At 47.1% G+C, this 50,720-nt stretch carries 39 protein-coding genes; 13 read left to right on the top strand and 26 right to left on the bottom strand.

Annotated features, from left to right (window positions below; translation table 11 throughout):
• Nucleotides 1-149: 149 nt before the first annotated feature.
• From OCV81_RS11940 to OCV81_RS11925, 4 genes are read right to left on the bottom strand one after another with little or no spacing between them, the layout of a single operon-like run.
• Nucleotides 150-1,418 (bottom strand): adenylosuccinate synthase, encoded by a 1,269-nt coding sequence (locus OCV81_RS11940; RefSeq protein ID WP_148330198.1) that lies wholly within the window; start codon nt 1,416-1,418, stop codon nt 150-152.
• A 29-nt stretch (nt 1,419-1,447) separates the two neighbouring features.
• Nucleotides 1,448-1,906 carry a Fur family transcriptional regulator gene (locus OCV81_RS11935; RefSeq protein ID WP_022353511.1) on the bottom strand — a complete coding sequence of 153 codons (459 nt, stop codon included), beginning with the start codon at nt 1,904-1,906 and terminating at the stop codon, nt 1,448-1,450.
• Nucleotides 1,907-1,958: 52 nt separating this feature from the next.
• Complete coding sequence (locus OCV81_RS11930; RefSeq protein WP_148330197.1) at nt 1,959-2,627, bottom strand: DNA alkylation repair protein; 669 nt, start codon at nt 2,625-2,627, stop codon at nt 1,959-1,961.
• Nucleotides 2,628-2,629: 2 nt separating this feature from the next.
• A complete protein-coding gene (locus OCV81_RS11925; RefSeq protein ID WP_022353509.1) occupies nt 2,630-4,597 on the bottom strand; it encodes a dipeptidyl-peptidase 3 family protein in 1,968 nt (655 codons plus the stop codon).
• A 191-nt stretch (nt 4,598-4,788) separates the two neighbouring features.
• On the opposite strand from OCV81_RS11925, the gene recQ reads away from it, so the two are divergent.
• Nucleotides 4,789-6,609 (top strand): DNA helicase RecQ, encoded by a 1,821-nt coding sequence (gene recQ / locus OCV81_RS11920; protein ID WP_148330202.1) that lies wholly within the window; start codon nt 4,789-4,791, stop codon nt 6,607-6,609.
• Nucleotides 6,610-6,619: 10 nt separating this feature from the next.
• Here recQ and OCV81_RS11915 read toward each other — a convergent pair whose 3' ends face one another.
• The 7 genes from OCV81_RS11915 to OCV81_RS11885 form a co-directional block, all read right to left on the bottom strand.
• The gene (locus OCV81_RS11915; RefSeq protein ID WP_262640341.1) at nt 6,620-8,260 is read right to left on the bottom strand and encodes a M64 family metallopeptidase; all 1,641 of its coding nucleotides are present in this window, start codon (nt 8,258-8,260) and stop codon (nt 6,620-6,622) included.
• 184 nt (nt 8,261-8,444) lie between these two features.
• A complete protein-coding gene (locus OCV81_RS11910; protein ID WP_022353506.1) occupies nt 8,445-9,680 on the bottom strand; it encodes a sodium ion-translocating decarboxylase subunit beta in 1,236 nt (411 codons plus the stop codon).
• On the bottom strand, nt 9,680-11,536 hold the full coding sequence (locus OCV81_RS11905; protein ID WP_148330196.1) for a biotin/lipoyl-containing protein: 1,857 nt from the start codon (nt 11,534-11,536) through the stop codon (nt 9,680-9,682). Before OCV81_RS11905 ends, OCV81_RS11910 begins: the two co-directional genes overlap by 1 nt.
• A gap of 28 nt (nt 11,537-11,564) precedes the next feature.
• Nucleotides 11,565-11,822, bottom strand: coding sequence for an OadG family protein (locus OCV81_RS11900; RefSeq protein ID WP_148330195.1), 258 nt, complete (start codon nt 11,820-11,822; stop codon nt 11,565-11,567).
• Between the two features lie 148 nt (nt 11,823-11,970).
• Nucleotides 11,971-12,474: a nitroreductase family protein gene (locus OCV81_RS11895; RefSeq protein ID WP_148330194.1), complete on the bottom strand. Its 504-nt coding sequence runs from the start codon at nt 12,472-12,474 to the stop codon at nt 11,971-11,973.
• A gap of 13 nt (nt 12,475-12,487) precedes the next feature.
• Nucleotides 12,488-13,156, bottom strand: a complete 669-nt coding sequence (locus tag OCV81_RS11890) for a DUF2490 domain-containing protein (RefSeq protein ID WP_148330193.1) — start codon at nt 13,154-13,156, stop codon at nt 12,488-12,490.
• Nucleotides 13,157-13,456: 300 nt separating this feature from the next.
• Nucleotides 13,457-15,136: a putative transporter gene (locus OCV81_RS11885; protein WP_148330192.1), complete on the bottom strand. Its 1,680-nt coding sequence runs from the start codon at nt 15,134-15,136 to the stop codon at nt 13,457-13,459.
• A 283-nt stretch (nt 15,137-15,419) separates the two neighbouring features.
• Between OCV81_RS11885 and mutA the strand changes: the two genes are divergently transcribed.
• The 3 genes from mutA (at nt 15,420) to OCV81_RS11870 (ending at nt 20,346) form a co-directional block, all read left to right on the top strand.
• Nucleotides 15,420-17,327, top strand: coding sequence for a methylmalonyl-CoA mutase small subunit (gene mutA, locus OCV81_RS11880; protein ID WP_148330191.1), 1,908 nt, complete (start codon nt 15,420-15,422; stop codon nt 17,325-17,327).
• Nucleotides 17,328-17,337: 10 nt separating this feature from the next.
• Entirely contained in the window at nt 17,338-19,491 is a 2,154-nt protein-coding gene (gene scpA, locus OCV81_RS11875) for a methylmalonyl-CoA mutase (RefSeq protein ID WP_148330190.1), read from the top strand.
• 231 nt (nt 19,492-19,722) lie between these two features.
• Complete coding sequence (locus tag OCV81_RS11870) at nt 19,723-20,346, top strand: hypothetical protein (RefSeq protein WP_148330189.1); 624 nt, start codon at nt 19,723-19,725, stop codon at nt 20,344-20,346.
• Between the two features lie 112 nt (nt 20,347-20,458).
• Here the strand turns inward: OCV81_RS11870 and OCV81_RS11865 are convergent, their stop codons facing one another.
• From OCV81_RS11865 to OCV81_RS11850, 4 genes are all read right to left on the bottom strand, one after another.
• Entirely contained in the window at nt 20,459-21,712 is a 1,254-nt protein-coding gene (locus OCV81_RS11865) for an ABC transporter permease (RefSeq protein WP_148330188.1), read from the bottom strand.
• An 18-nt stretch (nt 21,713-21,730) separates the two neighbouring features.
• Nucleotides 21,731-22,648 carry an ABC transporter ATP-binding protein gene (locus OCV81_RS11860; RefSeq protein ID WP_148330187.1) on the bottom strand — a complete coding sequence of 306 codons (918 nt, stop codon included), beginning with the start codon at nt 22,646-22,648 and terminating at the stop codon, nt 21,731-21,733.
• Between the two features lie 165 nt (nt 22,649-22,813).
• Nucleotides 22,814-24,100, bottom strand: coding sequence for an NCS2 family permease (locus OCV81_RS11855; RefSeq protein WP_148330200.1), 1,287 nt, complete (start codon nt 24,098-24,100; stop codon nt 22,814-22,816).
• A gap of 38 nt (nt 24,101-24,138) precedes the next feature.
• On the bottom strand, nt 24,139-24,840 hold the full coding sequence (locus OCV81_RS11850) for a nucleoside-specific channel-forming Tsx family protein (protein WP_072541774.1): 702 nt from the start codon (nt 24,838-24,840) through the stop codon (nt 24,139-24,141).
• Between the two features lie 113 nt (nt 24,841-24,953).
• On the opposite strand from OCV81_RS11850, the gene OCV81_RS11845 reads away from it, so the two are divergent.
• On the top strand, nt 24,954-27,056 hold the full coding sequence (locus OCV81_RS11845) for an alpha-L-fucosidase (RefSeq protein ID WP_148330186.1): 2,103 nt from the start codon (nt 24,954-24,956) through the stop codon (nt 27,054-27,056).
• Here the strand turns inward: OCV81_RS11845 and metF are convergent.
• Both metF and OCV81_RS11835 read right to left on the bottom strand, forming a co-directional pair.
• Nucleotides 27,053-28,006, bottom strand: coding sequence for a methylenetetrahydrofolate reductase [NAD(P)H] (gene metF / locus OCV81_RS11840; protein WP_148330185.1), 954 nt, complete (start codon nt 28,004-28,006; stop codon nt 27,053-27,055). The genes OCV81_RS11845 and metF overlap by 4 nt on opposite strands.
• 175 nt (nt 28,007-28,181) lie before the next feature.
• A complete protein-coding gene (locus OCV81_RS11835; RefSeq protein WP_022354011.1) occupies nt 28,182-28,646 on the bottom strand; it encodes an Lrp/AsnC family transcriptional regulator in 465 nt (154 codons plus the stop codon).
• 167 nt (nt 28,647-28,813) lie between these two features.
• On the opposite strand from OCV81_RS11835, the gene OCV81_RS11830 reads away from it, so the two are divergent.
• Nucleotides 28,814-30,100, top strand: coding sequence for an O-acetylhomoserine aminocarboxypropyltransferase/cysteine synthase family protein (locus tag OCV81_RS11830; RefSeq protein ID WP_148330184.1), 1,287 nt, complete (start codon nt 28,814-28,816; stop codon nt 30,098-30,100).
• A 151-nt stretch (nt 30,101-30,251) separates the two neighbouring features.
• Here the strand turns inward: OCV81_RS11830 and OCV81_RS11825 are convergent, their stop codons facing one another.
• Nucleotides 30,252-30,662 carry a PaaI family thioesterase gene (locus OCV81_RS11825; RefSeq protein ID WP_148330183.1) on the bottom strand — a complete coding sequence of 137 codons (411 nt, stop codon included), beginning with the start codon at nt 30,660-30,662 and terminating at the stop codon, nt 30,252-30,254.
• Nucleotides 30,663-30,667: 5 nt separating this feature from the next.
• Complete coding sequence (locus tag OCV81_RS11820) at nt 30,668-31,723, bottom strand: DUF2027 domain-containing protein (RefSeq protein WP_148330182.1); 1,056 nt, start codon at nt 31,721-31,723, stop codon at nt 30,668-30,670.
• 152 nt (nt 31,724-31,875) lie between these two features.
• Here OCV81_RS11820 and OCV81_RS11815 point away from each other — a divergent pair, with 152 nt between their 5' ends.
• Complete coding sequence (locus OCV81_RS11815; protein ID WP_148330181.1) at nt 31,876-33,093, top strand: S-adenosylmethionine:tRNA ribosyltransferase-isomerase; 1,218 nt, start codon at nt 31,876-31,878, stop codon at nt 33,091-33,093.
• 19 nt (nt 33,094-33,112) lie between these two features.
• Nucleotides 33,113-33,622: an NUDIX hydrolase gene (locus tag OCV81_RS11810; RefSeq protein ID WP_148330180.1), complete on the top strand. Its 510-nt coding sequence runs from the start codon at nt 33,113-33,115 to the stop codon at nt 33,620-33,622.
• A gap of 181 nt (nt 33,623-33,803) precedes the next feature.
• On the opposite strand, the gene OCV81_RS11805 is transcribed toward OCV81_RS11810, so the two are convergent.
• Nucleotides 33,804-34,271: a nucleoside deaminase gene (locus tag OCV81_RS11805; RefSeq protein WP_148330179.1), complete on the bottom strand. Its 468-nt coding sequence runs from the start codon at nt 34,269-34,271 to the stop codon at nt 33,804-33,806.
• A gap of 108 nt (nt 34,272-34,379) precedes the next feature.
• Here OCV81_RS11805 and OCV81_RS11800 point away from each other — a divergent pair, with 108 nt between their 5' ends.
• The 3 genes from OCV81_RS11800 (at nt 34,380) to OCV81_RS11790 (ending at nt 38,802) form a co-directional block, all read left to right on the top strand.
• Nucleotides 34,380-36,137, top strand: coding sequence for a tetratricopeptide repeat-containing sensor histidine kinase (locus tag OCV81_RS11800; RefSeq protein WP_148330178.1), 1,758 nt, complete (start codon nt 34,380-34,382; stop codon nt 36,135-36,137).
• Between the two features lie 76 nt (nt 36,138-36,213).
• Complete coding sequence (locus tag OCV81_RS11795) at nt 36,214-36,864, top strand: response regulator (protein ID WP_148330177.1); 651 nt, start codon at nt 36,214-36,216, stop codon at nt 36,862-36,864.
• A gap of 192 nt (nt 36,865-37,056) precedes the next feature.
• Complete coding sequence (locus OCV81_RS11790) at nt 37,057-38,802, top strand: fasciclin domain-containing protein (RefSeq protein ID WP_148330176.1); 1,746 nt, start codon at nt 37,057-37,059, stop codon at nt 38,800-38,802.
• A 77-nt stretch (nt 38,803-38,879) separates the two neighbouring features.
• Here OCV81_RS11790 and groL read toward each other — a convergent pair whose 3' ends face one another.
• The gene (gene groL, locus OCV81_RS11785; protein WP_148330175.1) at nt 38,880-40,517 is read right to left on the bottom strand and encodes a chaperonin GroEL; all 1,638 of its coding nucleotides are present in this window, start codon (nt 40,515-40,517) and stop codon (nt 38,880-38,882) included.
• A 40-nt stretch (nt 40,518-40,557) separates the two neighbouring features.
• Nucleotides 40,558-40,830, bottom strand: a complete 273-nt coding sequence (locus tag OCV81_RS11780; protein WP_007562047.1) for a co-chaperone GroES — start codon at nt 40,828-40,830, stop codon at nt 40,558-40,560.
• A 244-nt stretch (nt 40,831-41,074) separates the two neighbouring features.
• On the opposite strand from OCV81_RS11780, the gene OCV81_RS11775 reads away from it, so the two are divergent.
• A complete protein-coding gene (locus tag OCV81_RS11775; RefSeq protein WP_262640340.1) occupies nt 41,075-43,219 on the top strand; it encodes a polysaccharide lyase 8 family protein in 2,145 nt (714 codons plus the stop codon).
• An 80-nt stretch (nt 43,220-43,299) separates the two neighbouring features.
• Here OCV81_RS11775 and rmuC read toward each other — a convergent pair whose 3' ends face one another.
• From rmuC to OCV81_RS11760, 3 genes are all read right to left on the bottom strand, one after another.
• Nucleotides 43,300-44,709, bottom strand: a complete 1,410-nt coding sequence (gene rmuC / locus OCV81_RS11770; protein WP_148330174.1) for a DNA recombination protein RmuC — start codon at nt 44,707-44,709, stop codon at nt 43,300-43,302.
• A gap of 139 nt (nt 44,710-44,848) precedes the next feature.
• Nucleotides 44,849-46,213 (bottom strand): histidine--tRNA ligase, encoded by a 1,365-nt coding sequence (gene hisS / locus OCV81_RS11765; RefSeq protein WP_148330173.1) that lies wholly within the window; start codon nt 46,211-46,213, stop codon nt 44,849-44,851.
• 82 nt (nt 46,214-46,295) lie between these two features.
• Nucleotides 46,296-46,973 carry a zinc metallopeptidase gene (locus OCV81_RS11760; protein ID WP_022354482.1) on the bottom strand — a complete coding sequence of 226 codons (678 nt, stop codon included), beginning with the start codon at nt 46,971-46,973 and terminating at the stop codon, nt 46,296-46,298.
• A 146-nt stretch (nt 46,974-47,119) separates the two neighbouring features.
• On the opposite strand from OCV81_RS11760, the gene OCV81_RS11755 reads away from it, so the two are divergent.
• Nucleotides 47,120-49,279, top strand: coding sequence for a DNA topoisomerase 3 (locus tag OCV81_RS11755; RefSeq protein ID WP_148330171.1), 2,160 nt, complete (start codon nt 47,120-47,122; stop codon nt 49,277-49,279).
• Between the two features lie 137 nt (nt 49,280-49,416).
• Here OCV81_RS11755 and OCV81_RS11750 read toward each other — a convergent pair whose 3' ends face one another.
• On the bottom strand, nt 49,417-50,568 hold the full coding sequence (locus OCV81_RS11750) for an acyltransferase family protein (RefSeq protein WP_148330170.1): 1,152 nt from the start codon (nt 50,566-50,568) through the stop codon (nt 49,417-49,419).
• Nucleotides 50,569-50,720 lie beyond the last annotated feature (152 nt).

Below are 50,720 nucleotides of genomic sequence, written 5' to 3'. Positions count from 1 at the left end.
TCCCTAAAGATACGAAAAATTAGGGAGACGGGCAAGTCCTGACTGAGCGAAGTTTGGGCTTGCCCGATTTTTTTGCAGGCACAAAAAAGGCCATCTCAAATTATATTTCAATTTGAGACAGCCTCCTTAAAGCATATTAGAAAATTCCATTAATCCACATAACGTTCAATGGTCTGCTCGCGGTCAGGACCTACAGATACAATCTTTATCGGAGTTCCCAACTGCTCTTCCAAGAAAGTGATATACGCATTGAACTCTTCAGGGAATTCATCCTCACTTGTCATCTTGGTCATATCAGTCTTCCAGCCCGGAAGCTCTGCATATACAGGTTCTACTCCTTCTGTAATATCAAACGGGAAGTAATCAATTTCTTCCCCATTGACATTGTATGCCACACAAGCTTTGATAGTATCAAAACCATCCAGCACATCGCTCTTCATCAAAATCAACTGAGTAACCCCGTTAATCATAATCGCATAACGCAAGGCAACCAAGTCAATCCATCCGCAACGACGTTCACGACCTGTCACAGCACCATATTCATGTCCCAGATCACGGATTGTCTTACCAGTTTCATCGAAAAGTTCGGTAGGGAACGGACCTGAACCCACACGTGTACAATAAGCTTTCATGATACCATATACCTCACCGATCTTATTAGGACCCAATCCCAGTCCTGTACAAGCACCTGCACAAATGGTATTGGAAGAAGTTACAAAAGGATAAGAACCAAAATCAACATCCAGCATCGTGCCCTGTGCACCTTCACAAAGAACGGACTTTCCTTCATTCAGCAGACGGTTCACTTCATGCTCGCTGTCTACCAAATGGAACTGACGAAGATATTCAATACCTTCCATCAACTGTTTTTCCAGTTCTGTAATATCATATTCATAGTTCAGACTCTTCAAAATAGCTTCATGACGTGCCTTGGCTGCAGCATATTTTGCTTCAAAATTATGCAGGATATCCCCCACACGCAATCCATTACGGCTCACTTTGTCAGTATAGGTAGGGCCAATGCCTTTCCCGGTAGTTCCGACTTTAGACGCGCCTTTGGCAGCTTCGTATGCGGCATCCAGAATGCGGTGAGTAGGAAGAATCAAATGCGCTTTCTTGGAAATGTGCAAACGTTCTTTCAACGGATGTCCGCTTGCTTCCAATGCTTCGGCCTCAGCCTTGAACAAAGCCGGATCAAGCACTACTCCATTGCCTATAATATTCACCTTGTCTCCCTGAAAAATTCCAGACGGAATGGAACGGAGCACATATTTCTGTCCTTCAAATTCAAGTGTATGTCCGGCATTCGGGCCTCCTTGAAAACGGGCTACTACATCATAACGGGGAGTCAACACATCGACGACCTTACCTTTACCTTCGTCGCCCCACTGTAAACCTAACAAAACATCTACTTTCATGATTCTCTATGTTTGATATATTCTCTATTTTATTTCTTTTTCCGCTTAGCTGCCACACACTTGCCACACAAACCATAGATATAGAGGGAATAATGCGACGCATGAAATCCTTTCAATCGGGTCTGTGCAATAGCCTGTTTCAGGCTCTCATCTTCAAATTCAGAGACCTTTCCGCAACAGGTACAAATCATGTGGTGGTGAGTTTCATTGTTATACGACCGCTCATACTGCGAAGTGTTGCCAAACTGATGCTTAATGACCAGCCCGGCATCGATGAGCAAAACGATGGTGTTGTACAGTGTAGCCCGGCTCACCCGGAATTTTTCCTTTTCAGCCATATACCCATACAATTCATCCACGTCAAAATGTCCTCTTATGGAATAAATTGTTTCAAGTATAGCATAGCGCTCAGGCGTCTTCCGAAGTCCGTTCTTCTGCAAATACTCCGTAAGAATTTGCTTTACCGTATCTTTTATTTTTTCTTCCATCCCAAAATCGTTCAGCGGTCAAAGTTATATTTTTTTGAGTAATTTAGAAAGCTTACAGACCATATTCTATGTCATTTTTTATTTCTTCAGCCACACTCTTGACTCCGAGTTTAGAAGATTTCTGAAGATTTCCCAATAATCGAAGTACCGTACGTGCATTTTTCTTCGACTGTAAAGCAAACTTGCAAACTGCCGTAGCTGCAACCCGCTGCATTTCCGATTCTCCTTCCAGTTCCGTGAAAGCCTGATCCAGAAATTCAGCTTCTGCTCTTTCATTTAAGACCCATCCCTTCATCAACAGACGAGTCATCAACAAATAACCACAAAGCTGGAAATATTTACGGTCATCAGCCATCCAAGGAAAAACGACCTCGGAGGCATACGGCAAACGCTGGAACAGATTCATGACTGTATATTCTGCCAATTCCGGATAATGCATATCTTCTATCCATATTTCCGCAATTTCCCGATAAAAACTATCCACAGGCTGAAGAAGCCCTGCCATAATCTTACATTCCCGGATATTCTCTTTCCACAAAGCCTGAGCCAGTTCATGATTACATTCATATCCGGCAGCTATTTCCTTTATTCTCGGATACTCGATTCCAAAATTCAACTTATAATCAATGCCTTTTTCACGCATGCTCTGAGAGATTTTTCCATTCATAAACAGACGGAACTTCGATTTAATCTCTCTTATTGTTTCATGTACTTCTGCCATCGTCAAATACTCAAATTAGAATAATCACGGCTATAACGGAGCATCTGTTCCGTATAACCTTCTGTATAATCAATTTTTACGTCTGCAATCTTTCCCTCTGCATCATATTCAGGTACATATACCGGATTGACAAATCCTTTATAAGGTGCCAGATGCAAAGTACGGTAACGTTCTCTCACTTCTTCATGAAGTGCCTTATCCAATTTCACCCCATACGTCTCAACCAATGCACGAGCAGCTTCATAATCTCCTTCACTCTTGATTCGCTGAATTTCGCACAATAATTCGGCAAAGAGTCTGCGAAGTTGAAGATAATCATTGATTTTTACGTAGGTCTTTCCTTCCTTCTTGACCAATTCTACCACCTGCTCTGCACTCCCCTTCACCAAGGCCCAACGAGCAATCAACTGGCGATTACGCATGTGTGCCTCCTCCAAGTCATGTCCAGGTTCCACCCTCACCATTTGAGTCAGCAGTCCATTCATCATATAGGAATAATATTCAGCCTTGTAAGCTTCTGCATCCGGTGTAAGTCCCAGTTCTACCAACCGGGCATCGGGCAAATAATATAAGCCAAATAAATCTGCACGTGCTTCTTCTATCGTCGAACCGTATGCCTTCAAAGCATCCGGATCCACTCCTGGCAGCAATCTACCCGATCCATGTCCCACACATTCATGCAAATCCGTATGCAAATTGCCCGTAATATCCGCATATTTTTCCAGCAACTGCTTTTCTTCTGGCCCATACACAAATTCCTCACGGAAGCCATTGCCTTTTGCTGCCTGATTATAGGCATCGGTCAAGTTTCCAATAGTAACCGATTTAGAACCATGGACACTGCGAATCCAATTAGAGTTAGGTAAGTTAATGCCAATGGCAGAACTTGGATACAAGTCACCTCCCAGCATAGCTGCCGTAATAACTTTGGCAGAAACCCCTTTCACCTGTTCTTTTTTAAATGAAGCAGATACAGGCGAATGGTCTTCAAACCATTGCGCACAACTACTGATAATATCCGTACGACGAGTCGCTTCCAAATCCTTGAAATTCACAATAGATTCCCAACTGGCTTTCATTCCCAACGGATCACCGTAACTTTCGATAAATCCATTCACAAAATCTACCCTCGAGTCTGTATCCTTCAACCAAGCAATGGAATAAGCGTCAAAAATTTTCAAATCACCCGTACGATAAAAATCAATCAAGAGCCGGACAACTTCACGCTGCACTTCACTTTCTGCCACTTTTTCTGCTTTTTCCAGCCAGAAAACAATTTTTTCAATGGCCTTTCCATACATTCCGTCTATTTTCCAGACTTCCTCTTGAATTTTCCCATCCTTCTTTACCAGACGACTGTTCATCCCATACATTACAGGATGAGATTCTCCCGGAGTCTTCTGAGAGTCATAAAAAGTTTCAGCTTCCTGTTGGCTCACCCCTTCATAATAATTAGCTGCAGAAGTCAACACCAAATCTTCTCCGTCTGCCTGATTGACCCGCTTCGGCATGATTTTCGGATCAAATATCACCGGAAACAATTCCGTACACAGTTCATCTACCGATTCATGAGGCTTTAACGGAAGGCTTAATACGTCTGTCGCATCAATCAATCTACGCAAGAATTCAGGAGAAAAACCAGGCACAAACTTATTGCATGCATAATGATGATGTATGCCATTTGAAAACCAAATACGCTTTAAATAGACCTCAAGTGCCTTAAACTCCTCATCCTGTCTGTCGCCAGAGTAAGAAACATACACTGCTTCCAACAATTTCCGAATCTGCAAGTTATATTTACCGTTCTGGTCAAAAAGAATATCTCTTCCTTCCAACGCAGCCTGTGAAAGATAATAGACAAGTTCTTTCTGCCGCAAAGTTAAATCCTCGAACCCAGTCACTTGATAACGAAGTAACTGCAAATCCGCAAATTGTTCAACTATATAGTTAAAATTTTCTTGTGCATTCATTTCAATCCATATTTAAGTAATTACTATCACATAAATTACACAAAAATGGTTGAAGTTTTTCGAATCCGCAACAATAATCACGAAAACTTTATCATTCACATTTACCCATAGACAAAAATCAGTGGAATAAATCTAAAGTTAAAGAAATTTGTCTACCTTTGCAGGCAAAATCAAAAGCCATGAGAGAACAGATGCTGAAAACCCTTAAATCTTACTTTGGATACACCTCATTCCGTCCACTCCAAGAAGATATCATTTCCACCATTTTACAAAAAAAAGATACACTGGTACTTATGCCTACGGGAGGAGGAAAATCCATGTGTTATCAACTTCCTGCACTCATGATGGAAGGAACTACCGTTGTAGTCTCTCCCTTGATTTCTCTCATGAAAGACCAAGTAGAATCCTTGCAAGCCAACGGCATTATAGCTCGTGCATTAAACAGCACCAATGACGAGACAACCAATGCACAACTCTATTTTGAATGTACACAAGGAAGGGTCAAGCTTCTTTATATATCCCCGGAAAGACTGCTTTCGGAAATCAATTATTTGCTGCGCGATATCAAAATCTCGTTGTTTGCCATCGATGAAGCGCACTGCATCTCACACTGGGGACACGATTTCCGACCCGAATACACCCAACTCAAAACTATACGCAAACATTTTCCGGATGTACCGGTGGTTGCTTTGACCGCTACCGCAGACAAAATTACCCGTGAGGATATTATCCGGCAACTGAACATGCGCAAACCGGAAATATTCATTTCCTCTTTCGACCGTCCCAACCTAAGTCTGGAAGTAAAACGAGGGTATCCACAGAAGGAAAAAATAAAAACCATCGTCAGTTTCTTGCGCCGTCACCGGAATGAAAGCGGCATCATTTATTGCATGAGCCGTAACGGAACGGAAAAGGTGGCAGACTTACTTGAAGAAGAAGGTTTTCATGTGGCTGCTTACCACGCCGGCATGTCGAATGAACAGCGGGAAAAAACACAAGATGATTTCATCAATGACCGCATACAGATTATATGTGCGACCATAGCTTTCGGTATGGGAATCGACAAATCAAACGTGCGATGGGTAATCCACTACAATCTGCCCAAGAGCATTGAAAACTTTTATCAGGAAATCGGACGTGCGGGACGTGACGGGCTTCCCAGCGAAACCCTGCTTTTCTATTCCTTCAGTGATATCGTTCTGCTATCCAAATTTGCTGCTGAAAGCAATCAGCAAGGCATCAATATAGAAAAATTAAACCGCATGCAACAATATGCAGAATCAGACATTTGCCGCCGGAGAATTCTGCTGAACTATTTCGGAGAAACCATGGATCATGACTGTGGAAATTGCGACGTATGTAAAAATCCTCCGGAACGGTTCGACGGTACAATCATCGTACAAAAAGCACTGAGCGCCATCGCCCGTGCAGACCAGCAGATTGGTACCCGTACCCTGATTGATATCCTGAAAGGTTATGCTACTCAGGAAGTTCTAGAGAAAGGATACGACAAACTAAAAACCTACGGAGCCGGAAGAGATATCCCTGCAAAAGACTGGCAGGATTACCTGTTGCAAATGCTGAATCTGGGATATTTTGAAATAGCCTATAACGAAAACAATCACCTGAAAATTACGGTTGCCGGACGAAAGGTCCTTTTCGGACACGAACGTGCTACACTAGTGGTCATCAAAAGAGAAGAAAATCATGGCAGGAAAAAGGTCAAGAAAGAGCAACAAGCCGCTCCGTCTGTACCTTTGTTTACCCCTACTGCATTCGAAAATGAGGACCAAAATTTGTTTGAAGAACTTCGACTGTTACGTAAAAAACTGGCAGACCAGTTGGGCATACCAGCCTACATTGTATTATCCGATAAAACCCTGCATCTGCTGGCTTTAAAGAAGCCCCGCACCCTGGAAGCTTTCGGAGAAATCAGTGGAATCGGTGAATTCAAGAAAGAGCGATACGGCAAAGACTTCCTGGAAATCATCCGCAACTGCTCTCACCGATAGGAACGGGTTGTTACCACACCCATACCGGGCGTGCAAAAGGCCTCACAGTCTCCACCCGGACATATTTGGCCGACGAGACTTCAGGAAGATGTACCTTGTCGAAAGCCACAAAATCTTCGTAGGACACATCTTCTACAGACAGGCCCAGTTTCATGACCTTCTCATAGATAGACTTACGCGAAGGAGCATTAAATCCACAAGTATTGCTGTTCATCATACTATCTTCAGAAGGACGATATATCCCTTTAGCATACGTGCAGGCTCCCTCATAAATTCCAAGTTTTTCCGACTGATACCGGGAGTCTTTCAAGAACGGAGCCCACAACACCGAATCCTCTACATCCGTAAAGTCTACATTTTGCGACCATCCGTTTTTCTGCATCGCTTTCACCTTCTGCATTTCCAAAGTTGATACATTCCCCTTTTCCATGTACACATATTCGTCTTCCAGTTTTCCAAAGCCATGCCCCACGGCTTCATGCACCAGGACCTGACGAAACAACCCACTCTCCAAACCTTCTATTACCGGACAATAGGCTATGGCAAATTCGATAAATTCGTCCTTCTCATTTTTGTATCCCAGATAAGTTGTACCGGCATAGACTTCCGTGTTCAAAATCACGACGGTCAGGCAATTCCTTCGTTTCGCCTCATCCTTTAAAACCTTTTTTACATACACCTGCACAGATACATCGTCACCTGTAATGAGAGAAGTGTTACCTCCCACCAGTTTGCAACTGAATGCCGTGTGATAGCCTGCACCAAAATCATTATTCTCTGAAACAGCCCGAATCATAAACACGTCAAAATAATTTCGCAGTGATTTCAACGGCTCTTCCGAAAACAAATTCGACATAGCCTTTTTCATGACCGTACTATACGTTCCATCTGCAATTTCCTGATCCACAAAGCCATCTCCCATCAATATTACAGGAATCCCCTGTCCTGCCGAATGCCACTGCAGGGTATCTATCTTGCCATCCTCTGAAAAATCAACAGACTCCAATACTTGTCCACCCATTTGGGATATCTTCACCGTAGCCAATTTTTTCTGCTGCCCTTCCGTCTCCCGCACAAAAAGAAGATACGCCACACGCGACATTCCTCCCTTGTTAGGGAATACATGCAAGAACACCCCCGTCTTTTCCTCCGCACGAGCCAACTCCCTTTGTTCCATCCAAGTCCCACTTTCTGAAGAGGTGTAGATTTTCAGCTCTCCGGATGACACATTCGATTCATATTGAATCCTTACCTCTCCACCTTCCACTCCTACCACATACTCCGTATGCTCCGGCAGAACATAATCTCCAGCTTCCTGGAATACGGTAATCTCACAGACTTCTGTTCCTGACTTCAATTCAATCTTCGCTTTCCGTTCTTCCTTCGAGTTATTTTCTGAAGTAACGACCGCCTTGACCAATCCTTTGCCTGCATCACCTGACAAAGGGGATAAATTCAACCACACGACATCTGTCGTTGCCGTCCAGCTACCGGTACTGGTAAACGAAATTGTAGCTTCATCTCCTATCAAGGACTTCAATGAAACACTTTTCGTCACATCGGCAAACGAAGAAACCGCTGTTTCCTTACGACAAGAAACCATCAACAAAAGCAGAAGACACAAATACAGCTGAAAGAGATTCAGTTTCATATAACAAGATTAAAGTCATTCAATGATTCGAATGCAAAAATGAAAAATAGTTTGCTTTCCTGAAAGATTTTACAGAAAAATAATCCTGACATTTCGCCATAAAAAACAGGATTGCAAAGACTTGCCGTATCATTACATACGGTTTGCATCTTTGCAATCCTGCCACACTTTATAAACTTCCTTATTATCCCAGGAATGAAATCAGTACACCTGCTGCTACAGCTGAACCGATTACACCGGAAATATTACTTGCCATGCAATATTGCAGCACATGGTTCTTCGGATCGTATTTCAAGGCGATTTCATTGGCTACACGGCTGGCCATCGGCACGGCACTCAATCCAGTAGCTCCAATCAGCGGATTGATCTTCTTCTTGGTGAAGAGGTTGACCACCTTCACAAACAAGATACCACCCGAGATAGACAAAGCGAAAGCCAGGAAACCACCAATCACGATACCGATGGTTGTCCAGTTCAGGAAGGCATCGGTTGTCATGGTTGCTCCTACGGAAATACCCAGGAAAATGGTAGCCGCATTCATGATGCTGTTGGAAGCGGCATCGAACAAACGGGAAGTGTTGCTACCGATTTCCTTCACCAGGTTACCGAACATCAGCATACCAATCAAAGGCACTGCACTCGGCACAAACAAGGCCACAATCGTGGTACATGCAATCGGGAAAATGATTTTCAGCACCCGCAGGTTCTTGATTTCCGTCTTGGAAGGATATTTCTTCTCCTGTTCCTTCATATTGATGGACAGCTCCTTCTTCGTACACCAGATACGTACCACCAACGGTACGATGACCGGTACCAAGGCCATATAAGAATAAGCCGCAATGGCAATCGGGCCCAGCAAATGAGGAGCCAGCTTAATGGTCGTAAAGATAGCTGTCGGACCGTCGGCACCTCCAATGATACCCAAAGAGGCAGCTTCCTTCGGAGTGAAGCCCATCAGGATAGAAACCAGCAGTACGGCAAAAATACCCAGCTGGGCAGCTGCGCCGAAAATAGAAAGACGAAGATTACGCAACATCGGACCAAAGTCGGTCAGCGCACCTACACCCATGAAAATAATCGGGGGCAGGAATCCCGTCTTAATCAACATATAATAAATGAAGTTCATCAGTCCCAGGTCGTGCGCAATCTCATGCAGCGGCATTTCCCAGATGTTCTTCATCACACCGTTCACCATGACCATTCCGTTCTCATCGGCCTGCACAACCCCCATGTCGCCTCCCGGAAAGTTGGCCAGCAACACACCGAAAGCGATGGGCACCAGCAACAGCGGTTCATACTGTTTCTTGATACCCAGATAGAGCAGGACGAAAGCGATGGCATACATGATGAGAAACCGCGGGTCAGCAGCAATGTTGCTGAAAGCGGTCATATCATATAATCTTTCTAATATCTCTTCCATCACAAAATCTTCATTAATACGTCATCTTCTGATACGGAATCACCGGAATTTACACAAATGGCGGTCACCGTTCCACTGAATTCTGCACGGATGGCATTGTAAGTCTTCATTGCCTCCACGTAGCAAATCACGTCACCTTTATTTACCTTGTCACCCACTTTCACCGGCGTTTCCTGCGCACCCTTTGTCAGGAAGAACTTACCTTCCAGCGGAGAAAGAACTTCTTTTCCTTCACCTGCAGGAACTTGAGCTGCCGGAGCGGCTTCTGCACCTGCCTGACCTGCCAGTTTAGCCGGATTGACATCACCAAAGGCTACCGTTACCCGATAAGCCTGACCGTTGACGTCTACCGTCAATACCTTGGTCTGGTCGTTGGCCATGTGGACTTCTTCCTTGGCTTCACGACGTTTCTTCACGTCTTCCAGGAAGTCAGCCTTAGCCTTTCCACTCTTGTAGGCTTCATACTGAGCCGGATGCATGGCATATTCGAAGAGTTCCTCGTCGTCCTGTCCGGTATCCCATTTCTTTTCCCACATCATCTGGCGATATTTCTCCAGCTGGTCCGGATAGTTGTCCTGCGGGTTACCTGTAAAGAACTTACGGCCTTCGCGTTCTGCCTTTTCCACGATTTCAGGAGCCAGTTTGCCCGGAAGCTGTCCGGCCTTACCCAAAATCATGTCCCAGATATCATCGGCAATCATGCCCCAGCGTTCCTTGCCTTTTTCCATCTGAATAACGTTCATCATGGCCAGGTTCTTCACATACTGGCTGAACGGAGTGACCAGACACGGATAACCGACACGCGGCCATACGTAAGCCACTTCATCGAACAGCTTAATCAGCAGTTCATCCTGTGTCATGAACGGCAGGTTCCGTTTTGCTTTGTATTTGTTGATAGATTCCAAGTTGGTATCCAGGTCGGCCATCAAACTTCCCATCATACCGCCCGGCAGTCCCGGTCCGATGAGCAGAGAGTTCATCAAGCGGTTTCTCGGACTAATGTACAAGCCCAAAAAGTCGTCCATGAATTCCTGAATCAGTGAACGAACCTTCATATAAGCCTGCATGTTGATTTCAGGCACCTTGAAGCCCGCATCCTTCAGCATGGCCTGCACACTGATGACATCTGCATGTCCGGTACCCCAAGACAGCGGATCCATACCTACGTCCACGTAATCGCAACCGGCCTTGCAGACTTCCAGGATAGAAGCCATGTTGAAACCAGGTCCCGCATGTGAGTGATACTGAATCGTAATATCCTTGATTTTCTTGATGCCGGCCACCAATTTACCCAGGAACACCGGACGACCGATACCAGCCATATCCTTGATACAGATTTCATCGCAGCCTGCATCAATCAATTTCTTGGCCATATCCAGGTAATATTCTACGGTATGAATCGGAGAATACGTGATGCAAAGACAGCACTGTGAAATCATGCCGGCATCGTGTGCATAGCCGATAGAAGGGATAATGTTGCGCACATCGTTCAATCCGCAGAACGTACGGGTTATGTCTGTTCCTTGTGCTTTCTTGACTTTATAGAACAATTTTCGTACATCGGCAGGCACCGGACTCATTCGCAAACCGTTCAGCGCACGGTCGAGCATGTGCGTCTGAATACCGGCTTCGTGAAAAGGCTTCGTCCACTCGCGGACAGCCTTGTTCGGATTCTCCCCGAACAACAGGTTAACTTGTTCAAAACCTCCCCCGTTTGTCTCTACACGGGCAAAACACCCCATTTCAATAATGGCTGGGGCTACCTTTACCAACTGGTCTACACGCGGTACGTATTTTCCGGCACTCTGCCACATATCGCGGAAAACCAAACTAAATTTGACTTCTTTCTGTTCCATGATTCTACATGCGTGTTTTTCTAACGGACTACTGCAACTTTTCTACTTTTATTACCTGGCCTTTTCCGGCTGTCAAAATGTCGACAGCTGCCTTGATAGCATCCATTGCACCTGCATCAGTAGATGCTCCCGATGAAGTGTTTTTCTTTTTCGGAGCTTCCTCTGGAGCTACTTTATTGACAACGGAAATCAGAAGTTGGCTTAACCAAATAACGATGAGCAGAATTACGAAGACAGTGACCATTCCAACCACCATCAGCAATAATCCCAGTTCAAAGTTTTCCATTTTTCAACTAATTTGAATGTATATAAAAAGGCGCTCTTCAGAAAACTAAGTTCCGAAGAGCGTCCCAAAAATAGAAATTTCAAGCAAATATTGTAGCTAAAACTCGTTAAACATTTGATAATTTGTTTACGAATCCGCCCTATCACTATCAAAATAAAATCTCATCCAGCGATTTGCGTTTTTTAGTTGACATTTCCTGTTCGGCAGAATAGCCCACCGGAATCAGTACCGCAGGCTCTATATGGACGGGCAACTGAAGCACTTCCCGACAAAGAGGTACGTCAAAATTGCATACCCAGCAGGTGCCCAGTCCCTGCTCTGTGGCGGCCAGGCAAAGGTGCTCCACAGCAATGGCCACGTCAATGTCGGCATGGTCTTTCCCGTCCGACTTGCGATGCCATGATTCCTCATGATTGACACACGCCACAATGAGGCAAGGCACATTGGAAATCCATTCTCTCGGATAAGCCTTTTTCAGCTGCGACAACCGAGGCTCATCGGTCACCACCGCAAACTTCCACGGCTGAAAATTCACGGCCGAAGGAGCCATCCGCACACATTCCATCACATAATCCAGTTTTTCTTTCTCTATCGCACGGGGTTCATAACTCCGCACGGAATGACGTTGTTTTACCAGTTCCAAAAAATTCATGTCTATAATTCTTTTATAATTTTATTTCCAGATTAATTCCCATCACATTCAGACACCGCTTCACATCATACTGCCGGCAGTAATATACATCCAAGGCCGTTTTCCGTGACAGCCCCCAACGCACTCCCGGACGATAGCGGACACGCGGCAGCGAAAAGAAAGCCCCTCCACCTACCGGCTGAAACGACTCTACCGAGAAATAAGGATGCAGAAGCCAGCCTGTCGGTTCATATACAGCCTGCAACCGCGAACGAAGCTGTGCCTCCTTTCCTCCTCCGATAAACGTATGCTGGAAAAGTTCCCTCCAGCCAAGCTTGAAGTCTCCCACAGGACCGGACACCACAAAACCCGCCTGGTAGCGATGGCCGATTTTCCATCCCGCCTTCCCACGGTCACGGTACTGCAATTCGTAATAGCCTTTCAGCTGCATCAGCGGAAGCACCCGACAGTTCACCCCCACATTCAGCCGTTCCCGTTCCATTTCTTTCAATCCCTGCTGGGTTCTTGTCTGAAAAGTGCCTCTGAACTTCCAATACCGGTTCATCTGCCAATCCACCCGTACGCCCGTCCATGCAGCAAATTCGCCATGTGACACCGCGTATGTACGCATTGGCAGCAACCACCCAACGCATGCCCAAACGATTCCTATAACCAAAAATCCATGCAGTTTCTGTCTCTTCATCACTATCCGCACAAAGATTTAACTTCATATCCTTTGCAAGATACCAAGAAAATCTTGAATAACATGAAAATATTTCGACAAGATTCTCCAAATCCTTTCCCATCTTTTAGGTTTCCCCATACAGAAACGTATGTTTTCTTTATGTGAAACGTACGGCTCTGCCTCAGGAAACGTATGTTTTCCGATAGAGAAACATAGAAAATGAAACGTGAAATGACTCTTTATGTACTGGCGTTTACAAAAAAACGTCCTGAACCTTTTCAGATTCAGGACGCTCCTCTTATTTCATATCCACAAAACTTATCCTGCCATCAGCAAGACAAGCAACTGTGCGGTCAGAATACGCAAGAACATGGTCAACGGATATACCGTAGAATAACCTACAGCCGGTGCGTCGTTTCCTGCTATCTGGTTGGCGTAAGCCAAGGCAGGAGGGTCGGTATTACTACCGGCAATCAGCCCCATCAACGTGAAGTAGTTCACCCGGTGATGCCAGCGGGCTACAATACCTGTAATGAGCAATGGAATGAACGTAATCAAGAAACCAATTCCTACATAAAGCACGCCATCGCCTTCCACTACCATCTGCACGAAATTCTCACCTGCTTTGATTCCTACACTGGCCAGGAAGAGCACCAATCCCACCTCACGCAGCATCAGGTTGGCACTCATCGTCGTATAGGTGACCAGTTTCACCTTGTGGCCAAAACGGCCAATCAGGATAGAAATAATCAGCGGACCACCGGCCAGACCCAGTTTCACCGGAGTCGGCATGCCCGGAATGGCAATCGGCAGACTACCGAACAGAATACCACAGAGGATACCCACAAAGATGGTCACGATGTTCGGATGGTCCAAACGGCGCAACTGGTTACCCAGCAAGTTAGCCACCCGCTCAATGGCATCCTGCGGACCCACCACCATCACACGGTCGCCCACCTGCAAACGCAACTGACGGGCTGCAAACAAGTCCATACCCGAACGGTTGACACGAGTCACGTTCACCCCATACATGCTGCTGAAGTGAAGTTCTCCCAAGGTTTTTCCGTTGATGTTCGGCTGTGTCACCAATATACGACGGGAAACCATCGGTTTGTCCTGCTGATTGGTGGCATCCCAATCCTGTTCAATTTTCGGACCGATGAAAGCCATGATAGCTTCTGAATCATCTTCGGCACATACCAAAAACATGCGGTCGCCCAAACGAAGCACCGTATTGGCATTCGGCGTAATCATGTGTCCGTCTTGGATGATGCGTGTACACACAAAGTCGCGCGCCAGGAAGTTCTGTACCTGCGACAATGTCTTGCCGCTCAAAGCCTCGTTCTGCACCTTCAAGGAGATGGTGTAAGGCTTCATGTGGGGATTTGCCTCCTCTTCTTTCTGGATTTCCTCACTGTCCTGCTTCACGTCTACCCGGCAGATATAACGGATAATGATCATGGAAAGAATGATACCCATCACTCCCAGCGGATAAGCACAGGCATATCCCATGGCAATCTCAGGACCTTGATAATGCAGCTGCTGCAAAGCTTCGTTGGCCGCACCAAGTCCCGGTGTATTGGTCACCGCTCCACAAAGGATACCCACCATCATCGGGATGTCTATCCTCCCTTGCAAAGCGAAATAGAGAATCAATGCCACCGCAATGTTCAGGAACACGATTCCCACCGCCAGCAGGTTGAGCGTAATGCCTCCTCGCTTGAACGAGGAAAAGAAAGAAGGGCCGACCTGAAGTCCTATACAGAAGACGAAGAGAATCAGTCCGAAGTCTTGTAAGAAAGAAAGAATGGCCGGATTTCCGGTAAAACCGAAATGCCCTGCCAAGATTCCGACAAACAAGACGAATGTAACTCCGAGCGAAATGCCGAAGAATTTAATTTTTCCCAACAATACCCCCGCCGCAATTACAAAAGCATAGAGTGCTACGATATGCGCTATTGAGTTGGGATTCGTCAATAAATCTTGTAGCCAATTCATAGATATTAAATTTTTTTATTCGGAGGGCAAATGTAACCAATTAAAAAGAATAGGGCAAACTTTTCTTTCTTTTTTCATCATGAGCCCTCCCAAAGGGTTTACAACATACACTTTATCCTTTTGAATGCATCTAATACCAGTTTTATGTTTTTAGCTTCCTATCGCTGTAAAAAAAGAAAGGATGTAGGATAAAAGACCGGAAAATTTGTATATTTGCCCATGCAGGTAACCAACCTACACAATAATTTTAAATCTGAATATCAACCAAAAACACTAATTCACTATGGCAGATAGTAAAGAAAAACTCTTTTCAGATTTTCCGCCTGTGTCTACCCAAGAATGGATGGACAAAATCATGGTCGACCTGAAAGGAGCCGATTTTGAGAAAAAGTTGGTGTGGAAAACCAACGAAGGCTTCAAGGTGAAACCGTTCTACCGTCAAGAAGATTTGGAAGGACTGAAAACCACAGAAGGACTTCCCGGACAGTATCCTTACATAAGAGGTATCAAGAAAGACGACAATACATGGTTCATCCGCCAGGACATTGTAGTGGAAAATGCCTCCGAAGCCAATGCGAAAGCCCTTGACATCTTAAACAAAGGAGTCGATTCACTCGGATTTCAAATTAAAGCCAAAGAACTCAATGCGGAGTACCTTGACACGTTGCTGAAAGATATCTGTTGCGAATGCATCGAATTGAATTTCTCTACCTGCCAACGCCACACCCTGCAACTGGCGCAGCTGCTGGTAGCTTACTTCCAGAAAAAAGGTTATGCACCCGAAAAGCTGAAAGGTTCGCTGAATTTCGACCCCATCAGCAAAATGATGCAGAAAGGAAAAGATGTAAGTGCGGTCATCGCCACCGGAAAGGAACTGGTGGAAACACTGGCCGGATATCCGCATTTCCGTTGCATCGCCGTCAACTCGGTACAGCTGAACAATGCCGGAGCCTACATTTACCAGGAACTGGGATATGCACTGGCTTGGGGAAATGAATACCTCAACCAGCTGGTGGAAGCCGGCGTTCCTGCCGCACTGGCTGCCAAGAAAATCAAGTTCAATTTCGGTATCAGCTCCAACTATTTCATGGAAATTGCCAAATTCCGTGCGGCACGTATGCTGTGGGCCGACATCGTAAAACAATATCAGCCGAAATGTCCGCGCACGGACTGCAAAAATACAGGGGCCGACGGTACTTGCTACTGTGCCTGCAAGATGGTGGCACATGCCGAAACGTCCAACTTCAACCTCACTCTGTTTGATGCACACGTCAACCTGCTCCGTACGCAGACCGAAGCCATGAGTGCGGCCATTGCCGGTGTGAATTCCATCACCGTTTCGCCGTTTGACAAGACTTACGAAACGCCGAACGATTTCTCTGAACGTATCGCCCGCAACCAGCAACTGCTGCTGAAAGAAGAATCTCATCTGAACCGCATCGTCGACCCGGCTGCCGGTTCTTATTATATTGAAAACCTGACTGTCTCCATCGCGAAAGAGGCTTGGAAACTTTTCCTAGCCGTGGAAGAAGCGGGAGGCATGCTGCAAGCGGTCAAAGCGGGCAGCATACAGGAGGCTGTGAACCAGAGCAACAAAGCTCGTCACGAAGCGGTATCTAAACGGAAAGAAATTCTGTTGGGTACCAACCAGTATCCGAACTTCAACGAACTGGCTGGCGACAAGCGCCCGCTGGACGGATGTACAAAATGCGGATGTGGCGGTCATGAAGAAGAGGAAACGGCCTTGGTTAAATTGCAGACGGCACGTGCGGCCAGCGAATTTGAGGCTCTCCGCCTGGAGACTGAGAACTCCGGCAAACGTCCGAAGGCATTCATGCTAACCATCGGCAACCTGGCCATGCGTCAGGCCCGTGCCCAGTTCTCCTGCAACTTCCTGGCTTGTGCGGGGTATCAGGTCATCGACAACCTGGGATTTGCCAGCGTGGAAGAAGGCATCGAAGCAGCCATGAAGGCGCAAGCCGACATCGTGGTGCTCTGCTCCAGTGACGATGAATATGCCGAATATGCCATTCCGGCCTTCAAGGCCCTCAACGGACGTGCCATGTTTATCGTGGCAGGTGCCCCGGCCTGCATGGAAGAACTGAAAGCTGCCGGCATTGAGAACTTCATCCATGTACGCTGCAACGTGCTGGAAACTTTACGCGAATACAACCGCAAACTCTTATCTTGAATTGCACACTATGAGACAGAATTTTACACAAATCGATATATTTGCCGGCTTCCATCCGCAGAACGGCATGGAATGGCAAAAAGAGAATGGCATCACTGCCAACTGGAAAACACCTGAACAGATTCAGGTGAAGCCTGTATATACCAAGGAAGACCTGGAGGGCATGGAACACCTGAACTATGCGGCAGGTATTCCTCCTTATCTTCGTGGCCCGTACTCCATGATGTACACCTTCCGTCCGTGGACCATCCGTCAGTATGCCGGATTCTCTACCGCAGAAGAATCCAACGCCTTTTACCGTCGTAACCTGGCTTCCGGACAGAAAGGTCTGTCTGTGGCCTTCGACCTTCCGACTCACCGCGGCTATGACCCGGACCATCCGCGTGTAGTGGGCGATGTGGGTAAGGCGGGTGTATCTATCTGCTCGCTGGAAAACATGAAGGTGCTTTTCGATGGTATTCCATTGAACAAGATGTCTGTATCCATGACCATGAACGGGGCGGTACTTCCCATCATGGCGTTCTACATCAATGCAGGACTGGAGCAGGGGGCCAAACTGGAAGAAATGGCCGGAACCATCCAGAACGATATTCTGAAGGAATTCATGGTGCGCAACACTTATATTTATCCGCCTGCCTTCTCCATGAAGATTATTTCCGACATCTTTGAATACACTTCCCAGAAGATGCCGAAATTCAACTCTATCTCTATCTCGGGATACCACATGCAGGAAGCAGGTGCCACTGCCGACATTGAGTTGGCTTATACCCTGGCCGACGGTTTGGAATACCTTCGCGCGGGAGTGGCTGCCGGTATCGACATCGATGCCTTCGCTCCCCGTCTGTCGTTCTTTTGGGCTATCGGCATGAACCATTTCATGGAAATTGCCAAGATGCGTGCCGCCCGTATGCTGTGGGCCAAGATTGTAAAACAGTTCCACCCGAAGAACCCGAAATCACTGGCTCTGCGTACACACTCTCAGACTTCCGGATGGTCACTGACCGAACAGGACCCGTTCAACAATGTGGGACGTACCTGTATCGAAGCCATGGCTGCCGCACTGGGACACACGCAGTCACTGCATACCAACGCGCTGGATGAAGCCATCGCCTTGCCGACGGACTTCTCGGCCCGTATCGCCCGAAACACGCAGATTTACATTCAGGAAGAAACGCAGATTTGCAAGAACGTAGACCCGTGGGGAGGTTCTTACTACGTGGAAGCCCTGACCAACGAGCTGGCTCACAAGGCATGGGAACACATTCAGGAAATCGAGAAGCTGGGTGGTATGGCCAAAGCCATCGAAACCGGTATTCCGAAGATGCGTATCGAAGAAGCGGCTGCCCGCACGCAGGCTCGTATCGACTCCGGTGAACAGACCATCGTGGGAACCAACAAATACCGTCTGGAAAAGGAAGACCCGATTGACATTCTGGAAGTGGACAACACCGCCGTACGTCAGGAACAGATTGAAAACCTGCGCCGCCTGAAGGAAGGCCGTAACCAAGCTGAGGTGGACAAGGCACTGGAGGCCCTCACCGAATGTGTACGCACTGGCAAGGGCAACCTGCTGGAGCTGGCTGTAGAAGCCGCCCGCGTACGTGCCACACTGGGAGAAATATCCGATGCCTGCGAGAAAGTTGTAGGACGTTATAAAGCAATTATCAGAACCATATCAGGAGTGTATTCATCAGAAAGTAAAAAGGATGCAGATTTCGCACGGGCTTGCGAACTGACCGAAGAATTTGCGAAGAAAGAAGGCCGCCGTCCGCGTGTCATGATTGCCAAGATGGGACAGGACGGACACGACCGTGGTGCAAAAGTAGTGGCTACCGGATTTGCCGACTGTGGTTTCGACGTGGATATGGGACCGTTGTTCCAGACTCCGGAAGAAGCAGCCCGCGAAGCCGTGGAAAACGACGTGCATGCAGTGGGCGTATCGTCACTGGCTGCCGGACACAAAACCTTGATTCCGCAAATCATTGCCGAATTGAAGCGTCTGGGACGTGAAGATATTCTGGTCTTTGCCGGAGGTGTCATCCCGGCACAGGATTATGACTTCCTGTATAAAGCCGGTGTGATGGCCATCTTTGGCCCGGGTACTTCCGTAGCCAAATCGGCCTGCCAGGTAATGGAACTGCTGCTGGAAAGTGTAGAAGATTAACAAAAGTATCCCCATAAGAATGAGTCCCAAGCGTAAAAGTTCGGGACTCATTTTTTATATTTAGATTCTCCTTTAATATTCTAACGTGTCCCTGATAAAAAGATTGATAAGTTAAATATCGATTTTAAAGAATAGAGTGTTATTTTTTTATACATTTGTAAAGAAAACTTACAACCTTCTATTATCATGAGAACAATCACCGTGTTAATATGCATTTTATCGTGTCTATCCATGCAGGCACAGAACATAGATGGGCATAATCAAATTCCTCAAAAAGACATTTCTATTCGTTTAAATTTGGGCATAGCTTCTGCCAACCTGGAAGGGACAGGAGAATCCCTCTGGTACAGCAATCCCAAAGAAAGCAGTCGTGGTTTTCAATATGGCATAGACCTTTTAAAATACCACAAATATATAGGTTACGGATTTGCCTTTAAACACTATATGCATGGACTCTCATTTCCAGAAAACGCACAAAATTCATCTCTTCATGAAAATGTCCAAATCTTCTATCTGGCTCCACAATTTTCTTCTATTAATGAAGCGAAACTATTAAAGGGAATGATCAGCAACCTCGATTTAGGAATTGGATATGCGCATTATTTAAGCAAAGGTACAATAAACAAAACTCAAAATTACTCAGTTCCACAATCTGGGCTTGGCATGAATGCCAATATAGGTGTGGAATACAAATTCCCTACACATTTTGGCGTGAAAATCTCCATATCGGCAGAATATTATATTTTCAAACACCTCGACCCAAAAATCGAAACTCCCAGCAAGATATTTGAACAACGCTCCAAGTTGGGTATTTTTATGGTCACTCCTCAACTGTCTCTTATATATCACCTGTAATTCAGACACATAGCCACCAATTCATTTCATTTAGGTCATATACATTAAAAAAATCAGGTGTAAATGATTTCAATTTTCATTCACACCTGACATTATCTGTTCTAATCTATTTTTACTTATACGTAATCCAACGAATCATTTCCTTGAAAGAAGGTTTCTTTCCGTACATCAGAATACCTACTCGGTAAATCTTTCCCGCTATCCAAATCATGCCGAAAGCGGCGGCATACAGAATCACCACCGACAGTACGGTTTCCCATACCGGTACATCGAAAGGCAGACGCACCATCATGACAATGGGTGAGGTAAATGGAATCATGGAACACCAGATAGCTAGCGGTCCGTCAGGATTGTCGGAGCTGTAGATACCCGCATACAGCGCAAAAATCAGCAACAGAACGATTGGAGTCATAAATTGCTGGGAATCTTCCTGCCCATTGATAGCTGCACCAATGGCGGCAAAGATAGATGCATACACCAGATAACCTCCGATGAAGTTCAAGACAAAGAAGCCTCCCATTTTGGCTAAATTCAATCCGTGAAGTGTAGCCAGTAACCCGGAAGCCTCTCCCATCAACTCCGGAGAACTGCCGGATAAACTACCCGCAATGGCCAACAACACCACAATCAGCAGAATCCAAATAGCCAACTGAGCCACACCTACCAGTCCGATACCCACAATCTTCCCAATCATCAACTGGAAAGGACGGACAGAAGACACGATGACTTCTACAATGCGGTTGGTTTTTTCTTCCATTACGCTTTGCATCACCATACCTCCGTAAGACATCACGAACATGTAAATAAGGAATGTCAAAATCATGCCGGCTGCCATGGCGGCTCCTGCATTCGACTCGCTTTCCGTACCATCGTCACCCCATTTCACCGTACGGATATTCAGCTTACGGTTCATATCCTGCATAATGGAAGGTAACTGAGGAATGTCATAACGAAGCAGTTTGTCCTGACGTACCTGTTCATCGAGTGTCTCGCTCACCAACCGCGAAAGGCTGTTCGGCACTTCCTTCCGTGAATAAATGGCCACGGCTTCCGGATGGACGGCCAAATCGGCCTTGATTTCCACCACGGCGTCGAACGTACTGGAATCTGTCCGGAAAGAAGCCTCCATCTGAGGTACTCCTACAAAGTGATACGATTCATCGTCCTTGAACTGAGGCAGGTATTTCATCGTTTCATCAATGACGGCCACCTGTTTCTGGTCGCCTCCCTTGACGGTAGACAACCACAAGGGAACAAAAATAAGTGCCGCAAACACAAACGGCATCAGAATGGTAAGCAGAATAAATGATTTCTTGCTTACCCGATTTATAAATTCACGCTGAATTATAATCCAAGTCTTGTTCATAGCAAAAGCAGATTTTAGTTAGACTTTTCCTTCTACTGTACGGATGAAGATATCATTCATGGAAGGAATACATTCCGAGAACTGGGTGATTTCGGCCTGGGCCCCAATCTGTGACAGCATTTCCGAATTGGAAATGGAAGTCAGCTTACGCAATTTATAGCTGACCGTCTGCGCATCGAGCACTTGACGACCGACCACTTCGAAGGCATCCGATTCCGGCAATGGCTGGGCCGACTGCACGGTCAATTCATACAGATTGCTCTTATACTGAGAACGAATATCCTTCACCGCTCCCTGCAGTACCACCTTGGAATGATTGATCAAAGCAATATGGTCACAAATCTCTTCTACGGACGCCATGTTGTGCGTAGAGAAGATAATGGTATGCCCTTCTTCTTTCAGCTTCAGAATTTCGCGTTTCAGCAGTTCCGCATTTACCGGGTCGAAACCGGAAAACGGTTCATCGAAAATCAACAAAGGAGGACGGTGGAGTACCGTAATGACAAACTGCACTTTCTGCTGCATACCTTTGGACAGTTCTTCCAGCTTCTTGTTCCACCAAGGCATAATGTCAAACCGCTCGAACCAGTCGGTCAGGCGCTTCTTTGCCTCCTGACGGCTCAAGCCTTTCAGTTGGGCCAGATAAACAGCCTGCTCACCCACCTTCATTTTTTTGTAAAGTCCGCGTTCTTCCGGAAGATAACCGATGGAATAGATATCCTGTGGTTGGGAAAGGCGGCCGTCGAACCAGACTTCTCCTGCATCGGGAGCCGTAATACGGTTGATAATACGAATCAAAGTGGTCTTTCCAGCCCCATTGGGTCCCAGTAGACCAAAAACCTGCCCCTTAGGCACCTGAATGCTCACTCCATCCAGTGCCGTATGGTTGGCATAACGTTTGGTGACTTGTCGTGTTTCTAAAAAAGAATCATTCATGTCTTAGATTTTAAAAGTTTGAACATAAAAACAATTTCACATTCAACAAAGGTAAAAAAATCCCATTAATCGGAAACATTTGACCACATTTTATGCATAAAAAAAGCGGAAATACCGATTCCCATTACACCAGTATTTCCGCCATATACTCGAAACGGACTCAAACTACAAGAAAAACTTAAAGACAAAGATAACCGACAAGATGTACATAGCCGGTGTCAGTTTCTTGGTATGCCCGCACAATAAGTTAATCAGCACATAACTGATCATTCCCAATACAATACCATCGGAAATACTATAAGCCAACGGCATGAAAATGATACAGATGAATGCCGGAATCGCTTCGGAATAATCCAGGAAGTCCACTTTCTTGACGGAAGACATCATCATCAGTCCTACCAGAATCAGTACCGGAGCGGTGGCAGCTCCCGGAACGGCCAGGAAGAAAGGAGCCAAGAACAAGGACAACAAGAAACAAATGGCAGTCACGAAAGCTGTCAGACCGCTGCGTCCCCCTTCTCCCACTCCGGAAGCACTTTCTACAAAAGTGGTAATGGTACTGGTTCCCAATACGGCACCGGCAGTTGTACCAACCGCATCCACCAGAAAAGCCTGTTTCAAATGCGGAATCTTTCCGTCTTTCGTCACCATCCCCGCCTTGGTAGTCACTCCGACCAGCGTACCAATGGTATCAAACATGTCCACAAACAGAAAGGTAAAGACTACGATAACCATTTCCTTGGTGAAGATATGCTCCCACTGGAACTGGCAGAAAATCGGTGCAATAGAAGGAGGCGTACTGAACACGCCGTCCAAATGGGTCAGCCCCATCGGAATGCCGATGACAGTAGTCAGCAAAATACCAATCAGCAGGGCGCCACGCACCTTCTTCACCAGCAAGATGGAAGTTACCAGCAGACCGATGATTCCCAGCAAAGCAGAGCCGGAAGTAATATCCCCCAACGAAATCAAGGTCGCATCGTTATTCACAATGATACCGGCATTCTGCAGACCGATGAAAGCGATGAACAGACCGATACCGGCTCCGATGGCATTCCGAAGTGTCAGCGGAAGCGCATCCACAATCTTTTCACGCAGATTGGTCACCGTCAACAGAATAAAGATAATTCCTTCCAAAAGGACAGCTGTCAGGGCAAACTGCCAAGTATATCCGAGCGTCAGACACACCGTATAGGCAAAAAACGCATTCAGACCCATACCCGGAGCCAGTCCGAAAGGTAGTTTTGCATATACCGCCATCAATAGGGTAGCAAAAGCAGAAGCGATGACTGTGGTAGTAAACAGCGCTCCCTTATCCATCCCCGTAGCCGCCAGAATGTTCGGATTGACGGCCAAAATATAGGCCATGGTCAGAAAGGTGGTGATACCGGCCAGGATTTCCGTGCGCACACGGGTCTCACGAGGATTAAAACCAAATAATTTTTCAAGCATTTTCATTGTATAATTGCGTTAAGTCTATTCTAACAACATCAGAAAGTCCACTTCATGGCCAGCGTCGGGATGAAATAAAAACCGTCACGCGTAGCAAAGTTGTGACTCAGTTCCCATTCCGAACCCACGCTCAGGTTCAGATTGTCATTCACATGTTTGAACTTGTTCAGGTTTATCCAGAACTGAGGCTCACTGATGAATATGAAGTTATGATTCTTCCCGTTCACATCAGTATGCTTCTCCCGCCAGAAATCGGCAAATCCGCTGAACGTGAACTTTTCCTGCCAGAAGTTCAGTGTCCAGGTACCCGTCAACTGAAAATTATGGGGCTTTACATTCTTCTGAATATATTTATACAACACCTGAATACCAAACGTCTTTGAGAAATCACTGTTGTTCCAAGAATAAGTGGCACCTCCCAGAAAAGCGTTATTAATGTAATTCAAACCACCGTTATATTCCACGTGTGCAGAAAAAGGAGCTTTCCAGAATTTCAGTTCCCGGCTGATTTCCCAATAAGCAGAAGCCACTCCTTTATCCGTGTAATCCATATCGACAAAGAAATACGTGCTTCCCCACTTGTCGGCCTTGAACATTTCGACCGTGGTGGTTACCCAAGGACGCTCGTCGAGTGATTTGTACAAGGCACGTCCCAAGTCGTAGTGTAACTGAATGTTCTGCGCCACGGCTCCTCCCACGAAGGCAGACAGAAGAAGTACGAAAAGAAATAATTTTTTCATTTGAATTTAACTTGTTTTTAATGGTTTTTAAATCGGCTGCAAAATTACATAAAAAAGCACTATAAAAGCAAAGAACTCCTTATCTTTGCTTTCAAGAATACAAGTAAAAGCCCATGAAAAAGCTATTTATCCTCCTATTAATGTGCATAATCGGTCTGGGAGCGAAAGGTCAGGTATCTTCAGCCGCCTTCCAGAAATGGCACGGTGACAAATATTCCATGTTCATTCACTTCGGACTCTATTCCCAGCTGGGAGGAGTGTGGCACCAGAAACAAATTCAGGATGGATACAGTGAACAGATTCGGGCCTTTGCACAAATTCCACAAGCAGAATATGAAAATATAGCCCGTGAATTCAATCCTACAGAATTCAACGCCGATTCTATCGCCCTGCTTGCCAGGAAGGCCGGCATGCATTCCATTATCTTTACCAGCAAGCATCACGACGGATTCTGTCTGTTCAAAACCGCCACTACCCCGTTCAACTCCTACGATGCCTCCCCTTGCAAACGGGACTTCGTCAAAGAACTGTCGGAAGCGGCCCGGCGGCAAGGACTGCGGTTCGGACTATACTTTTCACTCATCGACTGGCACTACCCGTATGCTTCGCCCATGTCACCGCACAATGCAGATTTCATCACGGAGAGTCACCATAATTACTCCAAACAGCAACTGAAAGAATTACTTACCCACTACGGAACCATTTCGGAACTATGGTTCGACATGGGTTCCAATACGCCCGCACAGAGCAAAGAACTTTACGAAATGGTTCACCGGTACCAACCCGACTGCATGGTCAGCGGGCGACTGGGAAACGACCAATACGATTTCTGTGTGATGGCCGACAATGACTACCCGGAGAAAACACTTCATGCTCCCTGGCAAAGCGCCGCTTCCATGTTCGACGAGACATGGGGATATCGCTCCTGGCAAGCACGCGGCAACGTGGAAGACAAAGTACGGGAAAAGACACGCAGTCTGATTAATGTAGTTTCCAGAGGAGGAAACTACCTGCTCAACATCGGCCCTAAAGGCAACGGAGAAGTGGTCGACTTTGAGAAAGAAGTGCTGGAACAAGTCGGCAACTGGCTTTCCCATTACGGTTATGCCGTATATCAGACGGAAGCCTCTCCCTTTCAAGAAGAGTTCGACTGGGGAGAAGTGACCCGCAAAGACAATCACCTGTATCTCTTCCTATCGGGTACTTATCCCAAGGATGGAAAAATCACCTTCTCCATGCCTGGATATATTCTGCAAAAAGGAGACGGAAAAATGGCCACCTATCTGCAATATGGTGACGAGGTGGTACTCACCATACCCGCCTCAGCCTACAAAGACAAACAAATCCATGTGCTGACACTCTCGTTCGACAAAAAGATTGAACCTCTTCCGGGAAATACAGTCAGAAGCACGATGCTGACCGCACAAAATGCCACTCCGCAATACAGCTATTCCTGCTTTGACTATTATACTAACTACCGCAGTGTCATCGGTTACAGCTGGGATTTTGAACAACTGCTCCTCAAACAGCTGGAACTCATTTACACACCACAGGAAGCCGGACGGAAAATCGATCTGATTCTGGATGGAAAAACCTATCACGTCACTTTGAACAAAGGAAAAGAACAGAAGGGTACCTCGCTTTCCAATACGGAATGGGGAAAAACTTACATCTGTGGACCGGGCAACGGGATATTCCACGCAAAAGATTCGTTAGTTGCCAACCTGCAACAACCCCCTCTTACCGGTAAAACTTGGAAACCCGCAGCAGAGAGCGATACGTTAGATTGCCCCCAATTCTCCAGCTATTACATCCTGAGAGAGGTAGAATCACCTCGCTCACAGCACATCCTGGCTGAAATCGGAGCAGGAAACGGCATGGAAGTCTATGTCAATGGAAAACTGATTGCCAAACACCTGAACCCGTATCGGACTCCGTTCCGTATGGAAAAAATCGTGCTCCCGCTCAAAAAGGGTATGAACCAAGTCGTGCTCCGCACTTACAACCGCTTTGAAGACCAAACCACCTACCTGTTGCGCCCGGCAGAAGAACAGAAAGTCTACCGGCAGGATGTGGTACTACCCGATGCACTCAACGGGAAAGACCATCATCTCGTATTGAAACCACACAATCCCTCTTCCCCGCATACTGACGCAGAATTGTCCAATCTGCGCATCCGGTTAAGAAGGATTGCTCTTAAAGGCCAAAGAGATTAATAAATCTCCTTGGCTACCTTATATACACTGTCGGAAGCCATGAAAGTGTAGAAATGCAGACCGGGAACTCCATGTGCCAGCAAGTCCTTGCACTGTGCCTTGCACCATTCCACTCCTACAGCTTTCACTTCCTCGTCATTCTCACATTTACGGAGCTCTGAAGCAAAGGCTTCGGGTATATCCGTACGGAACACTTTAGGCAGCACATTCAACTGGTTCTTGAAGACTACCGGCTTGATGCCCGGGATGATAGGTACCTCAATACCTTCCTGACGGCAACGGTCTACAAAAGCATAGTATTTTTCATTGTCAAAAAACATCTGAGTCACCACGTAATCAGCTCCATTGCGTACTTTCTCTTTCAGATAGAACAGGTCCGATTCCATGTTGGGCGCTTCTTCATGCTTCTCCGGATAGCAGGCCATGCCGTAAGAGAAAGGAGTTTCAATGCCTTCAATTTTCGAACCGTCCAGTGAGATGCCTTGATTAAAACGGTTCACCTGCTCCTGCAAGTCGGTGGCGTGTTCGTTGTACAGATACAAGTCCTTGGCCGCAATGTCCAACGGTTTGGAGTCACCTCTCAGCAACAACAGATTGGTAATGCCCAGAAAGTTCAGGTCGAGCAAGGCGTATTCCGTTTCTTCCTTGGTAAATCCCTTACAGATGATATGGGGAACCGCCTGAATGCCGTACTTGTTCTGAATGGCTGCCGCTATGGCGACCGTTCCCGGACGTTTCCGGACCGTAGTCTTCTTCAGGTTGCCGTCGGGTTGCGGCAGATACACAATCTCACTGTGGTGGGCCGTGATATTAATGTACTTGGGGTCGAACTCCCGCAACTTGTCGATGACGTGATATACTTTTTGTATGTTGTTTCCTTTCAAAGGTGGCAAAATCTCAAAGGAAAATATCGGTTCCTTACTATTCTTTATCAAATCTATTACTTTCATCGTACATTTGTAAATTTATACCGACAAAGATACAAGCATTTGATTTATCCACCAACACTCTGGTGATATTTAGAAAAAAGAGAGTGTTTAACCCACAAAACACCTGTCAAAACAGAATAATATTCTATTCAGAGCTTCGATTATAGAATAAAAGAGCAGTAAACCGTACAGAGGTCTAAATATGAAGTCCGTAGTCGTGCTTCACTTCATCCATCACAAACATGCTTTCCAACGAACCCAGACTGTCTACCGTACCCAATACATTAATGATAAATTCCTGGTAGTATTTCATGTTCGGAGCATGGATTTTCAATAGGTAATCGTAGCTACCGGAAATGTTGTAACACTCCGTCACCTCCGGTATCTGCTGCACGATACGGGTAAACTCCATGGCAATGTCCTTGTTCATCCGGCGCAGCTTCACATTACAGAACACCACAAACCCCTGATTCAGCTTGTCGGCATCGAGCACAGCAATGTATTTCTTGATGTATCCTTCCCGTTCCAGTCTTTTCAATCGCTCGAATACGGGTGTGGACGACAGACTGACCTGAGCCGCCAGTTCTTTGGTAGTCAGTCGGGCATTCTCCTGCAACGTGCGGAGAATCTGCAAATCTACTTTATCTAATTTTTCCGTCATCAGAATATTATTCCAACAAAGTTTGTTTTATGTGTGCAAAACTAATCATTTTTTCTTTTACAGAATATTTTCATAGATGAATTTTCCATATTTTCCGTTCATATTGGAGGATATGTCCATCAGAACTACTTTTGCATTGTATTTAAAACCTCTAAAAACTCACAGCAATGGAAAAGACTAAGCTACACTTCGAAACACTGCAACTACACGTAGGACAAGAAACTCCCGACCCCACTACCGACGCACGGGCCGTACCTATTTATCAGACCACTTCGTATGTGTTCCATGATTCTGCCCATGCGGCCGCCCGTTTCAGTCTGGAAGAAGCCGGAAACATCTACGGTCGTCTGACCAATCCCACACAAGACGTACTGGAACAGCGGGTTGCCGCACTGGAAGGAGGAGTGGCCGCACTGGCCGTCGCCTCAGGAGCCGCCGCCATCAGTTATGCGTTTGAGAACATCACCCGGCAAGGTGACCATATAGTATCCGCCTGCACCATTTATGGAGGCACCTATAACTTGCTGGCACATACTTTCCCTACCCGGGGCGTACATACTACCTTCGTAGACCCGGAAGACCCGGAGAACTTCGAGCGGGCCATCCAGCCGAACACCAAAGCATTATTTATCGAGAGTCTGGGAAATCCCAACAGTACATTGGTGGATATTGAGCGTATTGCGGAAATCGCCCACCGTCATCAGATTCCTCTTTTGATAGACAACACCTTTGCCACGCCCTACCTGTTGCGCCCCATTGAACACGGAGCCGACATTGTAATTCACTCGGCCACCAAATTCATCGGCGGGCACGGCACCTCGCTGGGAGGTATCATCGTGGACTCCGGCAAGTTCGACTGGAAGGCTTCCGGAAAATTCCCTCAACTGACCGACCCTGACCCATGCTATCACGGACTCTGCTTTACCGATGTAGCCGGAGCTGCCGCCTATGTGACCCGCATCCGGGCTATCCTGCTTCGCGACACCGGAGCCGCCCTCAGTCCGTTCAATGCCTTCCTTCTCCTGCAAGGGCTGGAAACCCTTTCTTTGAGAGTGGAACGCCATGTGGAAAACGCCTTGAAGGTAGTGGACTTCCTGCAACACCACCCCAAGGTGACGAAAGTCAACCATCCGTCATTGCCGTCACACACCTCTCCGACACTCTACCAGAAATATTTCCCGAAAGGAGCCGGTTCCATCTTTACCTTCGAGATTCAAGGAGGACGCGCCGAAGCCCACCGCTTCATCGACCACCTGAAGATTTTCTCCTTGCTGGCCAACGTAGCCGATGTGAAATCGCTGGTCATCCATCCGGCCAGCACCACTCACTCCCAGCTCAATGACGAGGAACTGGCCGCACAAGGAATCACGCAAGCTACCATCCGTTTGTCAATAGGCACCGAACATATCGATGATTTGATTGCCGACTTGACACAGGCCTTTGCACAAATCTGACAAACGAGTAAAAAAATCCCCCTCGCTTCTGAATTGAAGTAATCCCCAAAGTTTTGTATTCCACTATTTAGGGTCGCTTCAAATTCCTGAAAACAAGGGGGATTTTTCCATCATTCAGGAGCGGGAATACTCCCGACAATTTCTTTCCACTTTATTCCAGTTCGTCTACTTCCAGTTCCTCACTTTTCCGATAACCCGAACTGGTCAGTACGGCAATCAGCTGCTGCTGTTCATCCACCAAGTGTACTTCGATGAAAGGTACCCGGGCATGATTATACGTCTCAGTAGCCTCCGCATACACATAACCTTGGCTCACCGCACGCAAGAATGTGATATTCGCATTCAGCGACAAGGTCAGCCTCCCTCGGCTGTTTGCCACCGCGGCGAAAGCCAGGTCAGCCAGTGTGAACAACGCACCTCCCTGGCAAACCCCTCCGGCATTCAAATGTTTTTCGGTCACTTTCATCCGTGCCTTGGCATATCCCGGACTGATTTCCAACAATTCTACTCCTGCCTCCGCCGCAAAACGGTCGGCCGACAGCAATTCTTTCAAGGTTCCCATATCTCTTAATGTATTGTCACCATCGTAGCTCCAAATCCGTATTCCCGGAAAGAAGCATCCTGCCATTGGTAAGTCTTGTACTTCCGCTTCAGTTCATCCAGAATGGCCCGGCGCAGCACGCCGTCTCCCTTGCCATGGATAAACACAATCCGCTGGCCTTTCTTCTGCTTATACTCTTCCAGCGTCTTGCGGAACACCTCCAGCTGATAGTTCAGCATTTCCGCATTGCCCATGCCGGTGGTATCGTCCAGCAATTCATGGATGTGCAGGTCCACCTCCACAATCTCGTTCTTCACCACATGCTGCTTTTTCTGCACCTTGGCCGGTACGTCCTGCACGCTCTTCTGCAACAAGGCATTCTTGATGTCATCGGCCGATACAAAGACCTGCTTTACCGCCTCATCGTCCTTCACAATCTCATAAATCAATGCCGGTTCTTCAAAGAAATCGGAAGGCTGGAACGTATGCAGCTTGTAGAACTTCACCGTGTCGATGCGCAATTCCTGGCTCACCGCCGGCTTAAACAGGAAGCTACGGTCGTCCTTATAAGCCAGAAGCTGGACCGCCACACGCTCCATACCGTTCAAGGCACTCTTTTCAAATTCTTCCAGATGCTGCTTCATGTTCGGTTTCACTGTACCCCGGCTGCGCAACGTCCAGCTGTTGCCTTCTGCCGAAAGATACAGGTAATCCACGAAATAATTGCTGTCATTCACCAGATAGGCATCAAAAGCGGTAGAGGAGATGGCCTTCACATCCTGCGGCACGTAGGCCAGGAACACGTTCAGCACATCATTCCCCCGGATTTCCGGAGCCCGATACGTAATCGGTTTTTCTTCTTCCACCTCTTCTTCCTCTTCCACCTCCGGAGCCGACGGCTTCTTGGTTGATTTCAACGGAATATTATAGTCATCTGTCTGAACCACCACACATTCTTTAATCAGCATGGGGATTTCAAACCCGTCCTCCCCTTCTACCAATGCCACATCTTTTCCCTGAAAGCCACGGACAATCCCGCCGCCCACTTCGCTCAGGAAACGTACTTTATCTCCTATTTTCATATCTTTACTCTGATTTTATAACTCTGACAAATGTAACGACTTTCATCGGAATATGGAAATTATTCAAGAAGCCATGAGAGGAAGTCCACGAAAAAAATATTCTGCTAGGAGGATTCTGCTAATTATTGTACTTTTGCAAAAAAATAAACGACATGGAAGATACAAAGCATATAAAAATCAGCGATTACAATTATCCGCTGCCGGATGACCGCATCGCAAAATTCCCGCTGCCGGTCCGCGACCAGTCCAAGCTGCTGGTGTATCGGCACGGACAAATCAGTGAAACCCATTTCACTTCCCTTCCGGATTACCTGGAACCCGGAACTCTCATGATTTTCAACAACACGAAAGTGATTCAGGCCCGTCTGCATTTCCGCAAGGAAACCGGTGCCCTGATTGAGATATTCTGCCTGGAGCCCATCGAGCCCAACGATTATGCCCTCAACTTCCAGCAAACCCAGCATGCGGCCTGGCTCTGCATGATTGGCAACCTGAAGAAATGGAAGGAAGGCCCGCTGCACAAGGAAATGACAGTCAAAGGCAAAACCCTGACCCTGACGGCTACCCGCGGCGCCTGCCACGGCACCAGCCACTGGATTGATTTCACCTGGGACAACCCCGAAGTGACCTTTGCCGACATTCTTGAATTCTTCGGCGAACTACCCATTCCTCCCTACTTGAACAGAGAGACACAGGAAAGCGACAAGGAGACTTATCAGACGGTCTATTCCAAGATAAAAGGTTCCGTAGCGGCCCCGACCGCCGGCCTGCACTTCACCGAGCGCGTATTGAACGCCCTGAAAGAAAAAGGAGTCGACCTGGAGGAAGTGACCCTCCACGTGGGAGCCGGCACGTTCAAACCTGTGAAAAGTGAAGAAATTGAAGGACACGAAATGCATACGGAATACATCTCCGTGAACCGGAGTACCATCGAGAAACTGCTGGCACACGGAGGCGAGGCGGTAGCGGTGGGCACCACTTCCGTCCGTACCTTGGAGAGTCTTTACTACATCGGAGTGACCCTTTCACAGCATCCCGACGCCAGTCAGGAAGAGCTGCACGTACAGCAATGGCAACCCTACGAAACCCATCCGGCACTGAGCACGCTGGAGGCCCTGCAACACATCCTCGACTACATGGACCGTCACGGACTGGAAGCCCTGCACACCAGTACCCAGATTATCATCGCTCCGGGATACGAATACCACATCGTCAAAAAAATGGTGACCAACTTCCACCAGCCGCAGAGCACGTTGCTGTTGCTGGTTTCAGCCTTTGTAAAAGGAAACTGGCGACCGATTTACGACTATGCGCTGGCTCACGATTTCCGTTTCCTGAGCTACGGCGATTCGTCCTTACTGATACCCTAAAATTTAAACGCCTCAACCGATGAAAGATAATAGCGAAGAAATGTTTCCCCTCGTAGACGAGGAAGGAAACCTCATGGGAGCGGCCACCCGAGGAGAATGTCACAACGGCAGCAAGCTCTTGCACCCGGTGGTCCACCTGCATGTATTCAACAGCAAAGGAGAACTCTATCTGCAGAAACGACCGGACTGGAAAGACATCCAGCCCGGCAAATGGGATACTTCCGTGGGAGGGCATATCGACTTGGGAGAAAGCGTGGAGATGGCCTTGAAGCGGGAAGTCCGCGAAGAACTCGGCATTACCGACTTCACCCCTCAGCTACTGACTCATTATGTATTCGAATCCGCACGGGAAAAAGAACTGGTATTTTCCCATAAAACCGTGTACGACGGTCCTATCTCTCCCAGTGAAGAACTGGATGGGGGACGTTTCTGGCCCCTCGAAAAAATCCGGGAAAACCTGGGAAAAGGCGTGTTTACACCTAATTTTGAACGGGAATTCACCACTGTACTCCAGAATAACGCTCAGTAAGACTAATCTGAAAACGCCACTGACTTTTCAGGAAAATACGCTTATCCTTACTAGGTTTCCCCACCGGAAAACATACGTTTCCCCTGGCAGAGCCATAAGTTTCCACCAAGAGAAACGTACGGTTCCGCCAAGGGAAACCTAAAAAACGACAAGACGCTACCGCCTCCTTGCCGAATCATTTTCAATATTCCACCTTATCCGTTTTGGCCGTCCAGGCCTGAAAGGCTTTGATGGCTTCTTCCGGCAGCAATACCTCTGAAGGCAAGCGTCTTTCTGCCGGTTTCAAATCCAATTCCTCGTAAATAAAGGCATCATCGAAACCGATGGCTGCCGCATCATGCTTGTTGTTCCCATAATACATCCGGTCCAGGTGCGCCCAATAGATAGCACCCAGGCACATGGGACAAGGCTCACACGAAGTATAGATTTCACATCCGCTCAAATCAAACGTCCCCAGGTTCTTGGCAGCTGCCCGAATGGCACTCACCTCCGCATGGGCCGTCGGGTCACAATCCGGAGTGACCCGATTTACTCCCGTGGCCACAATTTCCCCATTCCGGGCAATCACAGCCCCGAAAGGACCTCCTCCTTCTGCTACATTCTTCACAGACAATTCGATTGCTTTTCGCATCAATTCTTCTTTTGTCATACGATTTAGTTTTAAGTCCAAGTTTCTATCTGCGGAAAATAGGAAAAAACTTAGAATTATCCAAATTTTTTCTTTACATTGCAGAATCCACCTTAACCGTCATAGCCTATGAAAACCTATATGCTTACCTTCCTGCTTGGTTTGTCCTGCTTCCTGCTTTCAGCCTCCCCCTCGAATATAGAGAAACTCACGGAAACCGCCGATGCATTTTACCAAGCGGGAAAGCCTGATTCCGCTTTATGGGCCATCGACCAGGCCATCCAACAGGCTTTGACCGAAAAGGATACCTGCGGCATGGTGTCCTGCTACACCTCACAAGGGGCATACTTGCGTTCTTCCGGAAAGATTCCGGAAGCAGTAGCGGCGTATGACAAGGCCCTGCAACTAGCCGTCCGCCTGCCTGAAAACTCGGAAGAGAACCGGCAGGCCCTTGTCACACTCTACAACAACCTGGCCACCATCCACCTGGATATGAAGGATTCGGAACAAGCCTTGAAATATGCACACGAAGCAGTCGCCCAAGCAGACCAATGTCAGGACACAGCTTTCCGTACTCAGATTTACAATGTATGCGCTTCAATCTTCATCACACAAAAGGAGTATAAAGCAGCCAAAACTTATCTGTCTAAAGCCATAGAGCTTTCGCAACAGCTTCAGCAACCGGAAACCGAACTCAGTGCACGCACCTACTACCTGCTGGCCCTGTTTCGGGAGGGTGCATCCTCCCAAGAGATTCAGCCGCTCGTCCAACAGACTAACCGGCTTGCTTCCAACGTACGCTCAACCATGGCTCTCGTCAATTACTATCAGGTGCTCTTTTATGTACAACAAACCCAGAAAGAATGGAGGCAGGCCGCACAGACCGCCCAAAAGATGCTGCAGCTGCCGGGTATCGAAAATTATCCGTTTCTGGAATACGACATCTACAACAATCTTCACCTTGTTTACAAGGAACTGGCCGACTACCGACAGGCTTACCACATATTAGGGCTGGCCAAAACCCTCGGCGATTCGCTGTTCGTACAAGACAAAAGCCGTCAGCTGGAGGAACTCTCCGTGAAATATGAAACCCAAAAGAAAGAACTGGAATACCAACAGCTACAAGAAAAGCGACAGAAAGAAAAGCAGAATCTGCAACTGAAAATCACCGCCTTGCTCATCCTGCTGGCAGTCATGGCTTTCATCTCGCTCTATTTCATTCAAAAACAGAGGCTACGTATCGAACGGCAGAAAAGAGAGGCGGAGACACAGCGCAGTGAATTTGAGAACTTACAACGTGAAACAGCGCGCAATGCCACACGCACGTATCTGAAAGAACTGGAAGAAGAACGCAACCGGCTGGCAAAAGAGCTCCACGACGGGGTATGCAACGACCTGTATGCCTTGGAAATGAATGCCGTTTCTCTTGATGAGCCCTGGAAGGAAGTGCTACGCAACAGTCGGGAAAACATCCGGCGGGTATCGCACGAACTGCTTCCTCCCACCTTTCAGGAAACCACGCTCAAACAAGTGCTGCAAAATTATGCGGAACGCATGACCTCAGCCGCTTGCCAGGTCAGCTTTACCACCCAGCCTGAAGAATGCGACTGGTCGGTGCTTCCCGAGACCTACAGCCTGAATATCTACCGCATCATTCAGGAAGCAACCAGCAATGCGCTCAAACATGCTTCTCCAACCGAGATTCATCTCTCGCTGGAATGGAAGCTTCCCAACCTGGAACTCACCATATTCCACAACGGACACTTCATCTCCACCTCCGGAAAGGGTATCGGATTGCAGACCATGAAGGAACGTGCGATGGCCTTAAAAGGAAGCATTGCACTGGATTCTCAGAAGATGACAATCATTATTCCACTGTTCACCTAGAAAACTACGGGTTACCGTGGGGAGAATCTCAAGAGGGTTGCGTACTTTTGTTAATAAATAAAAAGACGACACACAAATGAACCTGAATGTAGCCATTATCGACGATCATCCTCTTGTGTTGGAAGGGTTGAAAAGCTTGTTGTCCCATACTCCGGGGATAACAAGCATACATACGGCACAGACAGGCTCTCAACTGAAAAATTTAATGGGGCAATTTGATTTCCAACTCTACATCATCGATTTGGATTTGCCAGACATAGATGGATTTACGCTTATACAGCAGATAAAACAAAAAGCCCCGACAGCCAAGATTGTGGTCAGTACCATGCACGAAGAAATCTGGATTGTCAACAAACTGAAGAATCCGGACATCGATGCAGTCGTATTCAAATCGTCGGCAGGAAAATACATAGAAAAAGCCATACAGGCTGTCCTCAAGGGGAAAACATACTATTGTCCGCAATTCCAAAAAATCTATAAAGAAAAAGAAAAGGTCAGCAATACGACCGACACGCTTGATTCCGCCCCCACCATTCGGGAACTGGATGTGCTAAAAGCCATTGCCAAAGGAATGAATACCCATGAAATTTCCGAATGCCTCTTTATTTCAGAAAATACCGTAGAATGGCACCGCAAAAACCTGATGGTAAAATTCGGCGCAAAGAATGCCACCGATTTGGTCATCAAGGCACTCTCGAAAGGCTATCTCAGTATTCCCCTGAACTAGATATGCTCCATAATATTGATTATGGCTTATAAAAGAAGCTGTTACTATGATTCTTGAATAGCAAAGAAATTACTGAAAAACACTATTGCCCAACTGCGTCTCCAAAGGAAGCCCGACAATTTGAGAAAAGAAAAAACACTCCATTTAGTTTTTGGAGACTTATCATAAAATAACCTTAAACGTAAACGCCTTATGAAAACACTTGCTTACTATTTGTTAGGCATCTTTTCATTGTGTATTCTGAATGCCTGCAGTGATGAAGAATCCCCCAGTCCACAACCTCCTCTTTCCAAAGGACAAGAAGAGATACAAACTATTGCTGAAGTCCTGAAAGCAAGCGAACCGCAAGTGAGCCAGTTTGTGGAAATACTGGAAAAAACAAATGTAGCCGACCTCCAGGAAAGTCAACTGACCGTTTTTGCCGTGAAAAACGCCAATGCCGCCAGTCGCACCGAAAAACTGGACACGGCCTCCATTAAAAACCACATTATAAAAGGAAGGTACACCAAAAACGAACTTACTGAAGGAAGCACCCTGACCAGTATCAGCAATGAAACACTTTACGTGACACGTGAGGAAGACAAAATTCAAATCAACGGTATCCAGATTGAAGGAGAAGCCATTCCGGCAGGAAACAGTTATGTATATGTCGTACCAGAAGTCATACCCATGCTCGACGGACCGATTGTCAGCTTACATGAAACGACCATTCTTGTGCTATTGCCTACTGGAGAACCGCTGGAAGGGGTGACCATTGAGGCCCAAGAGGGAAATGGTACCGTATTGGGGCCTTTCACGACCGATGAAAACGGAGCAGCAATCATTTCACATCAGAATGATACATTAACCTATGTCATTCACAAAGAGGATTACTCCAATCTATCCGACGGATTCCTCATTGAAGGAGCTGACGCCAATGGCAATCTGGTCTTCGCTGACCTGAATGGCGATGGAGTAATCAATGCGGATGACAAGGTAAGCAGTGAACCGTATAGATACTACCTGAATTACAGGAACCTTACAGAAAACGACGTAACCAAAATCTGCTACATGGCCCAAATTGAAGATGTAAACGTAGCTGAAATACAAGCCAAATGGAGCGAAGAACTCGGCATCTACCTGACTCAAGTCAAAAACCTGGAATACAGCCTGCTATACGATACGTATTTCGACTATAAAATGGTGGAATATACCTCCAGTCCTTTCTGGGAACTTGCTTACCAAACCTTAGGAAACGGTAAAAAATACTTGGACCTGGTTACCTCATTAAATACCTCAGAAGGATGGGCTGCATCCTGGGACATGACCGTCGACTACGCAATGATTCAAAACCAACTATTGGGATATTATGGAAAAATCATACCCAACGACAACCAAACAAGTCAAGAGTGGCTACTCTACTATCTGGCAAATTTAATTCTCAACACAACAGAGAAAAGAGACTTGGCAACCAGAGCCTTGCTTGGGAAAACCTACCTGATTTCCGGATATTACCAAGAAGCCCTTCAACAGTGCCAGTATATACTGGACAGCAAGGTCTTTAGTCTGGACCCGGAAGCAACAAACCAATCAGATAGTCAGGAAGTTCTTTGGGGAGGCTATAAAGATAATTTCGGAAATCCGGGAGGAAGCTACATTCACCCCATCCTTTTGCGTGAAGTATACCTCATGGCCGCCATCGCTTATTCTCTCACCGGGAATGAAATGCAAGCCACTGAAATCAAAAATCAACTAAAAGAAGCATTCTCACTGAGTGGAACAGACTGGACGGAATGCATCCAACTGCTACAAGGAACAGGAGGAGCCTATCCTTACTATCGTCTGCTGAACATTCCCATCGAACAAACTGGATTCAGCAGTCCCACCAATTACTACTTACCTATTCCTGCGGAAACACTCTACAACAATCCGGGTATGACACAAAATCCGGGTTACTAAATTCTCTCTTATAACAAAAAAATCCCAGCCGGAATCATCCGGTTGGGATTTTACTTTTATATCTTGAAAGGAGACGATTACATCATACCGCCCATGCCGCCCATTCCTGGAGCGCCCATCGGCATTTCAGCCTTTTCTTCTTTCTTTTCTACGATGACACATTCAGTAGTCAGGAACATACCGGCAATTGAAGCGGCATTTTCCAAAGCTACACGAGTTACTTTGGCAGGATCAACTACACCTGCTGCGTGCAAGTGTTCGTATACATCTGTACGAGCATTGTAACCGAAGTCACCCTTGCCTTCACGTACTTTCTGAACCACTACGGCACCTTCCTTACCGGCGTTGGCTACAATCTGACGAAGCGGCTCTTCGATGGCACGTTTGATGATTTCAATACCGGTTGTTTCATCGGCATTGTCACCCTTCATGCCTTCCAATGCATCGATGGCACGGATGTAAGTGACACCACCACCCGGTACGATACCTTCTTCGATAGCGGCACGAGTAGCACACAAAGCGTCATCTACACGGTCTTTCTTTTCCTTCATTTCCACTTCGCTGGCAGCACCTACGTAAAGAACAGCTACACCACCTGACAACTTAGCCAGACGTTCCTGCAGTTTTTCTTTGTCGTAGTCAGAAGTAGAGTTCTTGATTTCAGCCTTGATCTGGTTGACACGTTCCTGAATCAATTCTTTCTGACCAGCACCGTTTACGATAGTCGTATTTTCTTTTGTCACAGTTACCTTGTCGCAAGTACCCAGCATTTCCAAAGTAGCCTGTTCCAGTTTCAAGCCCTTTTCTTCGCTGATGACTACACCACCGGTCAATACGGCGATATCTTCCAGCATGGCTTTACGACGGTCGCCGAAGCCCGGAGCTTTCACTGCACAAATCTTCAACTGGCTACGCAGACGGTTCACAACCAAAGTAGTCAAGGCTTCGCTGTCTACGTCTTCTGCGATAACCAGCAACGGACGTCCGCTCTGTACAGCCGGTTCCAAGATAGGCAAGAAATCTTTCAAGTTAGAAATCTTCTTATCGTAAATCAGGATATACGGATGTTCCATCACGCATTCCATCTTTTCCGTATCGGTTACAAAGTAAGCTGACAAGTAACCACGGTCGAACTGCATACCTTCTACTACACCGATGGTAGTATCAGTACCTTTAGCCTCTTCAATGGTGATGACACCATCTTTAGAAACCTTGCGCATGGCATCTGCAATCAATTTACCGATTACCGGATCATTGTTGGCAGAAATAGTAGCCACCTGTTCAATCTTGTCGTAGTTGTCGCCTACAGTTTCAGCCTGTGACTTGATTGATTCAACCACTTTTGCAACGGCCTTGTCAATACCACGTTTCAAATCCATCGGGTTAGCACCGGCTGTAACGTTCTTCAAACCTACGCCAACAATCGCCTGCGCCAATACGGTTGCGGTAGTAGTACCGTCTCCGGCATCGTCTCCAGTCTTTGAAGCTACTGATTTCACCAGCTGTGCACCAGTGTTCTGGAAAGGGTCACTCAGTTCCACTTCCTTTGCTACAGTTACACCATCCTTCGTGATGTGAGGAGCACCGAATTTCTTTTCGATGATTACGTTACGTCCTTTCGGGCCCAGTGTCACTTTCACTGCATTAGCCAGTTCATCTACACCTTTTTTCAACTGATCGCGAGCGTCAATGTTGAAGAGAATATCTTTTGCCATATTGAATTTTCCTTTCTAATCTTTTAAATAAATGAATGAATTATCCCAAAACTGCCAGTACATCGCTCTGACGCATCATCAAATACTTCACACCTTCGTATTCGATTTCTGTACCAGAATATTTTCCGTACAAGACCGTATCGCCTACTTTCAAGACCATTTCTTCGTCTTTTGTGCCATGGCCTACGGCCACTACTTCACCCTGCAACGGTTTCTCTTTTGCTGTGTCAGGAATAATAATACCGCCGATTGTTTTTTCTTCTGCAGGAGCCGGAAGAATCAGGACTCTGTCTGCTAATGGTTTAATGTTCATAATACTATATTTTTTTTACGTTTATACTACATTATAGCCTCATGCATTGTTTCATGAAAGCACTAACCTCCTTACGAAAAGTGTGCCAAAACCGCAAAACTGACATTATGGCATGAAATGACTGACAAACTGGGGTTCTTTTCTGCCAGCCCTAATAGGTTACCACCCTAAAACAATCTTTCATTAAATTGCACACTTTTTGAAAAATAATTATCTTTACCACCTAAAACTAATTAAAAGATTTATGAATATTACCCTGAAAACTCTCACTTTGGCCACGGCTCTTTCCTGCAGCATGGCCACGAGTTGGGCTTCTCAGTTTACACAAGCATCGACTCAAAAGCAAAATGACTATGAAATGTTCATGGAGAAGATACGAAACAGCACTGTCAAGAATCCCTCCATTGATAAAGACCTGACTTTATTCCAGGAAAATGGTTCCTTCAGCGACATCGACTACGATGATACCCAGATGACTAACTGGACACCCATCAAACATGTAGAACGTTTGTCTGACTTTGTGTATGCATACACCAATCCCAAAAACCAATATTACCAGAACGAGGACTTGTATCAGAAAATCGTCAAAGGACTGGAGTACTGGTATGACGTGGATTCTGAAAGCGACAACTGGTGGCACAACCAGATTTCTGAACCACAGAAATTGGGTCTTCTGCTCATCCAAATGCGCATTGGAAAAAAACAGATTCCACAAGACCTGGAAACCAAAATACTGAAACGCCTCCAGGAAACAGGAGGCGACCCGGCTAAATGGACAGGCGCCAACCGCACGGACATTGCCCTGCACTGGATCTACCGTTCTTGCTTGACACAGAACGAAACCGACCTGAAAACAGCCATCGACAACGTCTTCAATCCAATCGTATATACCACAGAGGAAGGTTTCCAGCATGACAACAGTTATTTCCAGCATGGAGAACAGCTTTATATCGGAGGATATGGCGATGAAATCATCAAAGGAGTCACTCAGGTTGCCTCTTACGCATTAGGCACACAATATGAACTCAGCAAGGAAAAGGTGGAGTTGCTCAGCAAATTCATGCGTGAAACTTATTATCGTGCCGTGCGCGGACAAAACATGTCGTTCGATGTGGTAGGACGCAGCGTAAGCCGTCCGGGATTGTTGAACAAACGAACCACTACCACCTATGCCAAACGTATGATTGACATTGACCCGGCCCATGCCGAGGAATACAAGGCCATCATTGCCCGGCTGAACCGCAAACAGCCTGCCGACTATCAGGTGACAGCATCTCATACCCATTATTTCCGCGGCGATTACTCTCTGCATGTACGCCCGCAATACAACTTCGATGTACGTCTGGCTTCTACCCGTACCAAGAAATGTGAATATGGCAATAAGGAAAACCTGAAGACCTATTTCATGTCCGACGGATGTACCAACATCGTACAGACGGGAGATGAATACTTCAACATCTTCCCGGTATGGAACTGGTGTCATATTCCGGGAACAACCGCTCCACAGGTAGAGAAGATTCCAATGGATCCAAAGGCATGGGGAGTATTGGGCACTTCTACATACGCAGGCGGAGTTTCTGACAGCATTTACGGAGCTACCGCATACGCCTATATGGACACCAATCCGGAAGTCAACACGGGTGCCAAGAAAAGCTGGTATTTCTTTGACAATGAGGTTGTGTGCTTGGGTGCCGGCATCCAATCTACCTCCACTTATCCGGTTCACACCACTGTCAACCAGTGCTTCCTGAAAGACGGCATACAGGTCAATAAGAACGGGAAAGAAGAAGCTGTGGAAAAAGGCAGCTACACCTTGCAGGCTCCACAGTGGGTACTGCACGACCATATCGGCTATTTCTTCCCGCAGAAAGAAGAAGTGTTCCTGACCGCCCAGACACAGACTGGACGCTGGTATGATATCAACACCAGCAAGTCGAAGAAGGAAGAAAAAATGGATGTCTTTACCTTGGGCATCAACCATGGAGTAGGCCCGAAAGACGGCTCCTACGCCTACATTGTAGTACCAGGAAAAACTTCAGCCAAAGAAATGGAGGATTATCAGAAGAAAAATGCCATTGAAATTCTTTCGAATACAGCAAAGATTCAAGCCGTAAGAAACACTAAGCTGAATGTTTGGATGGTGACTTTCTTCGAAGCGGGTACATTCAAGCATAAAGAACTGAGCGTAACGGTGGACAAGCCGTGTGTGTTGATGGTAAAAGATATTACCGCCAAGACTGCGAACCTGCATATTGCCGATCCGGGACAAACCCAATCGCCCATTCAGGTGGAACTGAAAATCGGAAAGAAAAAACAAACACTTACCGCCGACTTCAGTCAGACAGGTATTTATGCCGGAGCAACCAAGCAGTATACCGTGAAACTATAACCCAGCCTAGTTATTAACTAGTATAAAAAAAGAAACTCCATGACATTCAAGACAAGATGTTATGGAGTTTCTTTTTATCCTCATTTGTCTTCCGAATCCGAAAACAAGTCCTTCACAGGAGAAGCTGATGCCATATCCTTGTCTGCTTCTTGCCGGAGACGAGGAGAGAATTTCTTTTTCGACGTAATTCCCAGTTCTGTCAGCATATCCGCCTGACGAATCAGGTTGCCTTTCCCCTGTGAAAGCTGTCCCAAGGCATTCTTGTAAGCCGTGGAAGCTGCCTGCAGCGTATCACCGATTTTCTCGAAAGTCTCGGTAAATCCCACCAGCTTCTCATACAACACAGTACCTCGCTTGATGATGTCCTGAATGTTTTTCACCTGATACTCCCGCTTCCACAAATCCAGCGCCAGCCTCAGCGCCGCAATCAGGTTCGTAGGGCTCATCAGCACCACTTTCTTTTGATACGCATAGTTCCACAAGTCCGGGTCGGCCTGGAGTGCCAGCAGGTACGCCGGCTCATTGGGCACAAACATCATCACGAAATCCAAGGCCGACACATTGTAACTGGAATAATCCTTCCGGCTCAGCTCGTCAATGTGCGCCTTGACCGAAGCCAGATGCGCTTTCAGGTACTGTTCCCGCTGTCCAGCATCCTCACACCCCACATAGTTGGCATAAGCCGTAAGCGATACCTTCGAGTCGATAATCACTTGCCGGTTGTCCGGATACACCACCAGCACATCGGGCTGCATCCGTTGTCCCAGCTCATTCTTGAGCGGCTCGCCATGCTCATCTTTCAGGAATTCCTGACGGAAATATTCTTCCCCTTCCCGCAAACCGGAATTCTCCAGGATGGTTTCCAGAATCATTTCTCCCCAATTTCCCTGTACCTTGGAATCTCCTTTCAAGGCCCGGGTCAAGTTGTTGGCATCGTCACTGATTTGCTTGTTCAGCTGCATCAGTTCCTTGATACGGTCCTCCAGCGAAAAACGCTGCTTGGATTCCTTGTCGTACACTTCTTCCACCTGATGCTTGAACTCCTTCAGGTTTTCGCCAAAAGGTTTCAACAGATTGCCCAACGTTTCCGAGCTGAGCCGATTGAACGCCTCCGTCTTCTGCTGGAAAATGCGGTTGGCCATGTTCTCAAACTCCATATTCAACTGCTTCCGCAACTGCTCCACTTCTTCCTTCTGATGCGTCAAACGCTCTTCTAAATTCCGACGCTCCGCTTGTGAAGCTGCCAGTGCCCGACCGGTCTCACTCCACTTTCCGGAAAGTTCGTCCAACTGCCCACGCAGTCTCTCCGTCTCTTTCTTATACTGTTCTGCTAAAGCCGCCGCACGTTCCTTCTCTGCTTGAAGCAAATCCTGGGCATGTGCCTCGCTCCACTGCAACTGTGAGCGCAAGGCTACCGATTTCCGGGCTGCGAACAAATAGCCCAGCAAACCTCCCACTATCACGCCAATCACTAAATATACGATTTCCATATCTCCTGTTCTACTGTGAATTATTTATCAGTGTTCAGATAAAAAACACAGGTTCCACGAAACCGAAGTCCGAAGCCTCTACCTCTTCCGCCTTCTTCCGTGAAACCTGCGTTCTTATTTTATTAGAAATGATTCACACTTATCCGTGAATGGCAGCCACCAATTCATCCGGAGTAACCAGCGACTGCTCGCCGCTTGCCATATTCTTCAGTGTCACCTTTCCTTCTTTCATTTCGTTTTCACCTACAATAGCTACAAACGGTACCATCTTCGCATTGGCATAGCTCATCTGCTTCTTCATCTTGGCTGCATCCGGATAGATTTCCGCACGGATACCTGCCGCACGCGCCTGTGACAAGATAGGAAGTACATAAGCCGCTTCTGCCTCTCCAAAGTTGACGAACAGCAGTTGCGTACCGTTCACGGCTTCCTTCGGATACAAATCCAGCTGGTTCAGCACATCGTAAATACGGTCGGCACCAAAAGAGATACCTACGCCCGACATACCGTCCATACCAAACACTCCTGTCAGATTGTCATAACGGCCACCTCCACTGATACTACCAATCTGTACATCCAAGGCCTTCACTTCAAAGATGGCTCCTGTATAATAGTTTAATCCGCGGGCCAACGTCAAATCCAGTTCCACTTCCGACTTGATACCCAGTCTGGCAATCGTCTTCAGGATAAATTCGCTTTCCTCCACCCCTTTCAGACCAGTTTCACTGGCAGCCAGCACATTCTTCAATGTAGCCAGTTTCTCTTCGTTCGAACCGCTCAGCAAGATAATCGGCTGCAACTTGTCAATCGCTTCCTGCGGAATACCCTTTGAAGCCAGTTCCGCATTCACATTGTCCAAACCGATTTTATCCAACTTGTCGATGGCTACCGTAATGTCGACAATCTTATCTGCTTCTCCGATAATCTCCGCAATACCGGTCAGAATCTTACGGTTGTTAATCTTGATGGAAACCCGGATACCGAATTTCTGGAACACCGTATCAATCATCTGCACCAGTTCCACCTCATTCAGCAGCGAATTGCTGCCCACCACGTCGGCATCACACTGGTAGAACTCGCGGTAACGTCCCTTCTGCGGACGGTCGGCACGCCATACCGGCTGAATCTGGAAACGCTTGAACGGGAAAGTGATTTCATCACGGTGCATCACCACGTAACGTGCGAAAGGAACCGTCAGGTCATAGCGCAACCCCTTCTCACAGAACTTGCTGGCCAACTTGGCTGCGTTCCGGCTCAACAGCTCTTCATCGGTCAGCCCAGAGAAATAATCCCCCGAATTCTGGATTTTGAAAAGCAGCTTGTCGCCTTCCTCCCCGTACTTTCCCATCAAGGTAGACAGGTTTTCCATGGAAGGAGTCTCTATCTGCTGAAAGCCATAAAGATAGAACACTTCGCGAATCGTGTTGAATATATAGTTACGTTTCGCCATTTCCACCGGCGAAAAGTCTCTCGTTCCTTTCGGTATACTTGGTTTTGTTGCCATAATGAATCAGTCTTTAAATTAACGGGGCAAAATTACGAATAAAATTTCTACCTTCCACACACAAAACGAAAGGATTTCACGCTTACTCGCGGCGATTCATATAAATTGTCACGTAGTAAATCAACGTAGCCAATGAACCCAGTGCCGCTACTACATACGTATAGGCAGCCGACTTCAAGGCATCCGTGGCCTGCTGGTGATTGAAGGCATTGGTGATACCTGCCCGACTCAACCAAGCCAACGCCCGACGACTGGCATCAATCTCCACCGGGAGCGTAATAATACTGAACAAGGTAGTCATGGCAAACAGACAAATACCAATCAGCAGCAGCTGTGGGAAAGAATTTACCATGAGGATACCTGCCAGCAGCACCCACGATACGATGGAAGAAGAGAACTGTACCACCGGCACCAAGGCTGAACGCATCCGCAAAGGCGCATATCCCCGCGCATGCTGTACGGCATGTCCACACTCATGGGCAGCTACTGCCGCCGCAGCCACACTTGCACTTCCATAAACCCCTTCACTCAGGTTCACCGTCTTGTTCATCGGGTTATAATGGTCGGTCAGCATCCCCGACGTACTGGTCACCGTCACGTCGTAAATACCGTTGTCACGCAACATTTTTTCGGCGACTTCCCTTCCCGTCATCCCATTGGTCAGCGGAATCTGGGAATACTTTTCAAACTTACTCTTCAGACTGGCCTGAACCATGTAACTGAGAATCGCAATACCTATAAATACAATCCAAATAAACATAATTTCTTCATTTAATCGTTATATATTCTATCTTACAAAAACCTTGCCAAAAGAAAGGCTGTCAGTCGTTTCCGCTCAAAGATAAAGATTTTATTTTTCTATTCAGGCAACTTTGCGTAATTTTGCCCCATATTGAAAGAAAGACCATGATAGTTTGCATCGCCGAAAAGCCCAGCGTGGCACGCGACATCGCCGACGTGCTGGGAGCCAAGAACCGAAAAGAAGGATACATTGAAGGAAACGGATACCAGGTGACCTGGACATTCGGGCATTTGTGTACCCTGAAAGAACCGCATGAATATACTCCTTCATGGAAAACGTGGAGCCTGAGTACACTTCCCATGATTCCTCCCCGCTTCGGAATCAAACTGATCAACGACAGCGGGATTGAGAAGCAGTTCCACATCATCGAAAGACTGATGCAGGAAGCTGAAATGATTATCAACTGCGGGGATGCCGGCCAGGAAGGAGAACTCATCCAACGGTGGGTGATGCAGAAGGCCGGAGCCAAGTGTCCGGTCAAACGGCTCTGGATTTCCTCACTGACGGAAGAGGCCATCCGCGACGGTTTTGCACACTTGAAAGACCAGTCGGAGTTCCAGCCGCTCTACGAAGCCGGGCTGAGCCGGGCCATCGGCGACTGGACTTTGGGCATGAATGCCACCCGACTCTATACCCTGAAATACGGACAGAACAAACAGGTACTTTCCATCGGGCGGGTACAGACACCTACCCTGGCCCTGATTGTGAAAAGACAACAGGAAATCGAACATTTCGTACCCAAGCAGTATTGGGAACTGAAGACGGTCTACCGGGATACAGTCTTCTCGGCCATCGTACGCAAAAGTGACGAGGAACTGGCGGAAGAAGCCGAGAAGGAAAAAGAGAATCCTTCGACCAAGAAAAAGACACAGACCGATGCCAACCGAGGCATTCCGCAGATTACCGACGAACAGACGGGAAAAGATTTGCTGGAACGCATCCGGAACGTAGACTTCACCGTGACCGAAGTCAGTTCCAAGAAAGGTACGGAAGCTCCTCCCCGCCTGTTCGACCTGACTTCCCTTCAAGTAGAATGCAACAAGAAATTCAGCTACTCGGCCGACATGACCTTGCAGCTCATCCAGTCGTTGTATGAAAAGAAGGTGGCCACCTATCCGCGTGTGGATACCACTTTCCTGAGCGATGACATCTATCCCAAGTGTCCGAAAATTCTGGAGGGACTGAAAGATTATACCGTTTATACGGGCGCACTGGCCGGGAAACCGCTCCTCAAGTCGAAGAAGGTATTCGACAACAGCAAGGTGACCGACCACCATGCCATCATCCCTACGGGCGTACAGCCGCAGGGCCTCAGCGACATGGAAAAACGGGTATTCGACCTGATAGCCCGGCGCTTCATCGCGGTGTTCTACCCTGACTGCAAATTCTCGACGACCACCGTCATCGGGGAAGCCGACCAAATAGAGTTCAAAGTAACCGGCAAACAGATTCTGGAACCCGGCTGGCGGGTCATCTTTGCCAAGGACGTATCGGAAGAAAACAAGGAAAACGAAGAAGAAAGCGTATTACCCGCCTTCACCAAGGGAGAAAGCGGTCCACACAGTCCGATGCTCAACGAGAAATGGACACAGCCGCCCCGACCTTATACCGAGGCTACCCTGCTGCGTGCCATGGAAACTGCCGGAAAGCTGGTGGACAACGACGAACTGCGGGATGCCTTGAAGGAAAACGGCATCGGCCGCCCGTCTACCCGTGCCGCCATCATCGAGACTTTGTTCAAGCGGCATTACATCCGCAAGGAACGTAAAAACCTGATTGCCACTCCTACGGGCGTGGAACTGATTCAGCTGATTCACGAAGAACTGTTGAAATCGGCCGAACTGACCGGTATCTGGGAAAAGAAACTGCGGGAAATCGAGCGGAAGAGCTACGATGCGGGTACCTTCCTGGCCGAACTGAAACAGATGGTCACCGACATTGTGTACAGTGTGTTACGCGACAACAGTAACCGCCGTGTCACCGTCACCACCGACGACAGTCCGAAAATCCCGTTAAAAAAAGCCGCTGCCCCCAAGAGCAACGACGGTGAGCCCAAGAAGAAAGCCGCTCCCCGCAAGCCACGAGCCAGCAAGAAAACCGCCGCGCCGGATACTCCTAAAGAGGATACCCTTCCTGCCGACGACAGTATTTTGGGCAAAGCCTGCCCCGTATGCGGCACGGGTATCATCATCAAGGGGAAAATGGCCTACGGATGCTCACAGTGGAAAAACGGATGCAAGTTCCGCAAACCCTTCAAAGTGTGATCAAAAACGGATAAACGATAACCCAACTACCGAACTACAAACATACGAATACTAAGAATTTAAATTTCCCCAAATATCAGATTAACCTCAGATATTTGGGGAAATTTATTCTTTATCCTAAAGACTTCCGTAATTCTTCATCTCACGAACTTCCTGCCCAGCCACTTCCTTACAGGCTCATCATAGAGTTTCAGACACAGATAGGCCAAGACGATGCTTCCGAAATAAACCAATGCCGCCATCGGCCAGGTTTCTCCCAGCGTGTACAGTTTGTTTTCAATCAGCCACGCATAGAACAGGTACATCAAAGGATAGTGGATGGCATACAACGGATAGGATATATCGCCTAAAAACTTGCAGATACGGGTCGACCGCTTGTCGGTGGTCTGTCCGGAAGCCCCCAGACAAACCAGCATAGGGAATATGACAACAATGCAGACCATCTCGAACACCCCGTTCAGACACACGGGCGAATGGCCTTCCACATAAGGCACACAGAAAAGGACCAACAGAATGACACTGCAAATCCAAAACGCCCCCCGAACCTTAAACGGTCGGAAATTCCGCGATATCAGCATGCCCAGCGTGAACGGAAAAAGCATTCGCAACATCCCTCCCCAGAAGTTCAGTCCGTCGAGCGTCCAGCCCACGCCAATCATGCCGTAGCCCACCACGTCGGACAAGGCAAACCACGAAAGTCCTACTCCAAGCAATATCACCAAGACGGTCAGCGCTTTGTTGCTCAACCGGTGGATGAAAAGAGCATAAAGAATATTCCCGATATATTCAAAAAACAGCGACCAGCTGGGACCGTTCAACGAAAACATCTCCCCGTTTCCGCGTACGTCATAACCCGCTCCCGGATAGGCCGGTATGAAAAACATCGCCAGCAAGAGGGCCAGCATGACTGCGGAGGTAGCCACCTGCGTGCCGTCCCACTTCACCCCTCCCTGGATAAAGAAGGTAATGCAACCGATAACCGCTCCCATGACAATCATCGGATGAAGGCGAATCAGTCTTCGCTTGAAGAAGCCTTTCAAGGTCAGATTTTTTTTCCAGCGGTCGTCGTAAGCATAGCCGATGACAAAACCCGAAAGTATAAAGAAAAAGTCGACGGCCAGGTAGCCGTGGTTGATGACCGTGATGAGGGTGCCCCCTCCGGCAAAAGAGAAACCTTCAAAAATGTGATAAAACACCACCAGCAGTGCGGCCACTCCTCTCAGTCCGTCGAGCAGTTCATAATGCGGTTTCGTATCGGCAAAGGCCGAGGAAGAAATTGAATGATTCATATTGGAATAAATTGAATGTGACCCTGCAAAGATAGGGAATCACCCCCAATTTAAATTTGTCCTACCACTACTGTCCAATAAAAGTTAGCTAATCGGTCTTTGAAATTATTGAAATACAGTCTTTTAAGCAGTCCTTTAGAATGAAACGGATT

Source organism: Phocaeicola fibrisolvens, assembly GCF_025567125.1.
In the GTDB taxonomy this organism is placed as follows: Bacteria; Bacteroidota; Bacteroidia; order Bacteroidales; family Bacteroidaceae; genus Phocaeicola; species Phocaeicola fibrisolvens.
This window is presented reverse-complemented; position numbering and strand designations above follow the sequence as displayed.

What these genes read in the sequence shown, in the direction of transcription:
- OCV81_RS11810 (WP_148330180.1), top strand. Translation starts at nt 33,113, where the DNA reads ATGAAAGATAATAGCGAAGAAATGTTTCCCCTCGTAGACGAGGAAGGA.
- OCV81_RS11800 (WP_148330178.1), top strand. Translation starts at nt 34,380, where the DNA reads ATGAAAACCTATATGCTTACCTTCCTGCTTGGTTTGTCCTGCTTCCTG.
- OCV81_RS11850 (WP_072541774.1), bottom strand. Translation starts at nt 24,840, where the DNA reads ATGAAAAAATTATTTCTTTTCGTACTTCTTCTGTCTGCCTTCGTGGGA.
- OCV81_RS11750 (WP_148330170.1), bottom strand. Translation starts at nt 50,568, where the DNA reads ATGAATCATTCAATTTCTTCCTCGGCCTTTGCCGATACGAAACCGCAT.
- OCV81_RS11910 (WP_022353506.1), bottom strand. Translation starts at nt 9,680, where the DNA reads ATGGAAGAGATATTAGAAAGATTATATGATATGACCGCTTTCAGCAAC.
- OCV81_RS11865 (WP_148330188.1), bottom strand. Translation starts at nt 21,712, where the DNA reads ATGAACAAGACTTGGATTATAATTCAGCGTGAATTTATAAATCGGGTA.
- OCV81_RS11905 (WP_148330196.1), bottom strand. Translation starts at nt 11,536, where the DNA reads ATGGAACAGAAAGAAGTCAAATTTAGTTTGGTTTTCCGCGATATGTGG.
- OCV81_RS11790 (WP_148330176.1), top strand. Translation starts at nt 37,057, where the DNA reads ATGAAAACACTTGCTTACTATTTGTTAGGCATCTTTTCATTGTGTATT.
- OCV81_RS11935 (WP_022353511.1), bottom strand. Translation starts at nt 1,906, where the DNA reads ATGGAAGAAAAAATAAAAGATACGGTAAAGCAAATTCTTACGGAGTAT.
- OCV81_RS11815 (WP_148330181.1), top strand. Translation starts at nt 31,876, where the DNA reads ATGGAAGATACAAAGCATATAAAAATCAGCGATTACAATTATCCGCTG.
- OCV81_RS11860 (WP_148330187.1), bottom strand. Translation starts at nt 22,648, where the DNA reads ATGAATGATTCTTTTTTAGAAACACGACAAGTCACCAAACGTTATGCC.
- OCV81_RS11895 (WP_148330194.1), bottom strand. Translation starts at nt 12,474, where the DNA reads ATGAATTTTTTGGAACTGGTAAAACAACGTCATTCCGTGCGGAGTTAT.
- hisS (WP_148330173.1), bottom strand. Translation starts at nt 46,213, where the DNA reads ATGGCAACAAAACCAAGTATACCGAAAGGAACGAGAGACTTTTCGCCG.
- OCV81_RS11775 (WP_262640340.1), top strand. Translation starts at nt 41,075, where the DNA reads ATGAATATTACCCTGAAAACTCTCACTTTGGCCACGGCTCTTTCCTGC.
- OCV81_RS11900 (WP_148330195.1), bottom strand. Translation starts at nt 11,822, where the DNA reads ATGGAAAACTTTGAACTGGGATTATTGCTGATGGTGGTTGGAATGGTC.
- OCV81_RS11885 (WP_148330192.1), bottom strand. Translation starts at nt 15,136, where the DNA reads ATGAATTGGCTACAAGATTTATTGACGAATCCCAACTCAATAGCGCAT.
- OCV81_RS11845 (WP_148330186.1), top strand. Translation starts at nt 24,954, where the DNA reads ATGAAAAAGCTATTTATCCTCCTATTAATGTGCATAATCGGTCTGGGA.
- OCV81_RS11780 (WP_007562047.1), bottom strand. Translation starts at nt 40,830, where the DNA reads ATGAACATTAAACCATTAGCAGACAGAGTCCTGATTCTTCCGGCTCCT.
- metF (WP_148330185.1), bottom strand. Translation starts at nt 28,006, where the DNA reads ATGAAAGTAATAGATTTGATAAAGAATAGTAAGGAACCGATATTTTCC.
- OCV81_RS11795 (WP_148330177.1), top strand. Translation starts at nt 36,214, where the DNA reads ATGAACCTGAATGTAGCCATTATCGACGATCATCCTCTTGTGTTGGAA.
- OCV81_RS11925 (WP_022353509.1), bottom strand. Translation starts at nt 4,597, where the DNA reads ATGAATGCACAAGAAAATTTTAACTATATAGTTGAACAATTTGCGGAT.
- OCV81_RS11755 (WP_148330171.1), top strand. Translation starts at nt 47,120, where the DNA reads ATGATAGTTTGCATCGCCGAAAAGCCCAGCGTGGCACGCGACATCGCC.
- rmuC (WP_148330174.1), bottom strand. Translation starts at nt 44,709, where the DNA reads ATGGAAATCGTATATTTAGTGATTGGCGTGATAGTGGGAGGTTTGCTG.
- OCV81_RS11940 (WP_148330198.1), bottom strand. Translation starts at nt 1,418, where the DNA reads ATGAAAGTAGATGTTTTGTTAGGTTTACAGTGGGGCGACGAAGGTAAA.
- OCV81_RS11805 (WP_148330179.1), bottom strand. Translation starts at nt 34,271, where the DNA reads ATGACAAAAGAAGAATTGATGCGAAAAGCAATCGAATTGTCTGTGAAG.
- groL (WP_148330175.1), bottom strand. Translation starts at nt 40,517, where the DNA reads ATGGCAAAAGATATTCTCTTCAACATTGACGCTCGCGATCAGTTGAAA.
- OCV81_RS11930 (WP_148330197.1), bottom strand. Translation starts at nt 2,627, where the DNA reads ATGGCAGAAGTACATGAAACAATAAGAGAGATTAAATCGAAGTTCCGT.
- OCV81_RS11890 (WP_148330193.1), bottom strand. Translation starts at nt 13,156, where the DNA reads ATGAAGAGACAGAAACTGCATGGATTTTTGGTTATAGGAATCGTTTGG.
- OCV81_RS11825 (WP_148330183.1), bottom strand. Translation starts at nt 30,662, where the DNA reads ATGGGAACCTTGAAAGAATTGCTGTCGGCCGACCGTTTTGCGGCGGAG.
- OCV81_RS11820 (WP_148330182.1), bottom strand. Translation starts at nt 31,723, where the DNA reads ATGAAAATAGGAGATAAAGTACGTTTCCTGAGCGAAGTGGGCGGCGGG.
- scpA (WP_148330190.1), top strand. Translation starts at nt 17,338, where the DNA reads ATGAGACAGAATTTTACACAAATCGATATATTTGCCGGCTTCCATCCG.
- OCV81_RS11830 (WP_148330184.1), top strand. Translation starts at nt 28,814, where the DNA reads ATGGAAAAGACTAAGCTACACTTCGAAACACTGCAACTACACGTAGGA.
- OCV81_RS11855 (WP_148330200.1), bottom strand. Translation starts at nt 24,100, where the DNA reads ATGCTTGAAAAATTATTTGGTTTTAATCCTCGTGAGACCCGTGTGCGC.
- OCV81_RS11835 (WP_022354011.1), bottom strand. Translation starts at nt 28,646, where the DNA reads ATGACGGAAAAATTAGATAAAGTAGATTTGCAGATTCTCCGCACGTTG.
- OCV81_RS11760 (WP_022354482.1), bottom strand. Translation starts at nt 46,973, where the DNA reads ATGTTTATTTGGATTGTATTTATAGGTATTGCGATTCTCAGTTACATG.
- recQ (WP_148330202.1), top strand. Translation starts at nt 4,789, where the DNA reads ATGCTGAAAACCCTTAAATCTTACTTTGGATACACCTCATTCCGTCCA.
- OCV81_RS11915 (WP_262640341.1), bottom strand. Translation starts at nt 8,260, where the DNA reads ATGAAACTGAATCTCTTTCAGCTGTATTTGTGTCTTCTGCTTTTGTTG.
- OCV81_RS11870 (WP_148330189.1), top strand. Translation starts at nt 19,723, where the DNA reads ATGCAGGCACAGAACATAGATGGGCATAATCAAATTCCTCAAAAAGAC.
- mutA (WP_148330191.1), top strand. Translation starts at nt 15,420, where the DNA reads ATGGCAGATAGTAAAGAAAAACTCTTTTCAGATTTTCCGCCTGTGTCT.